Origin of the sequence: Streptomyces sp. NEAU-W12, from assembly GCF_026242095.1 — a bacterium.
GTDB lineage: Bacteria > Actinomycetota > Actinomycetes > Streptomycetales > Streptomycetaceae > Streptomyces.
The window spans coordinates 115,343-173,013 of sequence record NZ_JAPJDM010000001.1 but is presented as its reverse complement, the minus strand read 5'-3'; the positions used below and the strand labels follow the sequence as shown (position 1 = coordinate 173,013).

The window sequence follows — 57,671 nt, the reverse complement described above, 5'->3', positions numbered from 1 at the left end:
CCCGCTTCCCCGAGCTCAACTCCTCCGTGGACATGCCGGCCAGGGAGGCCGTCCAGCACGGGGCCGTGCATCTCGGCTTCGCCGCGCAGACCGAGCGCGGGCTCGTCGTCCCCGTCGTCCGGGACGCGCACACGCGCAACGCGGAGTCGCTGACGGCGGAGTTCGCCCGGCTGACCGAGGCGGCCCGTACGGGAACCCTGACGCCGGCGGAACTCACCGGCGGCACGTTCACGTTGAACAACTACGGTGTCTTCGGCGTCGACGGCTCCACTCCGATCATCAACCACCCCGAGGCCGCCATGCTCGGCGTCGGCCGCATCGTCCCCAAGCCGTGGGTGCACGAGGGCGAGTTGGCGGTGCGGCAGGTCGTGCAGCTCTCGCTCACCTTCGACCACCGGGTCTGTGACGGTGGCACGGCAGGCGGCTTCCTGCGGTACGTGGCGGACTGCGTGGAGCAGCCGGCGGTGCTGCTGCGCACGCTGTGACGGCTGTTCCTGCCGAGCGCGTTGTCCGTCCCCCCGCGTTCTCCGTGATCGCGGGGGCACGCATACTCGGGGGGTGACCGAGTACGAGCTCCTGGGTGCTTCCGGAGCCGCTGGCGACCGCACCCGTGATCGCGCCCCCGCGCCGGGCCGGGCGGCCTCTGCCGCGTACGACGAATCCGCCGCACCCTCCCCGCCCTCCACGCGGCCCTCCCCGTCCCCCCCGTCCTCCGTGCGCCCCGGGTCCGCCGCGCCCCTCGTCCACGACGCCCTCGTGCTGGCCGGTGGCGGTGCCCGGCGGCTCGGCGGCGCGGACAAGCCCGGGGTGAGGGTGGGCGGCCGGGCGCTGCTCGACCGGGTGCTCGCCGCCTGCTCCGGCGCTCGCACCACCGTGGTCGTGGCCGACCCCCGGCCCACCTCCCGGTCCGTGTCCTGGGCCCGTGAGGAGCCGCCGGGCGGCGGACCGCTCGCCGCGCTCGACGCGGGGCTCCGGCTGAGCACCGCGGAGTACGCCGTACTGCTCTCCGCCGACCTGCCGTTCCTCGACGCGGCCACGGTCGACGAGCTGCTGACCACCCTGCGCACGAGCACGGCCGACGGGGTTCTGCTGACCGACGCCGACGGCCGGGACCAGCCGCTCGTAGCCGCGTACCGGACGGCGGCCCTGCGCCGCGAACTGGCCGCGCTCACCGAGCGGCACGGCGCGTTGGCCGGGCTGCCTCTGCGCCGGCTGACCGGCTCGCTCGGCCTCATCCGCATCCACGGCCCGGAGGCGTCGTTCGACTGCGACACCTGGGACGACATCGCCACCGCCAGAGCACGCATCAGGGAGCATGGACACGTGTTGGACGAATGGATTTCCGCAGTCAAGGACGAGCTGGGCATCGAGCTGGACGTCGACACCGACGTCCTCCTCGACCTCGCCCGTGACGCCGCCCACGGTGTGGCCAGGCCGGCGGCTCCGCTGACCACCTTCCTCGTCGGCTACGCGGCCGCCCGTGCGGGCGGTGACCGGGAGGCCGTCGCCGAGGCCGCGCGCAAGGCCGCCGTCCTCGCCGTCCGCTGGGCCGACGAGGACACCACCGACGCCGCGTCCGCTCAGCCCGCAGACAAGCAGTCCGCAGACAAGCAGTCCGCAGACAAGCAGCCCGACGCCTCCGCCGCCGACTCAGCCCCCGGTGCGCGCCCGGCCGCCGAATGAACGCGCCCGATGCCCGAGCCGACAAGGACACCGGGAGCACCGACGAGGCCGAGGATCCCGACGACCTCGACATCGAGGAAGCTCTCGCCCTCGTGAACGACGCCTCCGGCCGTATCTCCGGCGACCCCGCGCACGCCCGTTCCCCCCGCAGGGGCGGGCCCCGGCCCGTCGCGGACGGCCCGGGTCCCGCCACCCGCCACCACCCCCGCCACGCCCTCCCCTGGACCGAGGCGCGTGCCGTCGCCGAGCGTGCGGCACTCCGGGGCACCGGCGGCCGGCCCGCCCACCGCGCCCCGGCCCCCGTGCCGCTCGACGCCGCACTCGGCCTCACCCTCGCCGTCCCTCTCACGGCCCTCACCGACCTGCCGTCCTTCGACACCTCGGCCATGGACGGCTGGGCGGTCTCCGGACCCGGGCCCTGGACCGTACGGGAGGAAGGCGTCCTCGCCGGGCACGCCGAGCACCCGCCGCTCACCGACGGCGAAGCCGTCCGTATCGCCACCGGGGCCCGTGTTCCCTCGGACACCACCGGCGTCCTGCGCAGCGAACACGGCCGTACGGACGACAACGGCCGGCTGCACGCCACCCCGCCCCGAAGAACCGCCCCGCCCGGAGCCGCCACCGCACCCCGGTCAGGGGGCGCACCCCACGCCGGATCCGCCTCCGCGGTCGCGCACGGACAGGACATCCGCCCCCGTGGACAGGAGTGCCGCAGCGGTGACCGACTGCTGTCCGCCGGCACCCTGGTGACCCCGGCCGTGCTGGGCCTCGCCGCGGCCGCCGGATACGACATGCTCAGTACCGTCCCCCGCCCCCGCGTCGAGGTCCTCGTCCTCGGCGACGAACTGCTCACCGGAGGCCTCCCGCACGACGGGTTGATCCGGGACGCACTCGGCCCGATGCTGCCGCCCTGGCTGCGCGCGCTCGGCGCCGAGGTCACCGCCGTCCGCCGGGTCCGCGACGACGCGCGGACGCTGCACAAGGCGATCACGAAGTCCGACGCCGACGTCGTCGTCACCACCGGAGGCACCGCCGCGGGCCCGGTCGACCACGTGCACCCGACGCTGCGCCGCATCGGCGCCGAACTCCTCGTGGACGGAGTCGAGGTGCGCCCCGGCCACCCCATGCTCCTGGCCCGCACCAAGGAGAACCAGTACCTCGTCGGTCTGCCGGGCAACCCCCTCGCCGCGGTTTCCGGGCTGCTCACGCTCGCCGAGCCCCTGCTGCGGACCCTCGCGGCCCGCCCGGCACCCGAGCCGTACGTGATGCCGCTGCGGGACACCGTCCACGGGCATCCGCGCGACACCCGGCTCGTCCCGGTCGTCCTGCGCGGTGACGTGGCCCTGCCGCTGCACTACAACGGGCCGGCCATGCTGCGCGGCATCGCGGCGGCCGACGCCCTCGCCGTCGTCCCCCCGGGTGGTACGCGGCCCGGCCAGGAGGCGGAACTACTGGACCTGCCCTGGACGACCGGGGGAATCGGGGTGTGTTTCACGTGAAACTTCCAGGCCAGGACGCCATTGCCCGCCAGGCGGACGAGCACTTGGTGACCCATCGGGTGAAGCTGCCGAGGAAGGTGGTCGAACACCCGGTCCGCCAGGTCACCAAGCGGCTGTCCATGGCGTTGCTCGTCCTCGTGGTGACGGCGTTGATCGTGTACATCGACCGCGACGGCTATGTCGACAACACCGACGGCACCCTCGACCTCCTCGACACCTTCTACTACGCGACCGTCACCCTCTCCACCACGGGGTACGGCGACATCATCCCGGTCAGTGACGCCGCCCGGCTGACCAACATCTTCGTCATCACGCCGTTGCGTGTGATGTTCCTGATCATTCTGGTCGGCACCACCCTCGAAGCCCTCACCGAGCGCACGCGGGAGGAGTGGCGACTGAACCGCTGGAGGTCCACGTTGCGTGATCACACCGTCGTCGTCGGATTCGGCACGAAGGGCAGGTCCGCGATCAAGACCGTCTGCGCGACGGGGCTCCGCAAGGAGCAGGTCGTGGTGGTCGACCCCAGCAGTAAGGCGATCGAGGCCGCGGCGGCCGACGGGTACGCGGGTGTCATAGGGGACGCGACGCGCAGCGAGGTGCTGAAGCGGGCCGAGGCCTACCGGGCGAAGCAGATCATCATCGCCACGCAGCGCGACGACACGGCCGTGCTGGTGACGCTGACGGCCCGCCAGCTCAACCGCGGCGCGAAGATCGTGGTCGCGGTGCGCGAGGAGGAGAACGCTCCGCTGCTGAAGCAGTCGGGTGCCGACGCGGTCATCACCAGTGCCAGCGCGGCCGGCCGGTTGCTCGGTCTGTCCGTGCTCAGCCCCGCGGCCGGCATGGTGATGGAGGACCTCATCCAGCAGGGCACCGGTCTCGACATGATAGAACGGCCGGTCATAAAGGCCGAGGTGGGCAAGTCGCCGCGGGAGATCGACGATCTGGTGGTGAGCGTTCTACGAGGGCACCGGGTGCTCGGCTACGACGACGAGCACGTCGGGACGCTCGAGCTCACGGACCGGCTGATCACCATCGTGCGGGTGACGCCGGGCACCCCGGTCACCCCCGACATCCGCCCGCTCCACGACTGACACCGTCGGGACGCCACGGGAAACCGGGGCGCCCCGGGAACACGAGAGGCGACGGGGCACGAGAGGCGACGGGAACACGAAAGGCGATGGGGAGTCCCCGGGGCACCTGCCCCGGGGACTCCCCGTTCCCGCCGGCCTCGTCGGCCCGTGTCACTTGCGGTTGTAGAGCCGCATCGTGACCGGTCCGAAGACCAGGACGAACAGGGCGGACCAGCCCAGCGACCAGGCGACCTCGTCGGCCGGCCAGTCCCCCGCCATCAGTCCGCGCACCGCGGACGCGAGGTGTGTGACGGGACTGTTGTTGACGAAGGCCTGGAGCCAGCCCGGCATGGTGCCCGGGTCGACGAAGACGTTGGACAGGAAGGTGAGCGGGAAGATCACCATCATGCTGACGCCCATCACCGACTTCTCGGTCCGCAGCATCAGCCCGAACATCGTCCAGATCCACGAGAACGCGAACGCGAAGACCACCAGCAGCACGATTCCGGCCAGCACGCCGGTGACCCCGCCGTCCGGCCGGTAGCCGAGGATCATGCCCACGGTGAGCATCACGGCGGACGCGATGGTGTAGCGCAGGGCGTCGCCCAGCAGATAGCCGACCATCGTCGAGGGCCGCCAGACCGGCAGGGTGCGGAACCGGTCGAAGACGCCCTTCTCGATGTCCGTGTTGACCGAGACACCGGTGTACATCGTGATCATCACGACCGACATCACCAGGATGCCCGGCAGCAGGAACTGGATGTACTCCGTCGGCGAACCGGCCAGCGCCCCGCCGAAGAGGTACGTGTACATCAGCACCATCATGATCGGGAACGCGGTGACGTCGAAGAGCTGCTCCGGCACATGCTTGATCTTGAGGATCGCGCGCCAGCCGAAGGTCAGGCAGGCCGACCACGCGCTGGGACGCGGCGGACGCTCCTTGGCGACCAGCAGCTCGGCGAGGGAGTCGGTGCGCACCGGGGCGAGTTCCGCGCTCTCGGTTGTCGTCGTCACGGTACTCATGCCGCCACCTCGTCCTTCGGGGCGTGGGAGTTGTCGGAGTCGTCGGAGCCGGTCTGGGTGTCGTGGCCGGTGAGGGCGAGGAACACCTCGTCCAGGCTCGGCTGGCCGAGCGAGAAGTTGTCGACGGTGACGCCGGCCGCGGCCAGTTCGCTCAGGGCGCGGGCGGCCTGCTCGGCGGCGGTGTCCTGGCTCGCGGCCGTGCCCAGGCGGGCGGTGAGCGTCACCGGGTCGGGGTCGGGCTGCACCGTCGCGTCGAGCAGGCTGCGCAGCAGATCCGCGGCGAGCGGCCGTTGATCCGGATCGCGCAGCCGCAGGTGGACGGTGCCGGCACCGACGGAGGCCTTCAGCTCGCCCTTCGTGCCCTCGGCGATCACCTTCCCGCGGTCGATGACGGCGATCCGGGACGCCAACTGGTCGGCCTCGTCCAGGTACTGCGTGGTCAGCAGTACGGTCGTGCCCTGGGCGACCACCGCGCGCACGATGTCCCACACCTGGTTGCGGCTGCGCGGGTCCAGGCCGGTCGTCGGCTCGTCGAGGAACAGCAGGTCGGGGGTGTTGAGGATGGACGCGGCGATGTCGATACGGCGCCGCATGCCGCCCGAGTAGTGCTTGACCTGCTTCGCCGCCGCGTCCGTCAGGCCGAACGCCTCCAGGAGCTGGGCGGCACGGGTGCGGGCGGCCGGTTTGCGGTGGCCGAGCAGCCGGGCCAGCAGGATCAGGTTCTCGGCGCCGGTGAGGTCCTCGTCCACGGACGCGTACTGCCCGGTGAGGCTCACCAGGCCGCGCACCGTGTCGGCCTCGCGCACGACGTCATGGCCGAAGACACGGGCGTCGCCGCCGTCCGGCCTCAGCAGGGTGGCGAGCATCTTCACGGTGGTGGTCTTGCCGGCGCCGTTCGGTCCGAGGACGCCGTACACCGTGCCGGCCGGGACGGCGAGGTCGACCCCGTCGACGGCCCGGGTCTCACCGAAGATCTTGACCAGGCCGGCGGTTTCGATCGCCAGGCCGGACGTCTGCGTGCTCATGCTTCGGGTCCTTCCACGTGCTTCCGGGTGCTGGGGCTACGCAGGGAGAGACCTTCACCGTCGCGCAAATTCATCGCTCCCGCACATGGGTTTCCCACGAACCGACCCAACGACGGACCCTGCCTCCGCCCATGGACCCAGGCCGGACCCTGCCTCCGCCCATGGACCCAGGCCGGACCCCGCCTCCGCCCATGGACCCAGGCCGGTCCTCGGACCGGTCCTCGTACCTGAGCCGTCCACGGCCCGGCCAGAGGTAGCGTCGTCCTCATGTATGCGATCACGATTCCCGAACCCGGCGGGCCCGAGGCGCTGGTGTGGGAGAAGGTCCCCGACCCCGTTCCCGGCGAGGGCGAGGTGCTGGTCGAGGTGGTGGCCGGCGCCGTCAACCGTGCCGACATCATGCAGCGGCAGGGCTTCTACGACCCCCCGCCCGGTGCCTCCCCCTACCCCGGCCTGGAATGCTCCGGCCGGATCACCGCACTCGGTCCCGGGGTGACCGGGTGGGCGGTCGGTGACGAGGTCTGCGCGCTGCTCGCGGGCGGCGGCTACGCGGAGCGGGTCGCCGTCCCGGCCGGCCAGCTGCTTCCCGTCCCCAAGGGGCTCGACCTCAGGCAGGCGGCGGCACTCCCTGAGGTCGTCTGCACGGTCTGGTCGAACGTCTTCATGGTGGCCCACCTCCGCCCCGGCGAGACACTGCTCGTGCACGGCGGCTCCAGCGGCATCGGCACCATGGCGATCCAGCTCGCCAAGGCCGTCGGCGCCAAGGTCGCCGTCACGGCCGGTACGAAGGAGAAGCTGGAGCGCTGCGCCGAGCTGGGCGCCGACATCCTGATCAACTACCGCGAGCAGGACTTCGTGGCCGAGGTGCAGCAGGCCACCGACGGCGCCGGCGCGGACGTCATCCTCGACAACATGGGCGCCAAGTACCTGGACCGCAACGTCAAGGCCCTCGCCGTCAACGGCCGACTCGCGATCATCGGCCTGCAGGGCGGTGCCAAGGGCGAGCTGAACATCGGCGCCCTCCTGAGCAAGCGCGCCGCCGTCAGCGCGACCTCGCTGCGCGCCCGACCGCCGGAGGAGAAGACGGCGATCGTCGCGGCCGTACGGGAACACGTCTGGCCACTGGTCGACGGCGGCCATGTCCGTCCCGTCATCGACCGTGAGATCCCGATGCCGGAAGCGGCCGACGCCCACCGGGTCGTGGAGGCCAGCAGCCACATCGGCAAGGTGCTGCTGATCGCGCCGTAGGACTTGCTGATGCCGGATGCCGGATGCCGGATGCCGGATGCCGGATGCCGGAGACCGGAGACCGGAGACCGGAGACCGGATGTCCGTGGGCCTCGGGCTTCAGCTCCGCCGCAGCCTGAGGCCCACGAACGCCAGCCCCAGCCCGAGCCCCATCAGGACCAGCCCGCTGCCCAGCGGCAGGATGCGCAGCATGGGCTCGGCGGAGCGCCCGGTGCCGGTGGCGGCGTTCGCCGCGGGCTGCCGCGACATCTCGGAGGGCACCGGGACGGCGGTCTCCCGGGACTGGGCCGCGTCCGGGGCGGGCCCGGTGTCCGCCGCGCCGACCTGGGCCCTGCCCGGCTTCTCGGGGGCGCCGCTCACGCCGTCGCCCGGTCCGTCGTCCCGTCCACCCCACGGGTCCGCCTCCCCGGCCCCTCGGGGGCCCTCGGGCCTCTCGCCCGGCTCCTCCGGCGCGGGTACCTCCCGCCCCGGCCGCTTCCTTCCCTCCCCGGGCCGGCTGCCGGCCCGGGAGGGCTCGGCGGAGGGGGAGAGGGACGGTTTCGCGGCCGGGGCGGAAGCCGGGCGGAAGGAGGGGGAAGCGGAAGAGGGGGCGAAGGAGGCGGAGGAAGACCGCGTGGTCGCGCGGGAGGGCGCGTCGGGCGGCCCGCCCAGCGCCTCCCGGTGCCCGCCCACCACCCCGTCGGCGCCGTACGCCACCGACGTACCGAAGGGCGCCGCGACAGGTCCGTACGGCAGCATCGCCCCCACTCCCGCTCCCGCTCCGGTCACCGCCCCTGTCATCACCCCGAGCACGACACCCGCTCGCAGGGCGAGCCCCGCCCTCGTCGCCCCCGTTGCACGTAGCCATGAAGTCACGACGGTGACCTCCCGCGCCGGCCGGTGCCCGTTCGCACCGTCGGCAAGATGGGCCTGATGGACCCCCACAGGCTCGCATTCCCGTGTGCACCCGGCATTCCGGATTCCCCCACTCGTGGGGCGTCAAGGAATGACCGGGGGAGGGCCGGGACAGTCAGGGGGCCTCGAAGGTGTACGGCGGGCGTGCGAGAGAATGGCCGTATGGAGATGCCGAGGAATGAACGGTCGCCGGACAATCCGCAGGTTCTGGTCGTCGGCCAGGACGGCATGGCGCTCGGCGGGGGCACCGGGGACGAGGACTCCCGCGAGGTCCCGGTGACGGACCAGGTGGAGCAGCCCGCGAAGGTCATGCGGATCGGCAGCATGATCAAGCAGCTGCTGGAGGAGGTGCGCGCGGCTCCTCTGGACGAGGCCAGCCGGGTCCGGCTCAAGGAGATCCACGCCAGCTCGGTGAAGGAGCTGGAGGACGGACTCGCGCCCCAGTTGGTCGAGGAGCTGGAGCGGCTCTCGCTGCCCTTCACGGACGAGGCGACTCCGAGCGACTCCGAACTGAGGATCGCGCAGGCCCAGTTGGTGGGCTGGCTGGAGGGCCTCTTCCACGGTATCCAGACCACGCTCTTCGCCCAGCAGATGGCCGCGCGCGCCCAGTTGGAGCAGATGCGCCGGGCCCTTCCGCCGGGCGTCGGCGACGGCGGCCACGAGGAGCCCCCGATGGGCGGCCGCGTGGGCGGCCCCTACCTGTAGCCGGCCGCTCGTCCCCGCCCCGCTGCGACAGGAACGGAACAGCCGGACAGGGGCAGACCGGACAGGAGCAACCGAAAGGGGCCCGGCATCGAAGCCGGGCCCCTTTCGTGCGTCCTCGTGGACTTGTCCCTGTGGGCTCAGGCGCTCGGCGGGTTGCCCGTGGAGACGTCGAGCTGGATCTTGGGCATGTCCTCGGGGTCGACGTCCGTACCGGCGGCGGGGAACTGGTTCATGACCGAGCCTTCGCCGTACGTGTTCTCGTCGACGGTGCGCACCTCCAGGTCCCACCCGGCGGCCTGGAAGCACTCCTTGACCGACTTGATGTACTTGAACTTCAGCTTCGGGAGCTGGATCTTGTCCTCGTCGTTGTAGGACTCCCGGGGGTCCGTGCACTCCTCCGGGTCGATCGTCTTGCTCGTGTCGGGTCCGCGGTGGCCGGACACCTGGGAGGCCGCCGCCGACGCCGACACCGACGCGCTGACGCCCGGGTCGCCGCCCTCGTTGTTCTCGTCACCGCCGCCGTTGGCCAGCAGGGCCGCGAGCAGCCCGCCGACGGCGAGGACGGACACGGCGATCGAGCCGATGATCACCGGCTTGTTGTTCCTGCCGCCGCCCGGTCCGCCCGAACCCGAAGCCTGGGGCGTCAGGTTGTACGGCGGCGGCGTCGACGGACCCCCCTGCTGCGCGCCGTACGGGGAATGAGGTGTCGGGTAGCCGCCCTGCGGGGCGCCCTGCTGCGGATAGCCGTACGCCGACGGGGCCGGGGCGCCGTACGGGTTCGCGGTGTGCTGCTGGGGCGGGACCGGCGTGTACGGGGTCTGGACGCTGCCCTGGGCCGCCGGCGCCGACTGGTCGACGGGCGGGAACACCGCGGAGCCGACGCCCGCGCCGCTCTGCCCGTGCGTGCCGGGGACGATGCTCGGCGGGGCGGCCTGGAAGGACTGGCTCACCCGCAGGCACTCGCCGCGCATGGCCTCGGCGCTGGGGAAGCGCTCGTTCGGGTTCTTCTTCAGCGCGCGGGTGATCAGCGCGTCCACGGCCAGGGGCAGCGCGCGGTTGACCGAGGAGGCGAGCGGAGGCTCCTCCTGTACGTGCGCGTACGCGATGGCCAGCGGCGAGTCGGCGTCGAACGGAAGCCGTCCGGTGACCAGTTGGAAGAGCATGATGCCGACCGAGTACAGGTCGGAGCGGGCGTCGACGCCCCGTCCGAGCGCCTGCTCGGGCGAGAGGTACTGCGGGGTGCCGACGACCATGCCGGTCTGTGTCATCGACGTCACACCGGACTGCATGGCGCGGGCGATGCCGAAGTCCATCACCTTGACCACGCCGCGCTTGGTCGTCATCACGTTGCCCGGCTTGATGTCCCGGTGGACCAGGCCCATCTCGTGGCTGATCTCCAGGGCGGCCAGCACGTCCGCGGTGATCTTCAGCGCCTTGTCGGCGGGCATCGCGCCCTGCTGCCGCACGTCCTCGTCGAGCACGGAGCCGAGCGGGCGGCCCTCGACGTACTCCATGACGATGTACGGCGTCAGCATGCCGTCCACGTCGTCCTCGCCGGTGTCGAAGACCGAGACGATGTTGGTGTGCGTGAGCTTCGCCACGGACTGGGCCTCGCGGCGGAAGCGTTCGCGGAAGGCCTGCTCCCTGCCGAGTTCCGTGTGCAAGGTCTTGATCGCGACCTGACGGTCGAGCACGCTGTCGTACGCGAGGTGGACCGAGGCCATGCCGCCCTGGCCGAGCAGGTCCCGCAGTTGGTAGCGGCCGCCTGCGAGCGCCCGACCCGCGTTGTGGCCCTGTGCGCCGTCCTGGCTCATGTTCCGCGTCCCCCGTAGCCTCTCCGGCGCTGCCGTCGACGACCGTTTCCTCGTAGCTCCCGTGCGCTATTCCCGGCCAAGTCTGCCCGAGGCCACGGACACGTCAAGCGTGGGGCCCGTTCCGTGACCGTACGGGACAGAAGAGTCGCGGAAGCGTTACAGGGAGGGGTGGGGCCCGGTCCGCCACCTGGCGGACAGAATTTGCATGACGATACGGACTGCGGGTTTCATGACCGGTCCGTCCCCTGCCGGTCCTGGCATCCCGTCCCGGACCGGAGGTCGGCGCGGAGGCTGTAGCGTGGCCGACGGAGACCGTGACAACACCGCGCGCACCGCGGGCAGAAACGACGGCGAGGACTGATGGCACAGCAGCAGCGCGCTCAGGGCCCGTCCGACCCCGAGGCGACTGGCGGCGGCATGTCGGACGCGCCGGACAACTGGGGTAACGGCGGACTCGTGGGCGACGGCCGTTACCGGCTGACGCACCGGCTCGGCCGGGGCGGCATGGCCGAGGTGTTCGCCGCCGAGGACGTGCGCCTCGGGCGTACGGTCGCCGTCAAACTGCTGCGCGCCGATCTCGCCGAGGACCCGATCTCCAAGGCGCGGTTCACGCGCGAGGCGCAGTCGGTGGCCGGTCTCAACCACCACGCGATCGTCGCCGTGTACGACTCCGGTGAGGACGTCGTGGGCGGCCAGTCCGTGCCGTACATCGTCATGGAGATCGTCGAGGGCCGCACGATCCGCGACCTCCTGCTCAACGCCGAGGCGCCCGGCCCCGAACAGGCGCTGATCATCGTCTCCGGTGTCCTGGAGGCGCTGGCCTACTCGCACGAGCACGGCATCGTGCACCGTGACATCAAGCCGGCCAACGTCATCATCACGCACAACGGCGCCGTGAAGGTGATGGACTTCGGCATCGCCCGCGCGCTGCACGGCGCGTCCACGACGATGACGCAGACCGGCATGGTCATGGGCACTCCGCAGTACCTCTCGCCGGAGCAGGCGCTCGGCAAGGCCGTCGACCACCGGTCCGACCTGTACGCGACCGGCTGCATGCTGTACGAACTCCTGGCCCTGCGGCCCCCGTTCACGGGCGAGACGCCGTTGTCCGTGGTCTACCAGCATGTCCAGGACATCCCCACGCCCCCGTCGGAGGCCTCGGACGGCTGCCCGCCGGAGCTCGACGGGCTTGTCATGCGCTCACTCGCCAAGGAGCCGGACGACCGGTTCCAGACGGCCGAGGAGATGCGCGGACTGGTGCAGTACGGGCTGCAGATGCTCTACGACCAGGGCGGCCACACGGGCACCTGGAACACCGGCCCGGTCGGCATGCACGACGGCCGGCACAGCCCAGCGGCGGGTTTCGCGGGCACGGCGGTGATGCCGCACCCGGACGCGTCCGGCACCGCGGCCATCCCGAAGCCGATCCTGCCCCACCAGTACGGCGCCGGGGACGACGGAGGCTTCGAGGGCGGCGACAACCAGGGCGACGGCCGCGGCAGGCTGTGGATCCTCGCGGCGCTCGCGGTGATCGCCGTCGTCGCGGGTGTCGCGCTGGCGCTGAACGGCGGCGGCGACGGCGAGGGCGACAAGATCCCGACCAGGTCGCCGTCCTCCTCGCAGACCGCCGAGGAGAAGGAGCCCAGCAAGTCGCCGGAGGAGAACGACGAGACCGAGGAGCCGGAGGCGCCGAACACGGACACCGGCACCGGCAGTGGCAGCGGTTCCGGTGGCGGTGGCTACGTTCCGTCGTACGACCCGGTCCCGTCGCCGCCGCAGAGTCAGCCGGAGCCGGAGGAGCCGACGGACGAACCGACGGACGTCCCGTCGACGCCGGCCGACACCGAGACCGAGGAGCCGCCGGTGACGGGCGGCGGCGAGGGCGGCAGCGAGGGCGGCACGGCCGACGGCGGTACCGAGGGCGGGACGGCCGACGGCGGTACCGAGGGCGGCGCGGTCGACGGCGGGATCACCGGCGGCTGACCACGGGTCACGGACCACGGGCGGGCCCTGCACCCGCCGTCCCACCCCGCGCGGAGCACATCCGCGCGGGGTGGCGTCGTGAACGGGCCGCCGGGCGTCCGCCTCACCCGGTGAACGCCGCGCGCACCGCCTCGTACTCCCGGGTCCACCACACCACCAGCGCGGCCGTGGCCGGGAACTGGGGGTCCGCGCGGGTGTCGCCGCGCTCGTAGTGCCAGCGGAGCATCCAGAAGTCGTTGAGGCGCTCCCACCACACCCGGTGCACCGCCGCGGCGAGCTGGGCGGGCGTGGCCCCCGCCCCGCGCCGGTACGCGCGGGCGTAGGACCGTACGCGGGGCAGGTCGAGGGTGCCCGAGGGCCGGACGAAGAAGATCGCCGCGGCGCGTACGGCCTCCTCCGCGCGGGGCCGCACACCGAGCCGGTCCCAGTCGACGATCGCCGCCGGCGCGTCCCCCCGGTACAGCACGTTGAACGGGTGGAAGTCGCCGTGCACCCACCCCACCGCGCCCCCGCGCGGAGGACGCCGGTCGGCGTGCCGCTCCAGGAGGGCCCGCCGTTCCAGGAGACGGCGGCGGGCGAGGGCATCGAAGGAGTCGGCGGGGCGGTGCCGGCGGACGCGGCCGAGCAGGTCGTCGACGAGGGTGAGGGTGTCGGCCGGGTCGGCGCTCTCCGCCGGAGCGCCGTGGGTCCGCGCGGGGGCCGGCATCACACGTTCCAGACCCGCGTGCACCGCCCCGAGCAGTGCCCCGAGCCGCGCGCACTGCCCCGGTGTGAGCTGTCCGCCGTGCCGGTGCCGTCCGTCGATCCAGGGGTGCAGGGCGTACGCGTGGCCGCCCACCACGGCGACCGTGCGCCCGTCCCGGGCGGGCAGTGGCGGGGCCACCGGCACGCCCAGATCGGCCAGGCGCCGGGTGGCCCGGTGCTGGCGGACGATCGCGGCCGGATCGGCGGTCTCGGGGTCGAAGTGGTGCTTGAGGAAGTAGCGGCCGCGGGTCGTCCGCAGGCGGTAGCCGCGGTTGAGCAGACCCTCGTCGACGGGCTCGCAGGTCACCGCGGAACCGGCGGAGTACCGGCGTAGCAGGGCGCCCAAAGGGGGTGCGCAAGGAACAGGGGGTGGTACACGTAGGCGCGACACGCGCCAGATGCTAGGGCACCGCGCGAGGCCGTGAGCTGGGCGTTGTCACAGGCAGTCATTTACGGTCGCACTATGTGCCCGATCTGCCGTCGGGCGGGAACCGGTCCGGGGGCCGGGCGGCAGCCGGCCGGGAGGGCCGGGTGGGTGGTCGGGTGCGGGACACGACCCTTCCCGTGTCCGGGGTCTCCGGGATAACGTGCCGTTGCTCCGGCCTCCTGCAAGGCTGTGACCAGCGCGCCTTTCCCGCCTTTCCGATTTACTTGGAAATCCAAGCAAAATCCCAGGTCAGGAAGGGTTTCACAGAAATGTGGCGCACTGGGTAACGTGCTATGTGCAGGTCGCTCGCCGGGGCACCTGTCACACCTGTTCCCGGCCGGGCGGCACCCACCCCGTGCCCGTGGTCGAGAAGAGGTGAGCCTCCCCCAGGCTTCGACGAGCTGGAGGAGGACCCCAGACCTACCGGCAACCCCGGGGGTCGGACCGACGGAGGAGCACACGTGACCGTGGAGAGCACTGCCGCGCGCACACCGCGACGCAGCGCCGGAAGTGATGCCGGCACCAAGCGCACTACCAGCACCACCGGCACCACCGCCAAGAAGGCGGCCCCGGCCAAGAGGGCGACCCCGGCGAAGAAGGCGACCCCCGCCAAGAAGGCGACCGAGGCGAAGAAGGCCGCCGTCGCCAAGAAGGCCCCGGCGGCCGGGAGGACCGCCGGCGCGAAGCCGCAGAGTGCCGCCGAGCCCGGCCTCGTCCAGTTGCTGACGCCCGAGGGCGAGCGGGTCGAGAACGCCGAGTTCGACCAGTACGTCTCCGGCGTCACCCCGGAGGATCTCCGCGGCCTGTACCGCGACATGGTGCTCACCCGCCGCTTCGACGCCGAGGCCACCGCGCTCCAGCGCCAGGGCGAGCTGGGCCTGTGGGCCTCGCTGCTGGGCCAGGAGGCGGCGCAGATCGGCTCCGGGCGCGCGCTGCGCGACGACGACTACGTCTTCCCGACCTACCGCGAGCACGGCGTCGCCTGGTGCCGCGGGGTGGACCCGACCAACCTGCTCGGCATGTTCCGCGGCGTCAACAACGGCGGCTGGGACCCGAACAGCAACAACTTCCACCTGTACACGATCGTCATCGGCTCCCAGGCGCTGCACGCCACGGGGTACGCGATGGGTGTCGCCAAGGACGGCGTGGACAGCGCGGTGATCGCCTACTTCGGCGACGGCGCCTCCAGCCAGGGCGACGTGGCCGAGGCCTTCACCTTCTCCGCGGTCTACAACGCCCCGGTGGTGTTCTTCTGCCAGAACAACCAGTGGGCGATCTCCGAGCCGACCGAGAAGCAGTCCCGCGTCCCGCTGTACCAGCGTGCGCAGGGCTTCGGCTTCCCGGGCGTCCGGGTGGACGGCAACGACGTGCTGGCGAACCTCGCCGTGACCCGGTGGGCGCTGGAGCGGGCCCGCGCCGGTGAGGGACCGACGCTGATCGAGGCGTTCACCTACCGCATGGGTGCCCACACCACCTCCGACGACCCCACCCGCTACCGCCACGACGAGGAGCGGGTTTCCTGGGAGGCCAAGGACCCGCTCCTGCGCCTTCGCCGCTACCTGGAGTCCGCGCACCACGCGGACGAGGGTTTTTTTGCGGAACTGGACACCGAGAGCGAGACGTTGGGCAAGCGGGTGCGCGAAGCGGTCCGTGCCATGAAGGATCCCGACCACTTCGCCGTCTTCGAGAACGTGTACGCGGACGGCCACGCCCTCGTCGACGAGGAGCGGGCCGCGTTCGCCGCGTACCAGGCGTCGTTCGCGGACGCAGACGGGGGCAAGTGACATGGCGGAGAAGATGGCTCTGGCCAAGGCGATCAACGAGTCGCTGCGCCGCGCCCTGGAGGAGGACCCCAAGGTCCTCGTCATGGGTGAGGACGTCGGCAAGCTCGGCGGCGTGTTCCGGGTGACGGACGGGCTGCAGAAGGACTTCGGCGAGAGCCGCGTCATCGACACCCCGCTCGCCGAGTCGGGCATCGTCGGCACCGCGATCGGCCTCGCCCTGCGCGGCTACCGCCCGGTGGTCGAGATCCAGTTCGACGGTTTCGTGTTCCCGGCGTACGACCAGATCGTCACGCAGCTCGCGAAGATGCACGCGCGGTCGCTGGGCAAGGTGAAGCTCCCGGTCGTCGTGCGCATTCCCTACGGCGGCGGCATCGGCGCGGTGGAGCACCACTCCGAGTCCCCGGAGTCGCTGTTCGCGCATGTGGCGGGCCTGAAGGTGGTCTCGCCGTCGAACGCGTCGGACGCGTACTGGATGATGCAGCAGGCCGTCCGGAGCGACGACCCGGTGATCTTCTTCGAGCCCAAGCGGCGCTACTGGGACAAGGCCGAGGTCACGCTCTCCGACAGCGGCTTCGCCGCGGGCGAGGCGATCGCGGGTCCGCTGCACACCGCGCGCGTGGTCCGCGAGGGCACCGACCTGACGCTGGTGGCGTACGGCCCGATGGTGAAGCTCTGCCAGGAGGTCGCGGACGCGGCCGCCGAGGAGGGCCGCTCCCTGGAGGTGCTGGACCTGCGCTCGGTCTCCCCGCTCGACTTCGACTCGATCCAGGCGTCGGTGGAGAAGACCCGTCGTCTGGTCGTCGTCCACGAGGCACCGGTGTTCTTCGGTTCGGGCGCGGAGATCGCCGCGCGGATCACGGAGCGCTGCTTCTACCACCTGGAGGCCCCGGTCCTGCGGGTGGGCGGATACCACGCCCCGTACCCGCCGGCCCGCCTGGAGGAGTCCTACCTCCCGGACCTGGACCGGGTGCTGGACGCCGTCGACCGCTCGCTGGCGTACTGAGGAGGGGGAGGGAGACATGACGACGACACAGACGCCCGTGCGTGAGTTCAGGATGCCCGACGTGGGCGAGGGACTGACCGAGGCCGAGATCCTCAAGTGGTACGTCCAGCCCGGTGACACGGTCACCGACGGACAGGTGGTGTGCGAGGTCGAGACGGCGAAGGCGGCCGTGGAGCTTCCCATCCCCTACGACGGGGTGGTCCGCGCGCTGCACTTCCCCGAGGGCACCACGGTGGACGTGGGCACGTCCATCATCGCGGTGGACGTCTCGGGGGGCGCCGCCCCGGAGGCCCCCGCCGAGCCGGCCGCCGAAGCCCCGGCCGCCGAAGCCCCGGTCGCCGCTCCCGCCGGGCAGCCGGCGGAAGCCGAGCCGGCCACGCCGGCGGGCTCGGGCCGTCAGCCCGTACTGGTCGGCTACGGCGTGGCGACGTCCTCCACGCGCCGCCGCCCCCGCAAGGCCGCCCCGGACCTCCCCGCCCAGCAGGCGGCAGCCACCGCCGTGCAGGCGGAACTGAACGGCCACGCGGTGGCACCACCCGCACCAGCACCTGAGCCCGTTCCCGCTCCCGCGGCCGCGTCCGCGCCGGTCGCCGGAGGGCAGCGCCCGCTGGCGAAGCCGCCGGTGCGCAAGCTGGCGAAGGACCTCGGCGTCGACCTGGCGTCGGTCACCCCGACCGGCCCGGACGGCGTCATCACCCGCGAGGACGTCCACGCGGCGGTGGCCGCCCCCGAGGCCGGACCCACGGCACCGGAGCCCGGGGCGCCCGCCCCGGCGGCCCCCGCCGCCGCTCCCGCCTCCGTGCCGGCTCCGGCCCCGGTGTCGTACGACACGGCGCGCGAGACCCGTGTCCCGGTCAAGGGCGTGCGCAGGGCGACGGCGGCGGCGATGGTCGGCTCGGCGTTCACGGCGCCGCACGTCACGGAGTTCGTGACGGTGGACGTGACGCGGACGATGAAGCTGGTCGAGGAGCTGAAGCAGGACAAGGAGTTCGCGGGTCTGCGGGTGAACCCGCTCCTGCTGATCGCCAAGGCCCTGCTGGTCGCGATCAGGCGCAACCCGGACGTCAACGCCTCCTGGGACGAGGCGGCCCAGGAGATCGTGGTCAAGCACTACGTCAACCTGGGCATCGCGGCGGCCACCCCGCGCGGCCTGATCGTCCCGAACATCAAGGACGCGCACACCAAGACGCTGCCCCAGCTCGCCGAGTCCCTGGGCGAGCTGGTGTCCACGGCCAGGGAGGGCAGGACGTCCCCGGCCGCGATGCAGTCGGGCACCGTGACGATCACCAACGTCGGCGTCTTCGGCGTCGACACGGGCACACCGATCCTCAACCCCGGTGAGTCCGCGATCCTCGCCGTCGGCACGATCAAGCTCCAGCCGTGGGTCCACAAGGGCAAGGTGAAGCCCCGTCAGGTCACGACCCTGGCCCTCAGCTTCGACCACCGCCTGGTCGACGGCGAACTGGGCTCCAAGGTCCTGGCCGACGTGGCGGCCGTCCTCCACCCCCCCACCCGCCGGACCCCGGGGGGGGCCCCCGCCCCCCCCGGCGCCCCCCCCCCCGGGGGGGGGGCCCGCCGGTGCGTACGGGTCGCAGGACGGTACTGCCCACCACGGGGAACTTGACGGCCACGGTGTCGCCGTCCCGCGCGCAGTCGCTCGAGCCCTTCGAAGGCCGTCCGTTCCCGGACGATCGTGTGGCTCACGGGGCTTCCGCTCCCCTGACGAGGGCCGTGGTCCCGGCCCGGGTGATCGTGTGACCGTCCATGACGCGGGTGTGCGGGGGACACGGCCGTGTCGGCGAGCTCGAGCGGTCCTGGAGCAGCCGAAGCGGTCGATGTCCTGGGCGTGAGGGCCAGGAACCGAGTAGGTTCGTCACAGGAGGGGCGCCGCAAGTTGGAGTTGCGGCGCCCCTCCTGCTGCGCCCGGGCTCAGACCTGATGGAGCACGTACACCGGAGCGCCGTTCCCGGACCCGCCCCGCGGGCGAATGCAGGCGTGCTCGCGCAGCAGCCGGAGGCATTCGTTGACACGGCGCACGGAAATCCCCGTACGGGCGGCGATCGACTCCGGGGGCTCGCGCAGCTCCCCCTTCTCGACGAGCACCGGGGCGATCACCACGGCCACCGCCCACACGTCCTCGGTCACGGACAGCCGCTGCCGCCAGTCGGCCAGCACCGACTCGGTGGTGGGCAGCGCGGTGAGGTGGCCCTGGGGTGTCCGACGTTCGAGGACGAGGGTGTCGAACCGGTCCGCGATACGTTCCATCGCCCGGACCATGGCCTGCTGCACGTCGAGGGCGGCCTGTTGCGTGGCCAGCATCTCCCTGTGCAACGCGATCGATTCGCGCTGCCCGCCGACCAGCTCCTCATCCAGCTGGAGGTTGTGCGCTTCCAGCCGGACGATGGCCTCGGCGACCTGTTCCCGCATGGCGTAGGCGACGGGGGCACCCGGTTCGGCAGGCTGCACCTCGGCCTCCGCCAAGGTGTAGTGACCTTTCCGCTGCACGGTCTCGATCACCTCGGCCACCCACTGCTTGAAGGGTGCGCAGGCCGGTTTGGTGCAGGCGTTGACGAGGAGGATGAGACCTCTCAGAGAGAGGACGTTCAGGTCTCGACGCCACTGCCTACCTGCGGGAATGCTGAGACCGTAAGCTCCGGCTACGGTCTCGGGAATCTCTCGGTGCTCGTCGGGGACGTGATCGGCGAGCGCCTGCCGGGAGTTGGTGTGTCCCAGTTCCTTGCAGACATCCACCGCCGGAAACCAGTGCGTCCCGTCCGGCACGGTCAGCCTCCGTACCCGGGCGCCGGTAGCCGCGTGCACAAAGTCGCTGACGTCGATCGCCTCGTACTGCCCGGCAGAGTTCTGCCGTTTGCTCGGTTCGTTCACGTGAACCACCTCCGTCGCGGAACGTAGAGCGGGGCGGAGGGCATATGCCAGCTGGTTCGAGGATGTTCACGACTGCGAGCAAAGATGATCGAAACCGCTGTACCGGCCGGCGGGAGTGTGTGGGACGGACGGCGGCGTGCGGCAGGGAAAAGGGGCCCACCGGGATCGGTGAGCCCCGTGACGGCCCGCGTACCGCCGAGGGGATCAGATCCTGCCGAAGCCGTAGTTCATGATCTTCTTGGCGTCCGTTTCGCGCTGCGTGGACCCCGTCGAGGCCAGGACCGTGCCGATGACGGTCCTGCCGTTGCGCGTCGCGGCGAAGACCAGGCAGTACTTGGCCTCCGGGCCCGAGCCGGTCTTCACGCCGGTCGTGCCGCTGTAACCGCTGAGCAGCCCGTTGGTGTTGGTCCACGGCGCCATCGTGCGGGTGCTGCCCGTCTTCGTGACGGTCTTCGCCGTGTACTTCTTCGTCTTGACGATCGCGCGGAACGTGGAGCTCTTCATCGCGCTGCTCGCGATCTTCGTCAGATCGCGCGGCGTGGAGTAGTTCTTGCCCTTGCCGATGCCGTCGAACGAGTCGAAGTTGGTGTTCTTCAGGCCCAGTTTCTTCGCGTCGGCGTTCATCTTGCCGATGAAGGACTTCACGCGCGCGGCCCGCGTCGAGCCGGTGCCGAACTTGTCGGCCAGCGCGTACGCCGCGTCGCAGCCGGACGGCAGCATCAGGCCGTACAGCAGCTGGCGCACGGTGACCTTGTCGCCGACGATCAGCCGTGCGGACGACGCGTTGTTCGCCACGATGTAGTCGCTGTAGGCCATCTGGATCGTGACCTTGGAGTTCAGGTTCAGGTTCTTCTGCGCGAGCACGACCTTCGCGGTCATGATCTTCGTCGTGGAACCGGTCGAACGCCGGGTGTCCGCGGCCTTGGTGTAGAGGGACTTGCCGTTCGCGTGGTTCATCACGAAGCCGCCCTTGGCGGCGATCGTGGGCGCGGCGGCGGCCTGCGCGGGCGCCGCGTGGAGGGCGCCGGAGGCCAGCACGACGCCGGTGGTCACGGCGGCGCCGACGGCTCTGCGGACCCGGATGCCTTGAATGTCGATGTTCAAGTGAGATACCCCGATTGTATTGAATGTCCCATTGCTGTGGCCGACTTGAGGCGCGACCGGGAGGGGCCGCACGAGTCTGACACGTAGGCGGGGCGGATGGTTGTACGGGAAGGCCGGGGCCGCTTCCGGGGTCCGCATCGTGGACGGAGGCATTCTTGGGTACGTGTTGTATCTATCCTGTCGGCATGAGTCCGGTCCCCGTGAAGCAACCCCCTGCCGCCGATCGCGTCTACGCCCACGTCAAGCGGGGTGTCCTGGAGCGTCGCTACGAGGGCGGCGCGCTGTTGACCGAGGGGGAGCTGGCCGAGGCCGTCGGGGTCTCGCGCACGCCGGTGCGCGAGGCGCTGCTGCGGCTGGAGGTCGAGGGACTGATCCGTCTCTACCCGAAGAAGGGCGCCCTCGTCCTGCCCGTCTCGGCGCAGGAGATCACCGACGTCGTCGAGACCCGGCTGCTCGTCGAGGAGCACGCGGTACGCAAGGCCGTCCCCGCGCCGCCGGGGCTCATCGAGCGGCTGGAGGCCCTGCTCGCCCGGCAGAAGGAGCAGGCCGCCGCCGGTGACTTCGCCGCCGCGTCCGTCACCGACCGCTGTTTCCACGCCGAGATCGTCCGCAGCGGCGGCAACGAGATCCTCTCCCGTCTCTACGACCAGCTCCGCGACCGTCAGCTGCGCATGGGGGTCGCCGTCATGCACTCGCACCCCGACCGCATCGCCAAGACCCTCTCCGAGCACCAGGAGATCCTCGAGGCGCTGCGCGCGGGGGACCCGGACGCGGCCGCCGCGGTCGTGGGCCGGCACGTCGGCTGGTTCTCCCACCTGGCCCGGGGAGAAGTGCGATGAGCGGTACAGGAGGTACGGGTGCGCTGCCCGGGGACCCTCCGGGCGGGCGGCGCGCCCTGGTGATGTGGGGGATCGGCGTCTCGGTCTACTTCGTCGCCGTCACCTTCCGTACGTCCCTGGGCGTGGCCGGCCTCGACGCGGCCGACCGCTTCGGCGTCAACGCCTCCGCCCTGTCCACCTTCTCCATCCTCCAGCTGCTGGTCTACGCGGGCATGCAGATACCCGTCGGACTGCTCGTCGACCGGCTCGGCACCAGGAGGGTGCTGGGCATCGGCGTCGTGCTGTTCACCGTCGGGCAGCTCGGCTTCGCCCTCTCCCCGTCGTACGGCATGGCGCTCGCCTCCCGGGCCCTGCTCGGCTGCGGGGACGCCATGACGTTCATCAGCGTGCTGCGGCTGGGCGGCCGGTGGTTCCCGGCCCGGCGCGGGCCGCTGATCGGGCAGTTCGCCGGACTGGCCGGCATGGCGGGCAACCTCGTCTCCACCCTGGTCCTGGCCCGGCTGCTGCACGGCATCGGCTGGACGGCCGCCTTCGGGGGCAGCGCGCTCGCCGGTGTCGCGGTGTTCGTCCTGCTCGTCCTGTTCCTGAAGGACCACCCCGAGGGCCACGGGCCCGGCCCCGTCCCGCACCGGGGCGCGGCCTACGTACGCCGGCAGATCGCCGCCTCCTGGCGCGAACCGGGGACCCGGCTCGGGATGTGGGTGCACTTCACCACGCAGTTCCCGGCGATGGTGTTCCTGCTGCTGTGGGGCATGCCGTACCTCGTCGAGGCGCAGGGGCTGTCCCGGGCCACCGCCGGTGAGCTGCTCACCCTCGTGGTGCTGTCCAACATGGTCTTCGGGCTGGTCTACGGTCAGGTCATCGGCCGTCACCACGGTGCGCGGCTGCCCCTGGCCCTCGGGACGGTGGGGGCGACGGCCCTGCTGTGGGCCCTCACGCTGGCCTACCCGGCCGAGACGGCGCCGATGTGGCTGCTCGTGGTGCTGTGCACGGTGCTGGGCGCCTGCGGGCCGGCCTCGATGATCGGCTTCGACTTCTCCCGCCCGGTGAACCCGCCGGAGCGGCAGGGCACGGCGTCCGGCATCACCAACATGGGCGGTTTCGTCGCCTCCATGACCACCCTGTTCGCCGTCGGTGCCCTGCTGGACGCCACCGGCGGGGACTACGGCGTCGCCTTCACCGCCGTCTTCGTCCTCCAGGCCCTCGGGCTCACCCAGATCCTGCGGCTGCGCGGGCAGGCGGCGCGCAGGGAGCGGGAACGGCTGGTCGCCAGCAGGGTGGAGAGCGTGCACGTGCCGGTGTAGGGACGCGGGAGCGCCCGGTGGTGGGAACGCCCGGTGGGGCAGCGCCGGGCGCCGGCCATGGGCCCCGCGCCTCCACCGCCCCTGGCCGGCGGACCCGGCGCCTGTCGCGGAAGTGGCGCGTGCCGTGCGACGCCCGGCACGCACTCCCGGCGTCCCGGCACGCACACTCCCGGCGCACCGTCCGAAAGCCCGGGTGCGCCCGCCCGGTACGAGGGCTTCCGGGCGGCACGCCCCGAGCACGCTCCCCCGAGCTCTCGGCTTCGCTCGAGCAGGCGGCCCCATGACGTCGCACGGCCGCCCTCCGGGCGACGACGCCCCTTTCGCGAAAGGCCTCAGGGCGTCACCGCGAAGTGGCGCAGGATCGCCGCCGCCAGCTCCGGGTCGCCCTCCGTCTTCACCCGGTCCGACACCGCGTCCGGCGTCACCCGGCCGCAGGCGAGGCGGACGTACGTCTCCCAGTCGAGGACGAGGGTGACGGCCGGGCCGAGGGCCGGGGCGGTCTCCAGCGTGCCGCGGCCCTGGATGTCGACGCGGACGGTGCGCAGGAACTCCACGGGGCCGTGGACGTCGATGACCACGGCCGAGCTGCGCGGTGCCTGGGCCTTCTCGGCGACCACCCGCGGCAGCTCGGCGAGCAGCACGTCGCGGGCGATGTGCGCGCCGGGGGAGTCGAGGTTGCCGGGGCGGCCGAGGGCCGTCCGCAGGTCCTGCTCGTGCACCCACACGTCGAACGCGTGCCGGCGCATGGACTCCTCCAGTGTGAGCTCCGAGCCGAGCGGGCCGCGCACCGTTCTGCCCGGCTCACGCGACTCGTTCCGCAGCTGGCGGCTGCGGCGGATGACGACGTACTCCAGCTCGGAGGTCATCTCCGGCGCCGTGTGGTGGCGGCGTACGTCGACCTGGATCTCCGTGTAGCGCTGCCGGTCGTTGGTGACGTGGAACAGGTCGCGCGGCAGGGTGTGGATGGGGCGGGGGTCGCCCAGCATCTCGGTGTCCAGTCCGATGACGTGGGAGACCACATCGCGGACCGACCACCCCGGGCACGGTGTCCGCCGGTTCCAGTCGGCCTCCACGAGCGGCTGCACCAGCTCGGATATCGCCTCGACGGAGTGGTTCCAGGCGTCGGCGTAGGGCTGGAGGGTGGGATGCAGACTCACGGAACGGGACCCCTCGGCGGTCGGTACACGGGCGGTTGCGGCGGCGGTGCCAGTGGGCGGTGGCTGCACTCGGCGGGCGTCTCGGGACTCCCCCGGTTCTCGGCTACGCTCGAACCGGGAGGGCCCCCAAGTTACGCTGCGGTGAGGCACCCCGGCAGTGCTTTCGTGTGACGATCGTAGGCCGTGCCGACGAGTCGAATGCCAGGACGGTGGTATTGTGCGCGCTTCGTTGCTCCAAGTCGCCGTGAACGAGGGCGAATCGGTCGAATCCCGTCGGCGCAGGGTCGCCGCTCTGGTACGGGAGCAGGCCGGAGCCGACCTCGTCGTCCTGCCGGAACTGTGGACGACCGGCGCGTTCGCCTACGAGGACTTCGCGCGCGAGGCGGAGACCCTCGGCGGGCCGACCCGCGAGGCGATGGCCGCGGCCGCGCGCGACGCGGGCGTGTGGCTGCACGCGGGATCCGTCCCGGAGCGGGGCGCCGCCGACGGCGGTTCCCCGGCGGGTGACGGGCCGCTCCACAACACCTCGCTCGTCTTCTCCCCCGCCGGCGACCTGGCCGCCGTCTACCGCAAGATCCACCGCTTCGGCTTCGACCAGGGCGAGGCCGTGCTGATGAGCGCGGGCGACGCGCTGGTGACGGTGGAGCTGCCGCACACCACGCTCGGTGTGGCGACCTGCTACGACCTCCGCTTCCCCGAACTCTTCCGCGGCCTGGTCGACGCCGGTGCCGAGACGCTCGTCGTCCCGGCCGGCTGGCCGGACCGCCGCCGGTCCCACTGGACGCTGCTGGCGCGGGCACGCGCCGTGGAGAACCAGGCGTTCGTCCTCGCGTGCGGAACGGCCGGGGCCCACGCCGGGGTCCCGCAGGCGGGTCACTCGATCGTGGTCGACCCGTGGGGAGAGGTCCTGGCCGAGGCGGGCCCCGGCGAGCAGGTCCTCACGGTCGACTTCGACCCGGCAGAGGTCGCGAAGACCCGCGACCGGTTCCCGGCCCTCAAGGACCGCGTCCTCGGCCTGGACCGCCCGCACCCCTGACTCCCCGGCCGGAGCGGGCGGGCGACCCCCAGGGGTCTGGGCGGGGGCGGAGGGCGGCCGCCCGGCGCCCCGTGCGTGCTCCCGGTGTGCCTCCCGGGGCCCACGTGCCCAACGTGCTCGGGCTGTCGGGCGGTGTGCGGCGGGGTGGCGTGCCCGGGTGCCGCTCCGGCGGCAGGCCCTAGTCCTCCCGCTCCTTCTCCGCCAGGTGGATCACGCAGACCGCCACCGAGATCAGCAGCGCCGGGTCCGCGTCGTCCCGCACGACGTCGACGCCGTACGTCTCCCGGATGTGCCGCCAGCGCCGTGAGATCACGGCGAGCAGCTCACCGTCGTACTCCACGGCGAACTCACGGTCGAGGATCTTGCCGCTGACGTCCAGCTCGGTGCCGTCCCTCAGGGCGACCCGGTAGTGGTTGCGCAGCAGGGACAGCCGCTTGCGCCGGATCGTCGCCAGGTCCTCGCCGTCCCGCTCGATCACCATGGTGTCGCGCAGGGCGAGCATCTTCTTGCGGATGTCGATGAGGACGCGGCCCTGGACGTCCTTCAGTTCGAACGTGTCCCGCAGCCGCATCGCCTTGCCGTCGACGAGGAAGACCTTGTTGCCCCGGTCGTCCTCGATCCAGTAGTCGTCACCGATCCCGAGGATCCGGTCGCGTACGAGGAATCTCATGACACCAGGCGTGCCCTCTCTCCGGTGTGCCGATGCAGCCGCTGGGCCGATTGACGGAGCCCGGACCCGGGCAGGACCCGGGCCGGGCTCGACGTCCCGTCAGACCCCGTACCCGTCGCTGTAGCCGTCACGGGTGTGCGGGCGGGTGTCCTCGACGACCGGCGTGGCGGGCGGTACGACGACGCGCCTGCGCCGCGCGATGCTGCTGAAGGTCGCCACACCGATCAGGCCGACGACCATCAGGATGACGCCGACCAGGTCCAGGTTGACCCCCTGCATGTCCCAGTCGGTCGCGAAGGTGAGGATCGCTCCCGTGGCGATCAGGATGATGCACCCTCCGAGTCCCATGAGTGCCGCCTTCCCGGCCGGTGCCTCCGGCTCTTCCCCGGTCCTTCCGGTTGCCTCCGGGTACCCGGACCGTCATCACTCATGCGTCGGAAGCGAGTTGGCCTCCTGCCCGAGGACGCGGCTCTCGGGCAGGAGGCCGACCCGCCCTACCCGTCCAGGAACGCGGTCAGCGCGTTCGCCAACAGGAACGGGTCCCTCGCACCGCACAGTTCGCGCGCGCTGTGCATCGACAGGATGGCCACACCGATGTCGACGGTCCTGATGCCGTGCCGGGCCGCGGTGATCGGACCGATGGTGGTGCCGCACGGCATGGAGTTGTTGGAGACGAACGACTGGAAGGGCACCCCCGCCCTCTCGCAGGCCGCCGCGAACACGGACCGGCCCGAACCGTCCGTGGCATAGCGGTTGTTGACGTTGACCTTGAGGATCGGGCCGCCGTCGACGCGCGGGTGGTGCGTGGGGTCGTGCCGCTCCGCGTAGTTGGGGTGGACGGCGTGTCCGGTGTCCGAGGAGAGGCAGACGGTTCCGGCGAAGGCGCGTGCCCGGTCCTCGTACGAGCCGCCGCGGGCGAACACCGAGCGCTCCAGCACGCCGCCGAGCAGCGGCCCGTCCGCACCGGTGTCGGACTGGGAACCGTTCTCCTCGTGGTCGAAGGCGGCGAGGACGGGGATGTGGGACAGGCCCGTCCCGGCCGCGGCCGCCGCCGTCAGCGCGGCCGTGCCGGCGTGCACGGACAGCAGGTTGTCCATGCGCGGGCCGGCCAGCAGCTCCTTGTCGCGGCCCAGGTACGCCGGCGGCTCCACGGAGTGCACCATCAGGTCCCAGCCGGTGACCTCGCCGGACGGGACCCCGGCGGTCTCCTCCAGGAAGGCGATCAGGTCGCCGTCGCGCACGTCCTCGCCCAGGCCCCAGACCGGCTGCATGTGGCGCTGCTTGTCGAGCTTGAGGCCGTCGGCGTTGACCGAGCGGTCCAGGTGGATGGCGAGCTGCGGGACACGCAGCAGCGGACGGTCGACGTTCACCAGCCGGGTCGAACCGTCCCGCAGGGACAGCCGGCCGGCCAGGCCCAGGTCGCGGTCGAGCCAGGAGTTGAGCAGCGGTCCGCCGTAGATCTCCACGGCCACCTGGCGCCAGCCCTGCGTCCCGCTGTCGGGCCGCGGCTTCACCCGCAGGTTGGGGGAGTCGGTGTGGGCGCCGACGATCCGGAACGGCGTGTGGGGGGCCGCGCCCTCGGGCACGTACCAGGCGATGATCGCGCCGCCGCGCAGTACGTACCTGCCGCCGGCCGTCCCGTCCCAGGCGTCCGTCTCCACGACCTGCCGGAAGCCCGCCTTCTCCAGCCGCTCGGCGGCGTTCGCCACCGCGTGGTACGGCGTGGGTGAGGCGGCGAGGAAGGCCACGAGGTCGTCGGTGTGGCCGCGGTCGAAGGCGAGAGGGGCGCGCGCAGCGCTCCGTGGAGCGGCGGCGGGAGACGGGCGGGCGGGTTCGCTCATGGGTTCACCTTAACGAGGGCGCGGGCCCGCCCCACGAGGGCGAGGGCCCGCTTCCCCGTGCGGAAGCGGGCCCTCGTACCGGCTCGGGCGGTTCTCGGACGGTCCCGGAGAGGACCGCCCGGGCCCGGAGAGGACCGGGCGGACCCCCTCCGGTCTGTGCCGGGAGGTCCGAAGGCGTCCTAGAAGGCCGCCTCGTCCAGCTCCATCAGGTCCAGCTCGACGCCTTCGGCGATCCTGCGGGCCAGGGTGACGCCGGGGAGTACGTTGGCCGCGAAGAACTTCGCCGCGGCGATCTTGCCGGTGTAGAAGGGGACGTCCTTGCCGGAGGCCGTCTGGAGCTTCTCGGCGGCGACCGCGGCACCCCGCAGGAGCAGGTAGCCGACGATGACGTCGCCGGAGGCCATCAGCAGGCGGGTGGTGTTCAGACCCACCTTGTAGATGTTCTTGACGTCCTGCTCGGTGGCCGCGAGGTCGGTGAGCATCAGGCCGACGAGGGCCTCCAGCTCGACGGTGGCCTTGGACAGGTGCTCGCGGGCGCCCGCCAGTTCCTCACCGCCGGTGCCGAGGGCGAGGAACTGCTTGATGTCCTCGGCGACCGAGTTCAGGGCCGCGCCCTGGTTGCGGACGATCTTCCGGAAGAAGTAGTCCTGGCCCTGGATCGCGGTGGTGCCCTCGTACAGGGTGTCGATCTTGGAGTCGCGGATGTACTGCTCGATCGGGTACTCCTGCAGGAAGCCGGACCCGCCGAAGGTCTGCAGCGACTGGGCGAGCTGCTCGTAGCCCTTCTCGGAGCCGTAGCCCTTGACGATCGGCAGGAGCAGGTCGTTGAGCGCGTGCTCGGCCGAGGTGTCCTCGCCGGCCGCCGCCTTGACCGCGATCGTGTCCTGCACCGAGGCGGTGTGCAGGACGAGCGCGCGCATGCCCTCCGCGTACGCCTTCTGCGTCATCAGCGAGCGGCGCACGTCGGGGTGGTGGGTGATGGTGACCTTGGGCGCGGACTTGTCCATGAAGTTCGCGAGGTCCGGGCCCTGGACGCGCTCCCTGGCGTACTCCAGCGCGTTGAGGTAACCGGTGGAGAGGGTGGAGATCGCCTTCGTGCCGACCATCATGCGGGCGAACTCGATGATGCGGAACATCTGGCGGATGCCGTCGTGCTTGTCGCCGATCAGCCAGCCCTTGGCGGGGTGCCGGTCGCCGAAGGTCATCTCGCAGGTGTTGGACGCCTTCAGGCCCATCTTGTGCTCGACGTTCGTGGCGTAGACGCCGTTGCGCTCGCCGGGCTCGCCGCTCTCGGCGTCGAAGAGGTACTTCGGGACGAGGAAGAGGGACAGGCCCTTGGTGCCGGGTCCGGCGCCCTCGGGACGCGCGAGCACGTAGTGGAGGATGTTCTCCGACATGTCGTGCTCACCCGAGGTGATGAACCGCTTCACGCCCTCGATGTGCCAGGAGCCGTCCTCCTGCTCCACGGCCCTGGTGCGGCCGGCGCCCACGTCCGAGCCGGCGTCCGGCTCGGTGAGGACCATGGTGGAGCCCCACTGCCGCTCGACGGCGATCTGCGCGATCTTCTTCTGCGCGTCGTTGCCCTCGTCGTACAGGACCCCGGCGAAGGCGGGGCCGGAGGAGTACATCCACACGGCCGGGTTGGCGCCCAGGACCAGCTCGGCGTACGCCCAGATCAGCGAGGGGGGAGTCGTCGTGCCGCCGATGGCCTCGGGCAGGCCCAGACGCCAGTACTCGGAGTCCATGAAGGCCTGGTAGCTCTTCTTGAAGGACGCGGGAACCGGCGCGGTGCCGGTCTCCGGGTCGAAGACCGGCGGGTTGCGGTCGGCGTCGGCGAAGGACTCGGCCAGCTCGTTCTCCGAGAGGCGGGTCAGCTCCTCGAGGACGCTCTTCGCGGTGTCGACATCCATCTCTTCGAACGGTCCGGTGCCGTACAGCTTGTCGCGCCCGAGTACCTCGAACAGGTTGAACTCGATGTCGCGGAGATTGGACTTGTAGTGCCCCATGGTGACGGCTCCCGGTCCGTAGAGAGAACGGCGAGGCACTGGGTTCCTCGCACAGGTTTGCATACCAACAAGTAGCTACGATGATGCTACCCGCCAGTAATAAGAAGCAAGCCCGATCCGGCCATGTGTGACGAGAACCGCGGTTCCGCCTCTGCTCCCCCCTGTCCGTCCCTACCCGCCCGTACCCCGCCCGGCCCCGCGGTGCTCTCGGTACGCTTGCGCGCATGTACGGCTACGACCAGAACGTAGGGGCACAGCAGGGGTATGCCCCGCCGCAGCAGCAGATGCAGGGCGGCTATGGGCAGCAGCAGCAGCCGCCGTTGTACCCGGAGCCGTCCGCACCGTCGCTCGCGGACGCGGTGCGCGCCTTCACCACGGGCCAGGTGACCGCCGAGGACTTCCAGCAGGTCTTCGCGACGTCCAAGGTGTACTGCCCGCGCGGCGACAACCCGGGCTTCCTCGCCCTGCACAACACCCAGCAGCCGGTGATCCCGATGTTCACCTCGCTGAAGGAGCTGCGGCGGTACGCGGGCAAGGAGTCCAAGTACTTCGTGATCACCGGCGCCGAGGTGATCGACCTGCTGCCGACCGGCTACGGCTTCGTGCTCGACATGGAGGGCGAGCACCGGATGGTGTTCGACGCGAAGGCCGTGGAGCAGATGGTCGAGTTCGCGATGCGGCGCATGTACGGCTAGGCGGTTCCGGCTGGACCCGTCGGTCGTTGGCCCGGGCGTGCCGTTGGCTGGCGCGCGGTGGGCGCGGATCGAGCCCTTGCTCCCGGACCGCACGCCGAAGCGGCGGGGGCGAGCCCGGTCCCGGCGCAGCCCTCACTCCTGGGCGGCGTCGTCCCCGCCCTCGGCGGCGTCGTCCTCGAAGAGGATCGCGTGGACGCGTTGCAGCACGTCGAGGTGGGCGCGGTTGTAGAACTCGACCAGCGCGTGCACGACGACCGACCGCGCGACCGCCGTATCCCGGTGCGAGGAGAACTCCAGGTCGGCCAGACCTGGGTGGTCCCTGTGCTGTTGGCGGACATCGGGCGCCATCCGCTCCGCCAGCCGCTGCCGCACTTCGTCGGGAGCGTCCTCGTCGAGCGCCGCGAATTCCGCGTCGAGGTCACCGCGAGGCCTCGAGAGCTGCTCCCGGAGGGCGGCCATCGCCTCGGGGGTGAGGATGCTGGAGTAGGCCAGCAGCAGGGACCGCTGGGTATCGGGCAGGTCGTCGGCGAGTGTCCTGAAGTCCGGGGACATGTCGAGCGCGGCCCGGTTCTCCATGACGGCCGCCAGTTCCCGCCGCATCCGCTGTCGGCGTTCGATGTCCGCCGCGAGTTCGGCGTCCAGGTCCCGGAGGATCTGCCGCGCCTTCTCGTCGCCGCTCTCGACCGAGGGGACGTCCGCGAGGGCCACGCCGAGGTCGGTCAGTCTGCGGATGCGCAGCAGGCGGACCAGATGGTTGACGCCGTACCGTTTGTAGCCGTTGGACGCCCGTTCCGGCTCGTCCAGCAGGCCGATCTCGTGGTAGTGCCGGACGGTCTTGGTCGTCGTACCCGCGAGTTCCGCCAGCTGACGCGTACTCCACGCCACCAGGAGCCCTTTCTCCAGCCTCGTTCCCGGAGCCCATTCAAAACCGTGCCCCCGGGGCACGGTCAACCACTGGCCGGTTCCGCGCCGGCCGTTGTTGACCGTGCCCCAGGGGCACGGAGTGGGATGGCCGCGACCACGACCACGAACCGGTATGCGGAGACTGGACATGAAACGACAACTCAGTGTCGGCCAGAGCCTGGCCCTCCTGGTGGTCCTCGGCCTGGGCGGCTCGCTGGCCCCGGTGCCCGCCGCCGCCGAGGAGCCGAAGACGCCGCAGACGGAGTGGGGCCGGTGCCCCGACGACGTCGTGGCCGAAGCCGCTCCGACCGAGCTGCGGTGCGCCACCGTGCCCGTGCCGCTGGACTACGCCGACCCGAAGGGCGAGCAGATCGACCTCACCGTCTCCCGGCTGGCCGCCGCCGACCCGGACGAGCGGCGCGGCGTCCTCATGCTCAACCCGGGCGGCCCCGGCGGGTCCGGGCTGGCGCTGTCCGCGCTGCTGGTGGCCCGGGGCCTGCCCAGCAGCGTCACCGACCGCTACGACCTGATCGGCATGGACACCCGGGGGATCGGTCATTCCGCACCGGTCAGCTGCGGCTTCACGCAGGACGGCCCCTACAACGCCAACATCCCGCCCTACGCGGTCGACGACGCCGCGGTCACCGCGCAGGCGAAGATCGCCGAGCAGGCGGCCGAGCAGTGCGCGGACAACGACCGCGACGGCCGGCTGCGCCACCTCACCACCGCGAACACCGCCCGCGACCTGGACCGGATCCGGGCCGCGCTCGGCGAGGAGAAGACCAGCTACCTGGGCTACTCCTACGGCACGGCACTCGGCGCCGCCTACGCGTCGATGTTCCCCGAGCGCACCGACCGCGTCGTGCTCGACAGCAACATCGGAGACACCCACCTCGACCGCGACGGCATGCGCCGCTTCGCGCTCGGCATGGAGCAGACCCTGCCGGACTTCGCGCAGTGGGCCGCCCGCCGGCACGACAGCTACGGCCTGGGCCACACGCCCGAACAGGTCCGGGCGTCCTACCTCACCATCGCCGGCAGACTCGACAGGGCTCCGGTCGCGGGGATCGACGGCAACCTCTTCCGGCTCCTGACCTTCGGCCACCTGTACAAGCAGTCGCAGTACCCCACGCTGGCACAGGCCTGGCAGGCGGTGCGCGAAGGCGACGAGGCGGCGGCCCGCGCCCTGGCGACCGCCCGGGAGGAAACGGCGGACGGGACGTTGTCGCCGGTCGACAACGCGCTGACCGTGTTCCTCTCCGTCACCTGCAACGACGTCGAGTGGCCCGAGGACGTCAACACCTACCGGCGGGGCGTCGCCGAGGACCGCGAGCGCTACCCGCTGTACGGCGCCGCCACCGCCAACATCACACCGTGCGCCTTCTGGCCGCACGCCCCCGCCGAACCGCCGGTGGAGATCGACGCCGAGGGCCCGCGCAACGTGCTGCTCCTGCAGAACCGGCGGGACGCGTCGACCCCGCACCGGGGCGGGAAGATGCTGCGTCAGAAGTTCGGCGACCGGGCCCGGCTGGTCAGCGTCGACGACAGCGGGCACGGCGTCTACGTCCTGGGCAACAACTCCTGCGCGTTGAACACCGCCACGCGCTACCTCGTCGAGGGCGAGATGCCCGCGAGGGACACGTTCTGCCGCGCGGACTGACCGGCGGATGCCCAGCGGTGCTCACGCCGCCCGCGGCCCGTCCGCCGGCGGCGTCCGCAGGGCGTGCCGGGTGGGCGGCCCGATCGTGAGGTACGACGTCACTACTACCACCACCACCGTCGCCACCGCCGGAAGCGGCCGGGAGGGGGCCGTCGGTCAGGGGTGACCCGTCGGCCGGGCGGGGCCCGTCGGTCAGGGGTGACCCGGGAAACACCTGGGTCACCCCTGACCGAGGAGGACCAGGCGTTCTGCCCCGGGAGGCTACGGACGGATGGTTGTCGCCCGGCGAGGAGCCTGCCGAGCCCGGAGGGAATGCCCTCCGGGCCCTCTCTGTTGGGGGTGGCAGAAAGTTCAATGCTCAACTAAAGTGGCCGTACAAGAGGAGGTACCGACATGCCTGCAGTGACCGTCGAGAACCCGCTGGCGCTCCCCCGTGTGACCGCTTCGGCCGACGCCGCGGCACGCCCCGTGCTCACCGTCACCACCGCGCCGAGCGGTTTCGAGGGCGAGGGCTTCCCGGTGCGCCGGGCGTTCGCCGGGATCAACTACCGCCATCTCGACCCGTTCATCGTCATGGACCAGATGGGTGAGGTGGACTATGCGCCGGGGGAGCCCAAGGGGACCCCCTGGCACCCGCACCGCGGCTTCGAGACCGTCACCTACATCGTCGACGGCATCTTCGACCACCAGGACAGCCAGGGCGGCGGCGGCACCATCACCAACGGCGACACGCAGTGGATGACGGCCGGCTCGGGCCTGCTGCACATCGAGGCGCCGCCGGAGCACCTGGTCGTGTCCGGCGGGCTGTTCCACGGCCTCCAGCTGTGGGTGAACCTGCCGGCCAAGGACAAGATGATGGCGCCGCGCTACCAGGACATCCGCAGCGGCAGCGTCCAGCTGCTCACCTCCCCCGACGGCGGCGCGCTGCTCCGCGTCATCGCCGGTGAGCTGGACGGCCACGAGGGCCCCGGCATCACGCACACGCCGATCACGATGGTCCACGCGACGCTGGCGCCGGGTGCGGAGATCACCCTGCCCTGGCGCGAGGACTTCAACGGACTGGCGTACGTCATGGCCGGGCGCGGGTCGGTCGGCGCCGAGCGCCGTCCGGTCCACGTGGGGCAGACGGCCGTCTTCGGCGCCGGCGGTTCGCTGACCGTCCGCGCGGACGAGAAGCAGGACTCGAACACGCCGGACCTGGACGTCGTCCTGCTCGGCGGCCGCCCGATCCGCGAGCCGATGGCCCACTACGGCCCGTTCGTGATGAACACCCGGGAGGAGCTCCAGCAGGCCTTCGACGACTTCCAGAAGGGCCGCCTGGGCACCGTCCCGGCCGTGCACGGCATGTCGGCATCGGGACCGCAGGAGTCCTGACCTGCCGAGTGCGCGGTGGCCCCGTCCGTTCCCGGGCGGGGCCACCGGTCGGTCCCGGCACTGCGCGCGGTTCCGGGCGGTGGTGGCTCCCGTACCGCTCGCCCTGCTCGGTACGGCGCTCCTGCGGCCGCCGCACCGGAGGGCGACGAGGGCCTTCACGGGGTGGCGCGGTTCTCGTGAAGCCTGCGTTCCTCGTGAAGCCTGCGTTCCTCGTGGGGAGTCGGGGCAGCGGCCCTCTCGGCCCCGCCGGTCCCGTCGGCCCCCTCCGGGGGGGAGTCCGACTCGTCCAGCTCGAACCAGATGCTCTTGCCCGTGCCGCGCGGGGTGACGCCCCAGGTGTGGGCCAGGAGTTCGATCAGGAGCAGGCCGCGGCCGGAAGAGGCCAGCTCGCCCGGCGTGCGGATGTGCGGGAGGTCGGCACCCCCGTCGGTGACCTCGATGTGTATCCGGCGGCCCTCGGGCCCGCCGAGGATCTCGGCTTCGAGGAGGGCGTCGGCGTCGGTGTGCACGAGAACGTTGGTGAGCACCTCCGACAGGAGCAGGACCGCCGAGTCGACCTGGTCCGGCGAGCACCAGTCATGCAGCATCTCGCGCAGGTGCTGCCGGGCCTCCGCGACCCGTTCCGGCTCGGACTGCTCCACCGTCAGCATGGTGCGGCGCAGCGCCTGCCGTACCGGGCCCGGACCGGTGCCGGCGCCCGCGCCGAGGTCCTCGGCCTGCCGGGTGAGCAGCAGCAGGGCGATGTCGTCCTCGCGGCGATCGGTCAGGGGGCCGGTGGTGTGGTGCGAGGAGGGGCCGTGGACCGCCTGCACCAGGGCGTCGGCCAGTTCCTCCAGGCTGCCCTGATGGCGTTCGAGGATGGTGCGCAGTCGCCGCCAGCCGGTGTCCAGGTCGTGGCCGCCGGTCTCGATCAGACCGTCCGTGCAGATCAGCATGGTCTCGCCGGGCTCCAGGACCATGCGGGTGGTGGGGTAGTCGGCGTCCGGGACGATGCCCAGGGGAACCCCGCCGGCCGTCTGCCGGGTCAGTACGGTCGCGTCGGGCATGCGGACCGCAGGGTCGTGGTGTCCGGCGCGGGCGACGTCCAGCACTCCGCCGGCCGGGTCGACCTCGACGTACAGGCACGTCGCGTAGCGCGGATCGACGGGGTCGGCCTCGTTGATCCCGTACAGGAAGCGGGAGGCGCGGGAGAGCACGGCGTCGGGCCGGTGTCCCTCGGAGGCGTACGCCCGCAGGGCTATGCGCAACTGGCCCATGAGTCCGGCGGCCCGTACGTCGTGGCCCTGCACGTCCCCGATGACCAGGGCGAACCGTTCGTTCGGCAGCGTGATCACGTCGTACCAGTCACCGCCGACCTGGAGGCCGCCACCGGTGGGGACGTACCGGGCGGCGACGCTCATCCCCGGGATGCGCTGCGGGCCGAGCCTGGGCAGCATCGAGCGCTGCAGGTCGTTGGTGAGGGCCCGCTCGCTCTCGGCGGTGCCCGCGCGGGTCAGTGCCTGGGACAGCATCCGTGCCACGGTGGTCAGCACCGACCGCTCGTCGGGGGTGAAGGTGACCGGGTGGGCGAAGACCACCATCCAGGTGCCCATCGTGCGGCCGGACGCCGTCAGCGGCAGGAAGGCCCAGGACTGGTGGCCGAAGCGTTCGGCCAGCGGCCAGGTGAGGGGATACCGGGCCCGGTACTGCTGTGGGCTGGACACGTAGATCGCGCGGCCCGTCCGTGCCACCTCGGCGGCCGGGAAGGCCGTGTCCAGGGGCATGGAGAACGGGCCTTCGGAGTCGGGCTCCTGTCCGTGGTGGCCGATGACGGTGAGCTGGTCGCCCGTCACGCCGTACACCGCGAGTCCGTCCGGTGAGAAGCCCGGCATCGAGAGGTTCGCCGCGACCCGCAGCACCTCCTGGGTCGACCGCGCCTCGGCCAGCGCCCTGCCCGCGTCCAGCAGGAACGCCTCCCGGGACCGGCGCCAGTCGCCGGTGACCGCGCTGCGGCCGGCGGGGGTGCCGGGTGCCGGATCGGTGACCTCCTGAAGGGTCCCGGTGAGCAGGTACGCCTTGCGCAGGGGGTCGAAGGTCGGCTTGGAGCGGCTGCGCACCACCCGTACGACCTGCCCCTGGTCGTCCATGATCCGGATGCGTACCTCGGCGAGGGTGCCTTCGGCGACGGCGAGCCGGACCACACCGGTGATCTCGTTCCAGTCGACCGGGTGGAGCCGTGCCCGTACCCGGGCCTCCGTGAGGGTGACCTGCTCGGCGGGCAGCCCCAGGAGCCGTGCCGAGACCTCGTCGACCGTCACCAGCCCGGCTGCTGTGTCCCAGTGCCATCTTCCGGTCTCGACGAGGGCGAGGACGTCCCTCACGGAGGGCAGGGACTCACCAGTGCGCATTGCCCCACTTTATGGAGTCTCGGGCGGAAAATGCCACCGGCGGTGTTCACGGGAGCGGCCGGTAAAGCTGGGGCAGTGATCTTGGACCGGCCGGTAGGCTTGGGGGAGTTTCACGTGAAACAACGGCCCCGACACCAAGACCCCGATCCGCGAAGGCTGGATGAACGACGATGCATCGGTACAGGTCCCACACCTGCGGCGAGCTCCGCGCCTCTGACGTCGGCACCGACGTCCGGTTGAGCGGCTGGCTGCACAATCGGCGCGACCTGGGCGGCATCCTCTTCATCGATCTGCGCGATCACTACGGCATCACGCAGCTCGTGGCCCGTCCCGGCACGCCCGCCTACGAGGCCCTGGACCGGCTCTCCAAGGAGACCGTCGTCCGGATCGACGGCAAGGTCGTCTCCCGTGGCGCGGAGAACGTCAACCCCGAGCTGCCGACCGGCGAGGTCGAGGTCGAGGTCGGCGAGGTCGAGGTGCTGGGCGCGGCGGCTCCGCTCCCCTTCACGATCAACGCCGAGGACGGGGTCAACGAGGAGCGGCGCCTGGAGTACCGCTTCCTGGACCTGCGCCGCGAGCGCATGCACCGCAACATCCTGCTGCGGACGTCGGTGATCTCGGCCATCCGCCACAAGATGACGGCGCTGGGCTTCAACGAGATGGCGACGCCCATCCTCAGTGCCACCTCCCCCGAGGGCGCCCGCGACTTCGTCGTCCCCTCGCGTCTCCACGCGGGCAGGTTCTACGCGCTGCCGCAGGCTCCGCAGCAGTTCAAGCAGTTGCTGATGGTCTCCGGCTTCGACCGCTACTTCCAGATCGCGCCCTGCTTCCGCGACGAGGACGCCCGCGCGGACCGCTCGCCGGGCGAGTTCTACCAGCTCGACGTGGAGATGAGCTTCGTCGAGCAGGAGGACGTCTTCCAGCCGATCGAGAAGCTGATGACCGAGCTGTTCGAGGAGTTCGGCAACGGCCGCCACGTGACGTCCCCGTTCCCGCGGATCCCGTTCCGCGAGGCGATGCTGAAGTACGGCTCCGACAAGCCGGACCTGCGCGCCAAGCCGGAGCTCGTCGACATCACCGACGTCTTCGAGGGCTCGGAGTTCAAGGCGTTCGCCGGCAAGCACGTGCGCGCGCTGCCGGTGCCGGACGTCTCCGGCCAGCCGCGCAAGTTCTTCGACCAGCTCGGTGACTACGCGGTCGCGCAGGGCGCGAAGGGCCTGGCGTGGGTGCGGGTGGCCGAGGACGGCTCGCTGACCGGCCCGATCGCGAAGTTCCTCACCGAGGAGAACGTCGCCGAGCTGACCAAGCGGCTCTCGCTGGCCCCCGGCCACGCGGTGTTCTTCGGCGCGGGTGAGTTCGACGAGGTCTCGAAGATCATGGGCGCGGTCCGGGTCGAGGCCGCCAAGCGGGCCGGACAGTTCGAGGAGGACGTCTTCCGCTTCTGCTGGATCGTCGACTTCCCGATGTACGAGAAGGACCCGGACACCGGCGCGATCGACTTCTCCCACAACCCCTTCTCGATGCCGCAGGGCGGCCTGGAGGCCCTGGAGACCCAGGACCCGCTGGACATCCTGGGCTGGCAGTACGACATCGTGTGCAACGGCGTCGAGCTGTCCTCGGGTGCGATCCGGAACCACGAGCCGGACGTCATGATCAAGGCCTTCGAGATCGCGGGCTACGACCGCGAGACGGTCGAGGAGAAGTTCGCCGGCATGCTGCGCGCGTTCCGCTTCGGCGCCCCGCCGCACGGCGGCATCGCGCCCGGCATCGACCGCATCGTCATGCTGCTCGCCGACGAGCCCAGCATCCGCGAGACCATCGCCTTCCCGCTCAACGGCAACGCCCAGGACCTGATGATGGGCGCCCCGACCGAGCTGGACGAGGCCCGCCTGAAGGAACTGCACCTGACGGTGCGCAAGCCGCAGGCGAAGTAGACCGGCCACACGCGAGGGGCCCGGAACCGACACCGGTGTCGGTTCCGGGCCCCTCGTCGTGTTGACGTGGGATGCGACAGGCAGGACGGCAGGCCTGCCTGTCAGGCCGGCGGGCCGCGAACTGGGTGAGGATGGCCTGGACCTCGTAGATGTCGACGTCCTTGGTGAAGGTCTTCTCGATGAGGGGCGAGGTGCCAAAGCTCCGGATCTTGAGTTCGGCGTCGAGGTCGAAGGCACCGGCCGGCCGCTGCCTCATACGGACCGAGTAACCGAACTCCTGCCAGGGCAAGCAGGAACGGCCCATCTGATACGTCGCTTCATGCGAGACGCATGGCGTTGTTCTCCGGGGCCAACAGCCAGCGGAAATGGTCGACGAGCGGTTCCACGGTGCTCGGGTCACGTATCAGCACTCCGAGCTCGATGTTGTGGGACAGAGCCCGGTCGGTGAGGTTGGCGCTGCCCAGAAAGGCTGTGTGCCGGTCGGCGGCGATCAGTTTGGCGTGCAAGACCCCCGTACTGTCCGCACGGTGCCACATGTGTACCTCGTCGGGCAGCGCCGCGAAGGCCGCCGAGGCCTGTGTGGACTCTTCGAGTAAGAGATCCACACGCACTCCCCGGTCGACGGCTCGCCGTATCTCTGTCACGACGTCACGAGCCCCGTGGGCGGCGAAGCTGGCGATCAGCAATGACGACTCCGCAGAGCGGATGACGTCCACGGCGACTCCGCTCGTCAGGCGAGCCGGGGTCGACGCACTGATCGGGCCGCTGACCACCACTTGGGTCGGCCGCGGGCGAGGGAACGAGCGGAGGGCGGCCAGCGCGAGAGCCAGCCCGGATCCGGGTACGCCGGGTGCTTCGGCGCTCCACACGCGGGTGATCTCCGTAAGTTGCCGCGCCAGACCCGCCGCGTGCTGGGCGGCTGCGAAACGGGTCAGCAGGGGGTCACCCGGGCCGGTGATCATCCCGAAGAGATGCTCCAGAGTGACGAGACGGTCTTCCGGCAGACGATCGCAGAGGGCGGCAAGAAGAACCGGGAGACGCGATGCCGAGATGCCTGTGTCCGCGGCGGGCCCGGCGGCATGGGTGGTCTCCCGATGACCATCCCCCTCACTCGGCTCGTTGTTCGCTCCCGGCTCCGTCACGGCCTGAACGCGCACTTGTCGTCCGCCAGCGTCTCCACCAGCAGGGCCCGGTCCAGATAGTGGTTGCCGCGCTCGCAGGAGGTCTCCGCGGCGAACAGGCACGCATGACATGCCGCGCCGTGCAGCCGGGCGTGTACGCGGGGATCGTGCTCGGCGCACATGGGATCGGAGCTGCACAGTCTGGCTTCCTCGAGGGCCTGGGCGATCGCCGGCCCGAGCCGGTCGCCGCGGCCGAGCGAGACGAGTCCGCCCAAGGTGCCCTCACTGTCGGGCGCGGCGGTGTAGAGCAGGATTCCGGACATGGGGTCGGGGCCGGAGCGGGCGTAGATCCGTTCCGCTATGCCCGAGGCGCCGTAACCGCACTCCAGGGCGAACTGGCGGATGAGCACGTGGGCCAGGGTGTGCAGGAGCACGTACCTGATACCGGGCCAGCGGGGTTCGACCCGGCGGGCCAGGCACCAGTCCCGGTGCGCTGTCTTCAGTACCTCCTCGCGGGCGCGTACGGCGGGCTGTCGTTCCCACTCCGCGACTCGGCGCTCCTTGAGCGCGAGGAACACGCCCTCACCGCGCAGTTCGGCGCATGGCACCCAGGTGGAGGGATTGCGGCTGAGCGGGGCCACCTGACGGGTGCGCCCGTCGTCCTCCGGCAGCCACTCGGGGGCCTCTATACGCGTGAAGCCGGTGAGGGCCGACACCTCGCGGAGCCGGTGGACCAGGACGACGCTGTCGAGCCAGTCGGACGTGCCGTCGGGCACCCGCCGCTCACGGACGGTGGTGAAGTCCGGCAGTGAGCGGTCCCGGGGATGGGTGAAAGCGCGCCATTCCGGCGTGATGAGGTCGAACTCCTCTTCCTCCTCGCCCTGGTCCTCCGCGGCCGCCCTGGCTTCCCTGGTGACCGCGGCCCAGACGGCGTCCGCTCCGTACTGTTCCAGCTCGGGCCAGCACGCCTGGGTCGGCAGCAGCATCTTCGCGGCGTCCGCGGGGACGGCGGCGAGCGGGGACAGCAGGCTCCAGTGTTCCCTGACCGCCTGGGTGAGCGGCTCCTCGGCGCGGGGAATGCTGAACACGCGCAGCTGGGAGGCGAACCAGCTGTTGGTGGCGCCCAGCACCATCGTGCGCGTCTGCTCGGGGCATCCGCCCGGGGCGAAGGTGCCGAGGTGCGGGTGGTGGCCCCGGCAGGCGGGCAGGTTCCGCTCGCCGGCCTGGCCGAGGGCGTCGGCCATGGAGCGGGGCGGCACCCCGCAGGTGCACCGTACGAAGACGTTGGCGGCTTCGCCCGTGGTGCCGGACTCGGTCAGGCTGAGGGTGTTCCCCTCGCAGTCGGACGCGCCGCGGTGGACGAAGTAGACCCAGGGGAAGTCGTCCATGTGCCCGGTCGGGCAGGCGACGAGGAAGCGGGCGGGCAGCGCGGTGGGCTGGCCCTTGCCGGCGCCGCCGCAGTTGACGTGGACGTACTTGGTCTTCTCGGGGCGGTAGGGGTTCGGCCGGAGCTGGAAGAGACCGCCCGACGCGGGGGCCAGCTGGTTGCAGCGTTCGCGCGAACAGCGCAGCCAGCGAGGGAACAGTCCGACGGGTACGCCGGTCCTGGTCCAGTCGCCGTACGGGTCCGCGGGGTTCTCCGGCAGGTGGGGCGGGGTGCGCAGGGCGGCCACCTGGCCGCCCAGCCGGCGACGGACGGCTGCCAGGAGGCGGTCCTCGGTCAGCACCGTGGCACGCACGGGATCCCAGGAGTCGAGGCCCATCACCATGGTCGACAGGTTGGGCAGGTCGGTGACGGCGCCGATGCCGTAGGTGTGCAGAAGCTGGCTCGGACGCAGCTCGCCCACCCGGAGTGCCGCGGAGGCGGGGCCGGTCATGTCGTCTCCATGGGGTCCGAGGGATCCGCGTCGGTGGCCGGGGTGCCGGCGTCGTTCTGTTGCCGGGGCACGTAGGGCGGTTCCGCCTCGGGCTCGTGGCCCGCGGGGTCGGTGAAGATCAGCCGGATGGGGGGTTCCACCTCGCGCAGCGACGTCGGGCAGGTCATGAGCCGCCAGGGGCCGCTGTCCGGTTCGAGGAGGAGGGGGGCCACGTCGCCCTGGCGGCGGGCGGCGCGGTAGCCGAGGACCGCGCCCGGTGCCTTGCGCTTCTGCTCCCAGTAGTCGAGACGCGCGTCGAGCCGGGTGCGTACGTCGTCGACGGTGTGCCGGGCGTCCGTGACGTCCTTGGCACGCAGTTCCAGGGAGCGCACGGCGTGGCTGACGACCTCGCCGCGGCGGTCGACCCACTGGGCGCCGCGGTTGGGGTTGTAGTCGGGTTTGAGGTTGCGCACCAGGGAGGCCAGGACGCCGGTGAGGCCCCGGTCGATGGCGCGGTCCGCGAACGGGGTGACGGACAGCGCCTCGACGTGCTGGTAGATGGTGGCGTGGAAGGACTCGAAGGTCTCGTAGTGGGAGAGGTCGCGCGGGCGCGCCCAGTTGAGGACGGTGAGGACGAGGCCGGGGGCCCGGCGGCCGACGCGGCTGGTGGCCTGGATGTACTCGGCGGTCGACTTGGGCTGGTTGTTGACGACCATGACGCCGAGCCGGGAGACGTCCACGCCGACGGCGATCATGTTGGTGGCGAGCAGGACGTCGATGGGCCGGGGCGACCCCTTGGGCCGGCGTCCGAAGGCGATGTCGAGCTTCTCCAGAATGTCGGGGATGGCGTCGGAGGCCATGCGGCTGGTCAGCTCGGCCGGTTCACCGATCCTCCGCGCGGCGAGCCCCCGGCGGTCGGCCCTGACGAGCCTGGCCGACACGTCGTCCTCCACGAGGCGGCGCATGCCGCCGAGGTCGCGCAGGCTGTTGAAGTAGCCGACGAGGGTCATGTACGGGTCGGTCAGCTCGCTCGCCCCGTACGTCTCGTAGAGGTGCTGGGCGGCGGCGAGCTGGGCGACGAACACCCTGATCGCCACGGACTTGGTCCGCACGCCCTGCGCGCAGATGCCCACGTAGCGGCGGCCGGGCGTGGTGGAGGTGTCCCGGCGGCGGGCGAAGAACGTGTCGTCGGCGCTGAGTCCGGACGGCGGGAAGACGGCCGTGCGGCGGGCGAACAGGTCGTGGATCTGGCGGTCGGCGCGGCGCACGGTGGCGGTCGAGGCGATGACCTTCGGGCGCACGGCACGGCCGTGTTCGGGCTCCCAGGTGGAGAGTCGGTCCACGGCGGTCTCGTACAGCCCGGTGAGGGAGCCGAGCGGGCCGGAGATGAGGTGCAGTTCGTCCTGGACGATCAGGTCCGGCGGGCGCACGCGCACGACGTCGACGGTGGAGGCGGCCTCGTGGCCGTTCGCCGCGGGGTGGCTGGAGGACTCCCACTCGGCGTCCACGGCGGACGGCGTGACGTAGCCGTGCCGGGTGCAGCGCCGGGAGACCTGACCGAACAGCGCCTGTGTCTCGCCCTTCCAGGGCAGCTGCGCGAACTTGTCGACGGTGGCGATGACGAGGCCGGGCGGGTGGCGGTAGATCTCCTCGTCCACGACGAGCACCGGAAGCCCCCGTTCGTCCGGAGGCAGTCCGAAGGCGCTCACTCCGAAGGGGCACTCGTAGACGTCGGGGCAGGTGACGAACGTCCGGCGGAGGGTGGTCTCGACGGTGATGTCGCGGCCCGCCTCCAGCTTCGTGCCGCACCAGGGGCAGCTGGTGAGCTGGTGCGGCGAGCCCAGCCGTCCGAACCCGCCGAAGCCCTTGTCCCGCTTGCGTTCCTTGACCCACTCGGCGGCCTGCTCGTTGGTGTTGGGGGTGACCCTGCCTCCCACCCACAGGCCGATGCGGAACGGGTTGCGTCCCCAGTGGCCGGGCTCCTCGCGGCGGATCACCTCGCAGGCGCAGATCAGCGCGGTGGCGCGCTGGAACTGCTGGATGGTGAGCAGCCGCAGCGTGTACCGCATGATCACGGCGACGCCGTGTTCGGCGTCGAGGCCACCGAGGTGGGGCTTGCGCCGCCGTATGGCGAGGGTGAACGCGGTCAGACCGAGGTAGGCCTCGGTCTTGCCGCCACCGGTGGGGAACCACAGGAGGTCGGCCAGCGCGCCGCTGTCGTCGGCCCGCTCGGGGTGCGCGGGGTCGGCGAGCGAGGGCAGGTTGAGCAGCAGGAAGGCCAGCTGGAAGGGGCGCCAGCTGCGGTTCTTCGGCAGGTCGACCGCACCGACCGCTTCCTCCAGCGAGGTCGACGGGGAGCGCCGCCGGTCGCCGGCGGCGATGGTGTGGATCCGCTGGTGCGCCATGGCACGGTTGGCGAACCGGAACGCGTCGAGCGCCTCGGGGTCGTCGCGCAACAGGTCGATGCCGGCCTGGATGCGGTCGGCCGCGCGCCCGGCGAGGCGCATGTTCTCCCCGGCCTCCGCACGGTAGGCGTCGAGTCCGGCGGCCGGGTCGTCCACCGACTGTTTCTGCCGGGCGATCCAGGCGCGGTAGCCGTCCACGAGAGGGAGCAGCGCGGCGCGCAGCGGGGCGGCCTCCAGCCTGCTCAGCTCCCGCATGTCCAGCACCAGGTCGCTGAGTTCGGGCAGGTCCTCGTCGCGTGCGTCTCGCTGCGGGTCGGGGACGTCGGTGTGCGGGACCTCGTACGAGGGTGTGGCCGTGGTGGAGAGCCGGACCGCACGCCGGGGGTTCGCCGGGTCTGCCTCGGCGTGCACACCGCTGCCGTGGCCCACGGCGAACTCGGGGTGGAACCGGTAGGTCATGGCGAGGGCGCGCCGCTCGTCCTGGCCGCTCCCGGGTGGCTCGGCGCTGCGGCGCGGCAGGAAGGGAGCGGCGTCCGGGGCGCCCGCCACGGTCATCGACGCCTGGAACATCCAGTGGGTCGAACCGGGCTTGTCCTCCTGCCCGTTGACCAGGAAGAGGGAGACCAGCCACGATCCCTCGTGCAGCCGGGCCCGGCCGCGCACCACGACGTTCGGAAAGTCGCGGGCGTGCACCGGCTGGGCGGCCAGCCTCCCCTCCACCAGCTTCACGGTGACCGTCCCCGAGCACGGCACCCGGTGGTAGACCCGCTTCGGGTTGCCCTCGATCTTCGAGTCCCCGCGCTCGTACCGCGCCCAGGCGCAGTCGACCGTCAGCTCCGGCACCCGGCGTTCCACGCGGAAGGTCAGCCCCAGCGTCGACGGGTGCAGACTCGGCATGGTGGGCGCGGACGGGTCGGGGTCCCCGGCTTCCGACTCCTGCTCGGGTGTCATGCCCGGCTCGTCGAGCGTCTCGGGCTCGACCACCTTGCCGACGGTCCGCAGCGGCGCGCCCTGCTCGTCCCGCGCACCGCCGGGAGCCAGCCGTCCGATGATGTAGTGGTCCAGCGGATTCCCCGCCAGTTCCTCCGGCTCGTCCCCGGTGGGTCCCAGGAGGTCGCGTACGACCAGCTCGGCGAGCCGGTCACGCAGTTGCTGCGGAGTGGGCGCGGACAGCACCGCCCCACCGGAGGCGGGATCGCGCTCGGGGTCCGGGCCGGTGAGAGGTTGCTGGGTCACGGGGCCAGATTAGGGGCGGCCACCGACAACGGGTACGGACTTCCGTACGGAACCCGATCAGCCGCTGTACCTGACGGCGGTTCCACGCCGTCCGGCGGACGGCTTTCGGCCGGATTCCGATCAATCTCTTCGGTTGAGCGTGTGACCTTCGTTACGGTGCGTGGTCCGAGGGGTACGAAACGCGTGCGAGAGGCCGCCGGGGGCGCGGAGCGGTGCGCGACGGGTGAAGGGCGAGCGGGGGCACATGACGGACGGCAGCACCGGTGGTATTCCGCACCAGCCGTCGAGCGGCCCGCCGTCCGCGCAGCCCTGGTCCGGAGGGTACGGCGTTCCGCTGACCGGTGCCGGGCACGCGCCGGAGTGGGTGGAGTGGGCTCCGGACTTCGGGGACAACCGCCACCGGGGCGCGTTCGGCGAGGAGTTCATCCGCATGCTCGCCACGGCGGCCGACCTGGACGTGACCAGCAAGCTGCGGGACCGGGTGGGCGTCGACTGGCAGCTGGGGTACAGCGGCCGGAGAGGGACGCGCCGCTATCCGGCCATCGAGGCGCAGGTCAAGTGCACGTCCTCCCCGGACGTCCGCGAGGACCACATCCGCTTTCCGCTCAAGGTCAAGAATTACAACCAACTGGCCGGCGCGGACTACGAGATGCCCCGCTTCCTCTTCCTGGTCCTGGCGCCGGCCGACCCCTTCACCTGGTCGCACGCCACCGAGGACCGCCTGCACCTGAGCCACGCCGCGTACTGGCTCTGTCTGCACGACCAGGAGCCGCTCCCCCTGGACAACCGGTCGGCGCAGGGCACGAGGACGGTCTACGTCCCGCGTGCCAACCTGCTGACCGTCGACTCCCTGCACGACCTGTTCGCCGAGGACTACCGGGACCTGGTGGCGCTATGACCGCGATCACGGATGCCGAGTTCGAGGAGGCCGCGGCGCTCGCCCCCGAGGTCGTGCGGCGCTATCTGAGCGGCAAGGGGTGGAACGCGGAACGCGACCTGTCCGGTGCCGAACTGTGGGAGTGGAGGCCGCCGCACGAGCCGGGACCACCGTACGAACTCCTGGTGCCGGTGACGCGCCGCCGTGACTACGCGGGCCGGGTGGCCGACATCCTGGAGGCTCTCGCGGTCGTCGAGGCGCGCCGTCCGGGCGACATTCTGCGGGAGATGCGGTTACCCCCGGTCGACTGGCAGTTCCTGCGGCTCGTACCGCCCGGCCCCTCCGGTACGGCTCCGCTCCTGGATCTGGTGTCGGCGCTCAGCGGCCTGAAGGACCTGCACACGGCGGCGGCGTCCTCGGCCCACCAGCCCCAGGCCGTACAGCCCGGCCAGAAACCGCAGGTGGTGAAGGACCATGTGGCGGCGGTACGGCTGGACCAGACCCGCGTCGGCAGTTACGTCATCGCCGCGCACACCCCGCTGCCGGAGGGCCCGTACGGCGGATACGACCGGACGGGGCAGAGGTCACTCTTCGACGAGGCCGCACCGGCCGGGCGCAGGCCGCTCCACCCGCAGCCGTCCGAGCCGTTCGCCCGCAGGATCTCCCGGATGCTGTACGCGGGTGTGGCCTGCGCGCACGCGGCGGCGGAGGCGACGCTGGCCGACGACTCCGTGCCCCACGCCGAGCACATGTCGGGCGCCGGCCTGTCCGCGAACCTCTGCGAGGCCCTGGTGCGGATCGCGGGTGAGGAGCGCCGTGACTTCTCCCTGTCCTTCGCCTGGTCGTCCGAGATGCCGATGGAGCAGCCCTCACCGCCGGTCGGGATCTCCCACCGGCATGTCGGCGCGCTGGACGCGGTGGCGAAGGACCTGCGGGAGCGGCTGGGCCGGGAGGAGGGGGCGGTCCTGAACGGTGTGGTGACCAAGCTGCACCGGGACGTGAATCCCCGTGAGGCGACGATCTACGGCTCCTTCCTCCACGAGGACACCCCGCGCCAGCGGAGGGTCCGGGTGGAGCTGCGGGCGGAGGACATCGACCGGGCCGCCGATGCCTGGCGGGCGGGGCTGGAGGTGGTGGTGGCCGGCGATCTGGAGCCGCGTGGAACGGGCGTCCGGATGAGGCGGGTGACGAGGTTCGTGGTGCGGCCGGATTGAGGAGCAGCGTCGCCGCGCTTCCCCGCCGGGTGGTGCGGGGAGGCGCGGCGACGGCCGTGACTACTTGTCTTCGAAGATCTCTACCGCCGTCGGGGCCGTGACGGCTCGGCGGTGCCAGTGGCGCAGGATCTCGGGGTCGCCACAGGCGGTGATGCGCTCCCGGACCGCTTCGGGGACGGCGATGCCGCGCACGTCCAGGATCTCCAGGATGTCCTCGGCGGCGCGTCGGGCCGCGCCCTCGGCTCGGCCTTCGTCGCGGATTTCCTCGGAGAGGTCCGACTTGTAAAAGGAGAGGTCCACGGCCACCAGTTTCCTCCACAGTTGTGCGGCCGGGTGCTTGCCCAGGCCTTGTGCGATGAGTTCGATGATCGGGTCGGCGAGGTTCTGCGGTGTGTCCCGCAGAACGGTCGTCATTGACTTGAGTATGGCCCCGGCGTCCGGATGTGTGGCGTGCGTGATCGCGGACAGTGTGGCGAGGGCGAGGTCCTTGCGGACTTCGGCGGGGTTGGTGATCACCGGCATGTTGTGCGGTCCCGCGACCAGTGGCCGGAGGGTCAGCACGGGCCACTGGCGCGGGCCGAAGCTGACCTCGCGCGCGGCCCATTCCGCCGTGGCGCGGTCCTGGCAGACGACCAGCAGGAGCGGCTGGAGCCGGTACTTCGTGAGCAGGTACGAGGCGTAGTAGGCCCAGCTGGCGGGCTTGTGAGGGTCCTTGGCTCCCTGGGCCTCGACCGCGAGGAGCAGCGGTTCGCCGTCCTCCGCGTCCAGCCGCAGGAGCGTGTCCACGCGGCGTTCGACGGGGCTGGTCTCGGTGAGGTCGTTGGGCAGGACCGTGACCGAGGTGGGCGGGGGGAAGTCGACGCCGAGGACCTCGGACACCCCGGAGAAGAGGCCCGGGTATTGCTGGAAGATGCGGTGCATCGCCTCGTGGGGCGAGTTGACCATGCGGGTTCCTGTGGGGGGAGAGGAGAAGGGGCATTGCCTCTGGCACATGCCTTGTGCGTTTCGCGTGGAGCGTAGGGCTGTAACCAGGTCCGACAGGCGCGCAGTTGGTGATGTTCACCTGGACGGGTGAAGGCGGCTGCGAGCCGCCTTCCGGCGGGTGGCGGGTCCTGGTCGGCGGGTCAGAGGCCCGTGGGCGCCGGTTGCCGGAGGGTGAGGCAGCCCTGGCAGTGGTGGGGGTCAGGGCCGCGGTAGGCGTGGTCGCAGGTGTCGCAGTTGCGGAGGGGGTGCCGGACGGGCGGGGGCTGTTCGGGGGCGCGGTAGGGCGGGAGGGGCGGCAGTTTGGCCGTCAGGCGGTGGGCCAGGAAGGCGGCGGGCCGGATCAGGGGCTCCATGGGCAGGTCGTCGGCCAGGGCCTTGCGTACGGCGGTGGGGGTCAGGTCGCGCTCCAGCCAGGCGACGACACCGGGCGCGAGGTGTTCGGCGTCGGTGGCGGAGAGCAGCAGCCGGGGGTCCTCGCGGCGCAGGCCGGCGAGGACGTCGGTGGCAGCCTGGAGGAGGTCGGGGGAGGTGTAGCCGGGCTTCGGTACGGCAGGGAGGGCGCGGCGGCGTGGGGGTTCCTGCTGCGGGGCGGCGGCCGCGCGGCGGGTTGGGGGACGGGCCGGAGGGCTGGGCGTCTCGCCCGGTTCGGACGGGGCGTCGCGTCGGCCGGGCTGGTTGCAGGAGACCGTGCGGGTGACGATGCGGCCGGTCGGGGTGCGTTCGCGGGTGCGGCGCAGGTAGCCGTGGGTCTCCAGCTCGCGCAGGGCGGCGGCGATCCGGGTCGGGCCCTCGGGGAAGCGGGCGGCGAGGGTCTTGATGCCGATGGGGGCGCCGGTGGGGAGGGACTGGATGTGGCAGGCCAGCCCGATCGCCAGCAGGGAGAGGTCCGGGTGCTGGGCGAGGTGGTTGCCGATCACCGTGAAGCGGGCGGTGTGGCGGATGTTGTCGTGGGTGACGCCGCCGGGGTGCCGCTTCGCGCGGGTGCGGTGGGAGGTGTGGTTTTTCCCGTCGTTACGGGACTGGGCGTGCGGGGGCACGCTAGTGTTTTGGGTGTTCATCGGGAAGGGGCTTTCTTCCTTGGTGGGCAGGCCCTCGCAACGGGACGTCACTCCCGGCGGGGGCCGTTTGCGTGTCTGGGGCTGTGTGCCGCGTTGCGCTGAGCGTAGGGCAGGCAACCTGTGGCATATCCACTCCAGTTGGTGATGTTCACTCGCGCGAGTGAGCGTGCGCCGTGGGCGGGAGGGGTGGGGCTTGGTGGGGTTTCTTTCTCTCCCGTGGTCCTTGGAAAAGATGGCCGACGGCACCGGAACACACGCGGCGGGGTTCCGGTGCCGGTGTCGTTTCCGCAGGTCAGGCTGGCGGTAGGTCGAGTTCCGCCCATACGGTCTTGCGGGGGACGGGTCCGAGGTCCATGCCCCAGCGGTCGGCGAGGGCCTCGACGAGGAGCAGGCCGCGTCCGGACTCGGTGTCGGGGGCGGGTACGCGGCGGCGCGGGAGGTCGTCACCGCGGGTGTCCGTGACCTCGATGCGGAGGGTCGCGCCGTCGGTCAGGAGGGCGAGGCGGAAGTCGCGTTCGGTGAGCCGGCCGTGGGTGGCCGCGTTGGCGGCGAGTTCGGCGACGAGGTGTTCGGCGGCCTCACTGACACGGTGGGGCAGGTCCCGGTCGCGCATCCAGTCCGCGGCGAGCAGCCGGGCGAGGCGGGCGCCGCGGGGCGTGGGTGACAGGAGCACGCTGAAGTGGCCGGCGGGTGACAGAAATTGGGTGGACTTTTCGCTGTTCACGGGACCGAGCGTGGCCGGACGTGCTTACCGTGAACAGTGACAGACCCGGTACGTAGGGTGACTGTCGATGCTTGTCGGTCGCTGTCCGGACCGTCGGAAAAACCGGCCTACGAGTAAGGGCGTTGCACAGCACGGCGGTACGACAGAGGGGTGCGGTATGTCGGTGGACGGCGAGGCGGTACGGCTCCGGACCGAGGCGGACGAACCGGGGTGGGAGGTGGACCCGGACGACGAATGGGGCGTGGCCGTTCTCACCACGGTGGGGCGTCAGTTGAGGCTGCGACGGGAGGCCGTGGGCATGCGCGTCGCCGACTTCGCGGCGGCGGTCAAGTACGGGGACGACCCTGTCTACAAGGTCGAGGGCGGCAAGCGGATTCCCCGGCAGGAGTACCTGGACAGGGCCGACGAGGTGTTGGACGCGGGCGGACTCATCGCGGCGGCCTGGGAGGACGTGAAGAAGGTCCGGTATCCGAAAACGGTTCGGGAGCTGGCCAAGCTGGAGGCCCAGGCGGTAGAGATCGGCATCTACGAGAACAACGGCATCAACGGACTTCTACAGGTACCCGACCACGCACGCGCCCTGTTCGAAGCCATGCAGCCTCCCTACTCCCCGGAGGAGGTGGAGCGGATGGTGGCCGCACGCGCGGCTCGTTCGTCGATCTACGAGCGTTCACCTGCGCCTGCGCTCAGCTTCGTCCTGGAAGAGGCGGCTCTGCGCCGCCCGATCGGGGGCACAATGGTGTTGCGCCAGCAGCTCGAACGTCTGTTGGAGGTGGGGCGGTTGCACAACGTCGTTCTTCAGGTGATGCCGCTGAACTGCGAGACGCACTCCGGCATGGACGGCAAGATCGAGCTGCTGAAGTTCGCAGACGGTTCGGCAGTGGGCCGTTCCGATGGTGCGTTCAACGGTCGGCCGACCTCGGAACCCAAACACCTGCGCATCCTTGAGTTGCGGTATGGCACCATCCGGGCTCAGGCCCTCTCGCCACGGGAGTCGCTGGCCTTCATCGAACAACTGCTGGGAGAGACATGATCCGCAAGACCACTGCCGGGGACGCCTCCGAGCTGGCGTGGTTCAAGAGCAGCTACAGCAGCGGCAACGACGGCAACTCCTGCGTCGAGCTTGCTCTCACACCTGGCACCGTGCACGTCCGCGATTCCAAGAACGTCGACGGCCCCCGGTTGGCACTCGCGCCCACCGCGTGGGCGGACTTCGTGGCGTACGCCTCGGAACGCTGACTCAGCAAGGGCATGCGCCCCGCGCCTGGTTTTCACCAGGAGCGGGGGCGTGTTGGTGTGCGGCTCAGAACAGCGCATCAGGGTTGGGAAACAGGCCGTCGTCAGTGAAGTCTTCGGTGATTTGCTGAGGGCCGCGCGCAGCGGCCCGCGCCTTCGCCTTGGCCTTACGGGCAGCGGCCCGCCGCCGCTTGGCCTCAGGAGTGTGCAATCCCTTGTCCAATTCCTCCTTGTAGCGAGCGTGATTCAACTCCAGGAGACGGTCCAAGACCTCGGCACGGACATCCGGCGCGATGGTGAAGCGGATCCCTTGCGGGGTTTCGTGGAAGTCGTGCTTCAGGTCGAGGTCGGTCCAGCCATAGGCCTCGGCTATGGCCTGGTCAACCTCGGTTTGTGACCTACGGATGGCCTCGATATCGGGTGCGATATCGGACTCGCTATGGACAAGGTTGTACAGGTCGGTCAGGCCGAGGTTCCGAGCTGCCATCGCGCTTCGCTGATGTTCTTCCAAGCTTTTCCCCGCTGTAGCAAGGCGGTTCGTGTCGATCGGGAAAGGAAAGGTTTCAAACACGTCGGTCGGCGAATAGTTGAGACGGCCCTCCAGGGTGGACGTCCATCTACGGACCCATAGTTCGTGCTGCACGGAAGACAGTGCAGCCAACTTGGAGACGGATGGATTGGTGACTACTGCGAGTCGGTGCGAGAGCACTTGGCCAGAAGACACACGAACGGGAGCCAGGTACTTGCTAACGATGACGATTACAATCACTCGGTCGAGAGAGGCCATCGACTCAACCAGCGCCGGGCGCTTGTCGGCATACTGCCACCAACGCTCGGGCAACGGCTTCCGAAGGGCATAAGATCCGTCCGCTTTCTTCCGCTGGCGAACCGGCTTGACCTCACGTTCCGTGATCGCGAAAACGTCCGCGTATTGAGAGGCTTGTTCTTCTGGCCAGTCGTGGAAATTGATCACCCATCTGCTGGCCTTGGCTCCCGGACGTTGGTTGAGGTCTTCGCCGTTGAGGTACGGGAAGAGTACGTCCGCGTTCTTGGGTTCCTTAGCGATGAGAGCCTGTGCATCCGAAGGGTCAAGGAGGAACCCTTTGCCCAACACGTAAGACCCGATGAATGACTGGGCCTCGTTGGCGGCTAGCTGGCGGGGCTTACCGGTCACTCGCGACCTCGGGTCCAGGTTCGCAGTGATGCCGCGAACCTCCCGCCCATCCAGTACAGGTGTCTCGCCCTCGCTGACACGTCCACCGAGCCACAGCAGCGAAACTTCCAACGCCGCTGTTCCCGGCCACGGCTGCGATTTGATGGCTCGGTACACTGTCCAGCCATCAGCCGTTGCCCGATCCAGCCCAACCTCCCGTGTATCTCCCTGGGCGATTGTGTTCGTGGCAATGATTCCTGTGCGCTTACCGAGCGCCAGCGACAAATTTCGTAGCAGGAAATAAGAGCATAGGTCGGCACTGCCCCGCTTCCCGCGCCCGATTCGGTTGACCAGATACTCCCGATATTCGTACCCCAGTGCGCCGGTGAGCTTCTTGCCCCCGATGAACGGCGGATTTCCCACCACCGCATCAAACCCACCAGCATTCCCCACCCCCATCACCTCAGGAAACTCCAACGGCCAATGCAACGGCCGAACAGCCTCCGCCCTCGGCCCCTTCAGCCACCCCTCTACCATCCCCCGCGCCCGAACCGCAGCCTCCTCGGCCCCCGGCCCCTCCTCCAGCGCCGTAGCCACCAGCCCCGCCACAGCCTCCAGCCGATACCGATACGCCCGTGACTTCGCGTCCTCCTTGGCGTCCCGGAACTGCGTAGCCCCCCGCTTCCCGCCCACGTTCTCCTCGCCGGAGATGTCGGACGCCTCCTCGTCGGAGATGCCCTCCGCCGCCAGCGCAGCCCCCACCACCGCGTCCGCCGCCAGCCGCAGCTTGCCGCTCAGCGCCTCCGCCTTGTCCAGCAGTTCGGCCTTGTCGCGCACCACGCGGATGTCGCTCACCGGCGTCGACTCGATCTTGCGCCGCAGCTCCGCCGCCTCCGACAGCAGCGTCTCCGTCCGGTCCAGCGCCCGTGCCACCTCCGGGCTCAACTGCCGGTCCTGCCACTCCAGGTGGAACGCCTTGACCTGTCGGACGTCGATGACCCCCACCAGCGAGTCACCGCACCGCAGCGCGTGGTCCAGGAACGAGAACGGACGCCCCTTCGCCAGCGTGACCAGCCACAGCGACAGCTTGGCCAGCTCCACCGCCATGTGGTCGCGGTCGACCCCGTACAGGCACCGGTCCGCCACCAACCGCCGTGCGATCTGGTGCAGTTGCTCGTGATCGTCACGGTCGACGTCCCGCGCGATCTCCGGCGGCAGGTCGGGCTCCCGCAGCCACGCCTCCACCACCCGGTCGGACAGGTACCGGCAGGCGGAGACCAGGAACGCGCCCGAGCCCATCGCCGGGTCGAGGATCCGCAGCTTCAGCAGCTCGTCCGCCGACTTGGCCCGCCACACCCCCGGCTCCGCACCCTCCGCCGGTCCGGGCGAGTAGCACAGCGGCGCGAGCGTGTGCTCGACGATCTCCTCCGCCAGCGCCTTCGGCGTGTAGTGCGTACCCGTGTCACGGCGGTTGCCGGAGCGGACCACGACGACCGAACCGGCCGGCCACACCTTCGGCTCGCCGCGCAGGTCGATGCCGTACAGGCCGGTGAAGGCCGCCGCCCGCTCCACCAGCGAGGCGTCGTTGCCGCAGGCCGTCTCCAGCTCGGCGGTGATCGTGCCGGACTTGGCCTGCGCCGCCGTCACCGTCGGCGGCTTCGTACCGGCCGCGGCGGCCACCTCGTCCGCGAGGGTCCCGGCCGCCGCCCACTCCTCAAGCCTGGCCAGCGGCAGTACCGCCTCGTACTTCTTGTCCCGCCCGAAGGAGACGCCCACGTAGGCCTCATGCGCCCAGTGGCAGCCGTACTCCAGCAGGCCCTCGTAGACGTGGCCGATCTGCTCGACGTCCAGGCCCTTGTAGGAGAGGCGTTCCTTGCCCTTGAAGCCCTTGCGGGAGCGCAGGGTGAGGAGGGCGTCGAGGATCTCGAACACGACCCGGTCGGTGACCCGGGCGTCCACCAGCCACGGGAAGCGGGACGGGTCGAAGAGGGAACCGCCGTAGGCGGGGATCCACAGCTGGTCGTGCGCGGAGCCGCCGTGGATCGCGGCGAACACGGCGAGCAGGCGCGGCCAGGTCGCCTCCACGCTGTCGCCGAGCTCGTCGCCGTGCAGGCTCCTCGCGGTCTCCAGCTCCTTGTGGAGCGGGCCGACCGCGTACGCCTCCTTGTACAGCGCGTCCTCGGCGGGCAGCAGTCGCTGCTCCTCCGCGTAGAGGAGGAAGACGAGCCGCATCATGACGGTGAGCGCGCCCTCGTACACGTCCTTCGCGGGAACCCCGTCGAGGATCCGGCCGCTCTCCTCGCGGTCGAGCCGGGACAGTTCCGCCACCAGCAGGGAGACCGCCTCGCGGACCTGGCGGCCGAGGGTGTCGGTGACGTCGGACTGGGCGTCGGCGGTGCGCGCGAACAGGCCCGCCGTCGAGTCGGACGGCTTGCCCTGCGCGTCCACCGGCGGGCGGGCCACGCGGCCGGCGGTGAGCAGGCTCGCGAAGGCGCGGGCGAGGATCGGTTCCTCCGGCCACAGGTCCGCGTCGAAGACGGCGACGGTCGTCGCCTCCTTCGGGCGGGCGTGGGCCAGCGCCCACTCACGGCCGTTGGAGAGGAGCGCCAGCGGTACGTTCCGCGCCCGGCACAGCTCGGCGGCGCGGTCGGCGAGGCCGGGCCGGTCACCGTGGGGGCGGGTGAGGGAGCCGCCCCAGTCGTCCGTGCGGAAGAACAGGGCGCGCGGGGCCAGGCCCGACTGACCGGGGCCGAGCAGGACCGCGTCCGGCGTGTTCGCCCCGGCGCGCAGCGACTCGGGGATCGCGGCGCCCTCGCGCAGGCCGGGGGCCCGCCAGCCGAGCAGTTCGGTCAGGACGAACCGCTCCCAGGACGACCGCAGCAGGTCCGGGTCCTCCTGGACCTCGGCCCATGCCTGCCGCAGCCGCGCCCGGGTGTCGTCGGGGACGGTGTCGAGGCCCTGCGGGAGGGCCTTGACCAGCTCCGGCAGGGAGACGAACGGGCCGTCGGGGCGCAGCAGCCGCAGCCAGTCCGCGTGCTGCTCGGCCGGGGTGGGGACAGAGCCCTTCGGCGGGAGCTTCTTCCGTGCGGCGGGGGCGGCGGTCGGCATCAGCGGTTCTCCTGGCGGGCGGTGGCGGCGTGGGGCGAGAGGGAACGGGGGACGAGGAAGGTCACGGCGACCGGGAACCAGCGGGGCGAGGGATCGGCCCAGCGGCGACGCAGGGCGGTCGTCTCCGTCTCGATGACCTCCGGCAGCCGCTTCCAGCGCTCCTCCAGCGCCTCGCGGTCAGCATGCAGCTGGCGCCGCTCGTCGTCGACCTCGAACAGCGAATCCTGCGCCCAGTACTCCTTCTCGTCCAGGCGGTCACGGATCGACTGCCGCAGGTCCTCCAGGACCGCCCGCATGCCCTCGACCTCCTCCTCGCAGCGCTTGGTGAGCAGCGTCTCCAGTGAGCGGAAGCGGCGGTTGGCCTGGGTGTTCAGGGCACGGCCGAGGCGGTCCTCCAGTTGCAGCCACAGAGAGGTCAGCTCGGCTCGCACGTCGTCCGCCGGGAGTTCCTCCGTCGCGGCCGCCAGCCAGGGCTCGACCTCGTCCTTCTTCGCCACCGCGAGCCGGCCGCCGTCGATCAGGCCGCCCGCCACGATCACCTCCTCGTGCAGGCGGGTGCCGCCGCTGCCGGTGATGACCACCCGGCCGTGCGCGACCACGGCGGGCTGCCGCAGCACGCCGTCCGGCACCACACGTGCCGTCACCCGGGACAGCTTGGCCAGCCCTCTGGTCCGCCACAGCTGGGCCCGCAACAGCCGCAGGCACATCTGCACGAGCCGGTGGCCCAGGTGCAGGTGAACCACGTCCGTACGGTCACGGGCCTCGGTCTCGTCGAAGACGACCAGGCGCTCCTTGCCGGTCAGCGGGTGGCGCAGGCCGTCGTTGCGGGCCCGTGCCCAGGCTCCGGTCAGCTCCGGGAGCCGGAAGCAGCGGGCGCCGAGCTCCGGCTGGGGGTCGGGGACCTCGGTGAGATCCCTGCCGGGGCCCAGCAGCAGTCCGGTGCGGACGACCCGCTCGACCGTCTCGGCGTTGAGGTGCAGCTCCTGGCGACTGTCGGTGAGTGCGCCCACCAGGCGTTCCAGGTCCCGTGCCAGGTCCCGTTCGACCTTCAGGACGGCCCGCCCGGACCGCTTGGTGATCTCGGCGTCGGCCGTGGTCCAGCTGGAGCGGCGGCCCAGCATCTTCTGCTCGACCTGGGCGGCGATGACCTCGCCCGCGCTGCCCAGGTCCTCGCGGATCCGCTCGGTCTTGCGGGCGGCCACGGCGAGGAAGTGCAGCTCGTCCTCCAGGGCGCCGTCCTCGAAGCCGGAGTCCGTGAGGGAGTCGTGGGTTGGGTCGAAGCCCTGCCAGCCCCGGGGCACGAAGTGGAAGACGTCTACCTGGTCGGCCTTCTGCCCGTGCCGGTCCACCCGGCCGTTGCGCTGCTCCAGGCGGTTGGGGTTCCAGGGGATCTCCCAGTGCAGCACCCGGTGGCAGTGCGCCTGAAGGTTGATGCCCTCGCTGGCCGCGTCGGTGCCGAGCAGGATACGCACGGGGGAGAGGTCAGGACTCTCCTGGAAGACCTGCTTGACGTGCTCTCGTTCGTCGCGGTCCTGGCCGCCGTGCAGCTGGGCGATGCGGTCCGCCGGGTAGCCGGCCGCCAGCAGCTGCCCGTACAGCCAGCGCTGGGTGTCGCGGTACTCGGTGAAGACGATGACCCGCTGGGGCTCCCAGTCGCCTTTGGGCCCGGCGGGGCAGACGATCTCGTCCAGCCACTTCCGGAACCGCTCGAACTTGGCGTCGGGGCGCTTGCCCGCCTCGGCCGCCCAGGTGTCCAGCTCCTTGAGCAGGGTGCGCTCGCGCTCGGTCAGGGTGCGCATCGCCTGCCGGGCCGCGGTGAGGGCGCGCTCGGCCGCCTCGGCCTGCTCCCGCTCGTCCGCTTCCTCGGCCTCCTCGACCCCGTCGATCAGCGGCCGCAGCACGCGCACGCTCGGGGCGGGCGCCTCCTCGGCGGTGTCCCGCCGGGACGTCATCGTCCTCAGGTGCGTGGCCACCGTCTCCGCGAAGGCCTTGGGCGACGAC

43 protein-coding genes and 1 pseudogene (2 of these 44 running past the window's edge) are annotated in these 57,671 nt (G+C 71.3%); 21 read left to right on the top strand and 23 right to left on the bottom strand.

Annotated elements, in window-relative coordinates; all coding sequences use genetic code 11:
* From ORI94_RS00730 to ORI94_RS00715, 4 genes are all read left to right on the top strand, one after another.
* Nucleotides 1-485, top strand: partial view of a dihydrolipoamide acetyltransferase family protein gene (locus ORI94_RS00730; RefSeq protein WP_266071714.1) — the final stretch only. The gene continues 1,270 nt to the left of window position 1, outside the view; the window shows 485 of its 1,755 coding nt (coding positions 1,271-1,755); its start codon lies off the left edge, out of view; the stop codon is at nucleotides 483-485.
* A gap of 229 nt (nucleotides 486-714) precedes the next feature.
* Nucleotides 715-1,683: an NTP transferase domain-containing protein gene (locus ORI94_RS00725; protein WP_266071958.1), complete on the top strand. Its 969-nt coding sequence runs from the start codon at nucleotides 715-717 to the stop codon at nucleotides 1,681-1,683.
* Entirely contained in the window at nucleotides 1,680-3,182 is a 1,503-nt protein-coding gene (locus tag ORI94_RS00720; RefSeq protein WP_266071713.1) for a molybdopterin molybdotransferase MoeA, read from the top strand. The genes ORI94_RS00725 and ORI94_RS00720 overlap by 4 nt, the downstream gene beginning before the upstream one ends.
* Complete coding sequence (locus tag ORI94_RS00715) at nucleotides 3,179-4,273, top strand: potassium channel family protein (protein ID WP_266071712.1); 1,095 nt, start codon at nucleotides 3,179-3,181, stop codon at nucleotides 4,271-4,273. The genes ORI94_RS00720 and ORI94_RS00715 overlap by 4 nt, the downstream gene beginning before the upstream one ends.
* 150 nt (nucleotides 4,274-4,423) lie before the next feature.
* On the opposite strand, the gene ORI94_RS00710 is transcribed toward ORI94_RS00715, so the two are convergent.
* A complete protein-coding gene (locus tag ORI94_RS00710) occupies nucleotides 4,424-5,275 on the bottom strand; it encodes an ABC transporter permease (RefSeq protein ID WP_266071711.1) in 852 nt (283 codons plus the stop codon).
* Complete coding sequence (locus ORI94_RS00705; RefSeq protein WP_266071710.1) at nucleotides 5,272-6,300, bottom strand: ATP-binding cassette domain-containing protein; 1,029 nt, start codon at nucleotides 6,298-6,300, stop codon at nucleotides 5,272-5,274. The genes ORI94_RS00710 and ORI94_RS00705 overlap by 4 nt, the downstream gene beginning before the upstream one ends.
* Before the next feature lie 267 nt (nucleotides 6,301-6,567).
* Here ORI94_RS00705 and ORI94_RS00700 point away from each other — a divergent pair, with 267 nt between their 5' ends.
* The gene (locus ORI94_RS00700) at nucleotides 6,568-7,548 is read left to right on the top strand and encodes an NAD(P)H-quinone oxidoreductase (RefSeq protein WP_266071709.1); all 981 of its coding nucleotides are present in this window, start codon (nucleotides 6,568-6,570) and stop codon (nucleotides 7,546-7,548) included.
* A gap of 99 nt (nucleotides 7,549-7,647) precedes the next feature.
* On the opposite strand, the gene ORI94_RS00695 is transcribed toward ORI94_RS00700, so the two are convergent.
* Nucleotides 7,648-8,328: a hypothetical protein gene (locus tag ORI94_RS00695; RefSeq protein WP_266071708.1), complete on the bottom strand. Its 681-nt coding sequence runs from the start codon at nucleotides 8,326-8,328 to the stop codon at nucleotides 7,648-7,650.
* 276 nt (nucleotides 8,329-8,604) lie between these two features.
* Here ORI94_RS00695 and ORI94_RS00690 point away from each other — a divergent pair, with 276 nt between their 5' ends.
* Entirely contained in the window at nucleotides 8,605-9,147 is a 543-nt protein-coding gene (locus ORI94_RS00690) for a bacterial proteasome activator family protein (RefSeq protein ID WP_266071707.1), read from the top strand.
* Between the two features lie 137 nt (nucleotides 9,148-9,284).
* Here the strand turns inward: ORI94_RS00690 and ORI94_RS00685 are convergent, their stop codons facing one another.
* A complete protein-coding gene (locus tag ORI94_RS00685) occupies nucleotides 9,285-10,961 on the bottom strand; it encodes a protein kinase domain-containing protein (protein ID WP_266071705.1) in 1,677 nt (558 codons plus the stop codon).
* A gap of 360 nt (nucleotides 10,962-11,321) precedes the next feature.
* Here ORI94_RS00685 and ORI94_RS00680 point away from each other — a divergent pair, with 360 nt between their 5' ends.
* A complete protein-coding gene (locus ORI94_RS00680; RefSeq protein ID WP_266071704.1) occupies nucleotides 11,322-12,944 on the top strand; it encodes a protein kinase domain-containing protein in 1,623 nt (540 codons plus the stop codon).
* 103 nt (nucleotides 12,945-13,047) lie between these two features.
* Here ORI94_RS00680 and ORI94_RS00675 read toward each other — a convergent pair whose 3' ends face one another.
* Nucleotides 13,048-14,079, bottom strand: a complete 1,032-nt coding sequence (locus ORI94_RS00675) for a phosphotransferase (RefSeq protein ID WP_266071702.1) — start codon at nucleotides 14,077-14,079, stop codon at nucleotides 13,048-13,050.
* Nucleotides 14,080-14,576: 497 nt separating this feature from the next.
* Between ORI94_RS00675 and pdhA the strand changes: the two genes are divergently transcribed.
* The 3 genes from pdhA to ORI94_RS00660 are packed head-to-tail and all read left to right on the top strand — an operon-like array spanning nucleotide 14,577 to nucleotide 18,526.
* Nucleotides 14,577-15,899 (top strand): pyruvate dehydrogenase (acetyl-transferring) E1 component subunit alpha, encoded by a 1,323-nt coding sequence (gene pdhA / locus ORI94_RS00670; protein WP_266071700.1) that lies wholly within the window; start codon nucleotides 14,577-14,579, stop codon nucleotides 15,897-15,899.
* Between the two features lies 1 nt (nucleotide 15,900).
* Nucleotides 15,901-16,902, top strand: a complete 1,002-nt coding sequence (locus ORI94_RS00665; RefSeq protein WP_266071698.1) for an alpha-ketoacid dehydrogenase subunit beta — start codon at nucleotides 15,901-15,903, stop codon at nucleotides 16,900-16,902.
* Between the two features lie 16 nt (nucleotides 16,903-16,918).
* Nucleotides 16,919-18,526: a dihydrolipoamide acetyltransferase family protein gene (locus ORI94_RS00660; RefSeq protein WP_266071696.1), complete on the top strand. Its 1,608-nt coding sequence runs from the start codon at nucleotides 16,919-16,921 to the stop codon at nucleotides 18,524-18,526.
* A 305-nt stretch (nucleotides 18,527-18,831) separates the two neighbouring features.
* On the opposite strand, the gene ORI94_RS00655 is transcribed toward ORI94_RS00660, so the two are convergent.
* On the bottom strand, nucleotides 18,832-19,788 hold the full coding sequence (locus ORI94_RS00655; protein WP_266071695.1) for a Bro-N domain-containing protein: 957 nt from the start codon (nucleotides 19,786-19,788) through the stop codon (nucleotides 18,832-18,834).
* 204 nt (nucleotides 19,789-19,992) lie between these two features.
* A complete protein-coding gene (locus ORI94_RS00650) occupies nucleotides 19,993-20,892 on the bottom strand; it encodes a D-alanyl-D-alanine carboxypeptidase family protein (RefSeq protein ID WP_266071687.1) in 900 nt (299 codons plus the stop codon).
* Nucleotides 20,893-21,077: 185 nt separating this feature from the next.
* Here ORI94_RS00650 and ORI94_RS00645 point away from each other — a divergent pair, with 185 nt between their 5' ends.
* Nucleotides 21,078-21,731, top strand: coding sequence for a GntR family transcriptional regulator (locus tag ORI94_RS00645; RefSeq protein WP_266071686.1), 654 nt, complete (start codon nucleotides 21,078-21,080; stop codon nucleotides 21,729-21,731).
* On the top strand, nucleotides 21,728-23,035 hold the full coding sequence (locus ORI94_RS00640) for an MFS transporter (RefSeq protein ID WP_266071685.1): 1,308 nt from the start codon (nucleotides 21,728-21,730) through the stop codon (nucleotides 23,033-23,035). The genes ORI94_RS00645 and ORI94_RS00640 overlap by 4 nt, the downstream gene beginning before the upstream one ends.
* Nucleotides 23,036-23,367: 332 nt before the next feature.
* On the opposite strand, the gene ORI94_RS00635 is transcribed toward ORI94_RS00640, so the two are convergent.
* Entirely contained in the window at nucleotides 23,368-24,192 is an 825-nt protein-coding gene (locus ORI94_RS00635) for a maleylpyruvate isomerase family mycothiol-dependent enzyme (protein WP_266071684.1), read from the bottom strand.
* A 217-nt stretch (nucleotides 24,193-24,409) separates the two neighbouring features.
* Here ORI94_RS00635 and ORI94_RS00630 point away from each other — a divergent pair, with 217 nt between their 5' ends.
* Nucleotides 24,410-25,228: a carbon-nitrogen family hydrolase gene (locus ORI94_RS00630; protein ID WP_266071683.1), complete on the top strand. Its 819-nt coding sequence runs from the start codon at nucleotides 24,410-24,412 to the stop codon at nucleotides 25,226-25,228.
* A gap of 178 nt (nucleotides 25,229-25,406) precedes the next feature.
* Here the strand turns inward: ORI94_RS00630 and ORI94_RS00625 are convergent, their stop codons facing one another.
* From ORI94_RS00625 to ORI94_RS00610, 4 genes are all read right to left on the bottom strand, one after another.
* Entirely contained in the window at nucleotides 25,407-25,898 is a 492-nt protein-coding gene (locus tag ORI94_RS00625; RefSeq protein WP_266071682.1) for an LURP-one-related/scramblase family protein, read from the bottom strand.
* A gap of 99 nt (nucleotides 25,899-25,997) precedes the next feature.
* Nucleotides 25,998-26,246, bottom strand: coding sequence for a DUF6458 family protein (locus ORI94_RS00620; RefSeq protein ID WP_042163067.1), 249 nt, complete (start codon nucleotides 26,244-26,246; stop codon nucleotides 25,998-26,000).
* 146 nt (nucleotides 26,247-26,392) lie between these two features.
* Nucleotides 26,393-27,739: a M18 family aminopeptidase gene (locus ORI94_RS00615; protein ID WP_266071681.1), complete on the bottom strand. Its 1,347-nt coding sequence runs from the start codon at nucleotides 27,737-27,739 to the stop codon at nucleotides 26,393-26,395.
* Nucleotides 27,740-27,918: 179 nt separating this feature from the next.
* Entirely contained in the window at nucleotides 27,919-29,745 is a 1,827-nt protein-coding gene (locus tag ORI94_RS00610; RefSeq protein ID WP_266071680.1) for an acyl-CoA dehydrogenase, read from the bottom strand.
* Between the two features lie 224 nt (nucleotides 29,746-29,969).
* On the opposite strand from ORI94_RS00610, the gene ORI94_RS00605 reads away from it, so the two are divergent.
* Complete coding sequence (locus ORI94_RS00605) at nucleotides 29,970-30,440, top strand: SseB family protein (protein WP_266071679.1); 471 nt, start codon at nucleotides 29,970-29,972, stop codon at nucleotides 30,438-30,440.
* A 132-nt stretch (nucleotides 30,441-30,572) separates the two neighbouring features.
* On the opposite strand, the gene ORI94_RS00600 is transcribed toward ORI94_RS00605, so the two are convergent.
* Entirely contained in the window at nucleotides 30,573-31,325 is a 753-nt protein-coding gene (locus ORI94_RS00600) for a MerR family transcriptional regulator (protein ID WP_266071678.1), read from the bottom strand.
* Between the two features lie 166 nt (nucleotides 31,326-31,491).
* Between ORI94_RS00600 and ORI94_RS00595 the strand changes: the two genes are divergently transcribed.
* Together ORI94_RS00595 and ORI94_RS00590 are read left to right on the top strand one after the other, a co-directional pair.
* Entirely contained in the window at nucleotides 31,492-33,003 is a 1,512-nt protein-coding gene (locus ORI94_RS00595) for an alpha/beta hydrolase (protein ID WP_266071677.1), read from the top strand.
* 393 nt (nucleotides 33,004-33,396) lie between these two features.
* Entirely contained in the window at nucleotides 33,397-34,377 is a 981-nt protein-coding gene (locus ORI94_RS00590) for a pirin family protein (RefSeq protein WP_266071676.1), read from the top strand.
* Nucleotides 34,378-34,532: 155 nt separating this feature from the next.
* Here the strand turns inward: ORI94_RS00590 and ORI94_RS00585 are convergent, their stop codons facing one another.
* Nucleotides 34,533-36,764 carry a SpoIIE family protein phosphatase gene (locus tag ORI94_RS00585; RefSeq protein ID WP_266071675.1) on the bottom strand — a complete coding sequence of 744 codons (2,232 nt, stop codon included), beginning with the start codon at nucleotides 36,762-36,764 and terminating at the stop codon, nucleotides 34,533-34,535.
* A 170-nt stretch (nucleotides 36,765-36,934) separates the two neighbouring features.
* Here ORI94_RS00585 and aspS point away from each other — a divergent pair, with 170 nt between their 5' ends.
* Complete coding sequence (aspS, locus tag ORI94_RS00580; RefSeq protein ID WP_266071674.1) at nucleotides 36,935-38,698, top strand: aspartate--tRNA ligase; 1,764 nt, start codon at nucleotides 36,935-36,937, stop codon at nucleotides 38,696-38,698.
* 109 nt (nucleotides 38,699-38,807) lie between these two features.
* Here aspS and ORI94_RS00575 read toward each other — a convergent pair.
* The 4 genes and pseudogenes from ORI94_RS00575 to drmA form a co-directional block, all read right to left on the bottom strand.
* A pseudogene (locus tag ORI94_RS00575) lies at nucleotides 38,808-38,939 on the bottom strand (PH domain-containing protein); the annotation flags it as partial.
* A gap of 76 nt (nucleotides 38,940-39,015) precedes the next feature.
* Nucleotides 39,016-39,855 carry a DISARM system phospholipase D-like protein DrmC gene (drmC, locus tag ORI94_RS00570; protein WP_266071673.1) on the bottom strand — a complete coding sequence of 280 codons (840 nt, stop codon included), beginning with the start codon at nucleotides 39,853-39,855 and terminating at the stop codon, nucleotides 39,016-39,018.
* On the bottom strand, nucleotides 39,837-41,696 hold the full coding sequence (gene drmB / locus ORI94_RS00565; RefSeq protein ID WP_266071672.1) for a DUF1998 domain-containing protein: 1,860 nt from the start codon (nucleotides 41,694-41,696) through the stop codon (nucleotides 39,837-39,839). Before drmB ends, drmC begins: the two co-directional genes overlap by 19 nt.
* The gene (drmA, locus tag ORI94_RS00560) at nucleotides 41,693-45,316 is read right to left on the bottom strand and encodes a DISARM system helicase DrmA (protein ID WP_266071671.1); all 3,624 of its coding nucleotides are present in this window, start codon (nucleotides 45,314-45,316) and stop codon (nucleotides 41,693-41,695) included. The genes drmB and drmA overlap by 4 nt, the downstream gene beginning before the upstream one ends.
* A 244-nt stretch (nucleotides 45,317-45,560) precedes the next feature.
* Here drmA and ORI94_RS00555 point away from each other — a divergent pair, with 244 nt between their 5' ends.
* Both ORI94_RS00555 and ORI94_RS00550 read left to right on the top strand, forming a co-directional pair.
* Nucleotides 45,561-46,214 (top strand): DUF4365 domain-containing protein, encoded by a 654-nt coding sequence (locus ORI94_RS00555; RefSeq protein ID WP_266071670.1) that lies wholly within the window; start codon nucleotides 45,561-45,563, stop codon nucleotides 46,212-46,214.
* On the top strand, nucleotides 46,211-47,407 hold the full coding sequence (locus ORI94_RS00550; RefSeq protein ID WP_266071669.1) for a hypothetical protein: 1,197 nt from the start codon (nucleotides 46,211-46,213) through the stop codon (nucleotides 47,405-47,407). The genes ORI94_RS00555 and ORI94_RS00550 overlap by 4 nt, the downstream gene beginning before the upstream one ends.
* Before the next feature lie 60 nt (nucleotides 47,408-47,467).
* On the opposite strand, the gene ORI94_RS00545 is transcribed toward ORI94_RS00550, so the two are convergent.
* The 3 genes from ORI94_RS00545 to ORI94_RS00535 all read right to left on the bottom strand — a co-directional run bounded on the left by ORI94_RS00545 (nucleotide 47,468) and on the right by ORI94_RS00535 (nucleotide 50,173).
* Nucleotides 47,468-48,352: a hypothetical protein gene (locus ORI94_RS00545; RefSeq protein WP_266071668.1), complete on the bottom strand. Its 885-nt coding sequence runs from the start codon at nucleotides 48,350-48,352 to the stop codon at nucleotides 47,468-47,470.
* Between the two features lie 179 nt (nucleotides 48,353-48,531).
* Entirely contained in the window at nucleotides 48,532-49,449 is a 918-nt protein-coding gene (locus ORI94_RS00540; RefSeq protein WP_266071666.1) for a helix-turn-helix domain-containing protein, read from the bottom strand.
* A gap of 292 nt (nucleotides 49,450-49,741) precedes the next feature.
* Complete coding sequence (locus tag ORI94_RS00535) at nucleotides 49,742-50,173, bottom strand: ATP-binding protein (RefSeq protein ID WP_266071665.1); 432 nt, start codon at nucleotides 50,171-50,173, stop codon at nucleotides 49,742-49,744.
* A gap of 157 nt (nucleotides 50,174-50,330) precedes the next feature.
* On the opposite strand from ORI94_RS00535, the gene ORI94_RS00530 reads away from it, so the two are divergent.
* Together ORI94_RS00530 and ORI94_RS00525 are read left to right on the top strand one after the other, a co-directional pair.
* Complete coding sequence (locus ORI94_RS00530; protein WP_266071664.1) at nucleotides 50,331-51,206, top strand: helix-turn-helix domain-containing protein; 876 nt, start codon at nucleotides 50,331-50,333, stop codon at nucleotides 51,204-51,206.
* Entirely contained in the window at nucleotides 51,203-51,412 is a 210-nt protein-coding gene (locus tag ORI94_RS00525; RefSeq protein ID WP_266071663.1) for a DUF397 domain-containing protein, read from the top strand. Before ORI94_RS00530 ends, ORI94_RS00525 begins: the two co-directional genes overlap by 4 nt.
* Before the next feature lie 64 nt (nucleotides 51,413-51,476).
* Here ORI94_RS00525 and ORI94_RS00520 read toward each other — a convergent pair whose 3' ends face one another.
* Nucleotides 51,477-55,670, bottom strand: coding sequence for an Eco57I restriction-modification methylase domain-containing protein (locus tag ORI94_RS00520; RefSeq protein ID WP_266071662.1), 4,194 nt, complete (start codon nucleotides 55,668-55,670; stop codon nucleotides 51,477-51,479).
* Nucleotides 55,670-57,671, bottom strand: the 3' portion of a protein-coding gene (gene drmD / locus ORI94_RS00515; RefSeq protein ID WP_266071661.1) for a DISARM system SNF2-like helicase DrmD. The gene runs 1,256 nt beyond the window's last position; 2,002 of the gene's 3,258 nt are visible here — the last part of the coding sequence; its start codon lies off the right edge, out of view; it ends in the stop codon at nucleotides 55,670-55,672. Before drmD ends, ORI94_RS00520 begins: the two co-directional genes overlap by 1 nt.

Bases quoted from the DNA above. Each gene is read 5' to 3' on its own strand.
- ORI94_RS00700 (WP_266071709.1), top strand. From the start codon at position 6,568: ATGTATGCGATCACGATTCCCGAACCCGGCGGGCCCGAGGCGCTGGTG.
- ORI94_RS00685 (WP_266071705.1), bottom strand. From the start codon at position 10,961: ATGAGCCAGGACGGCGCACAGGGCCACAACGCGGGTCGGGCGCTCGCA.
- ORI94_RS00540 (WP_266071666.1), bottom strand. From the start codon at position 49,449: ATGAACACCCAAAACACTAGCGTGCCCCCGCACGCCCAGTCCCGTAAC.
- ORI94_RS00545 (WP_266071668.1), bottom strand. From the start codon at position 48,352: ATGGTCAACTCGCCCCACGAGGCGATGCACCGCATCTTCCAGCAATAC.
- ORI94_RS00645 (WP_266071686.1), top strand. From the start codon at position 21,078: ATGAGTCCGGTCCCCGTGAAGCAACCCCCTGCCGCCGATCGCGTCTAC.
- ORI94_RS00605 (WP_266071679.1), top strand. From the start codon at position 29,970: ATGTACGGCTACGACCAGAACGTAGGGGCACAGCAGGGGTATGCCCCG.
- ORI94_RS00585 (WP_266071675.1), bottom strand. From the start codon at position 36,764: ATGCGCACTGGTGAGTCCCTGCCCTCCGTGAGGGACGTCCTCGCCCTC.
- ORI94_RS00530 (WP_266071664.1), top strand. From the start codon at position 50,331: ATGTCGGTGGACGGCGAGGCGGTACGGCTCCGGACCGAGGCGGACGAA.
- drmB (WP_266071672.1), bottom strand. From the start codon at position 41,696: ATGACCGGCCCCGCCTCCGCGGCACTCCGGGTGGGCGAGCTGCGTCCG.
- ORI94_RS00555 (WP_266071670.1), top strand. From the start codon at position 45,561: ATGACGGACGGCAGCACCGGTGGTATTCCGCACCAGCCGTCGAGCGGC.
- ORI94_RS00720 (WP_266071713.1), top strand. From the start codon at position 1,680: ATGAACGCGCCCGATGCCCGAGCCGACAAGGACACCGGGAGCACCGAC.
- ORI94_RS00590 (WP_266071676.1), top strand. From the start codon at position 33,397: ATGCCTGCAGTGACCGTCGAGAACCCGCTGGCGCTCCCCCGTGTGACC.
- ORI94_RS00695 (WP_266071708.1), bottom strand. From the start codon at position 8,328: ATGACAGGGGCGGTGACCGGAGCGGGAGCGGGAGTGGGGGCGATGCTG.
- ORI94_RS00615 (WP_266071681.1), bottom strand. From the start codon at position 27,739: ATGAGCGAACCCGCCCGCCCGTCTCCCGCCGCCGCTCCACGGAGCGCT.
- ORI94_RS00550 (WP_266071669.1), top strand. From the start codon at position 46,211: ATGACCGCGATCACGGATGCCGAGTTCGAGGAGGCCGCGGCGCTCGCC.
- ORI94_RS00625 (WP_266071682.1), bottom strand. From the start codon at position 25,898: ATGAGATTCCTCGTACGCGACCGGATCCTCGGGATCGGTGACGACTAC.
- ORI94_RS00610 (WP_266071680.1), bottom strand. From the start codon at position 29,745: ATGGGGCACTACAAGTCCAATCTCCGCGACATCGAGTTCAACCTGTTC.
- ORI94_RS00690 (WP_266071707.1), top strand. From the start codon at position 8,605: ATGGAGATGCCGAGGAATGAACGGTCGCCGGACAATCCGCAGGTTCTG.
- ORI94_RS00525 (WP_266071663.1), top strand. From the start codon at position 51,203: ATGATCCGCAAGACCACTGCCGGGGACGCCTCCGAGCTGGCGTGGTTC.
- ORI94_RS00660 (WP_266071696.1), top strand. From the start codon at position 16,919: ATGACGACGACACAGACGCCCGTGCGTGAGTTCAGGATGCCCGACGTG.
- ORI94_RS00640 (WP_266071685.1), top strand. From the start codon at position 21,728: ATGAGCGGTACAGGAGGTACGGGTGCGCTGCCCGGGGACCCTCCGGGC.
- ORI94_RS00595 (WP_266071677.1), top strand. From the start codon at position 31,492: ATGAAACGACAACTCAGTGTCGGCCAGAGCCTGGCCCTCCTGGTGGTC.
- ORI94_RS00520 (WP_266071662.1), bottom strand. From the start codon at position 55,670: ATGCCGACCGCCGCCCCCGCCGCACGGAAGAAGCTCCCGCCGAAGGGC.
- ORI94_RS00710 (WP_266071711.1), bottom strand. From the start codon at position 5,275: ATGAGTACCGTGACGACGACAACCGAGAGCGCGGAACTCGCCCCGGTG.
- ORI94_RS00680 (WP_266071704.1), top strand. From the start codon at position 11,322: ATGGCACAGCAGCAGCGCGCTCAGGGCCCGTCCGACCCCGAGGCGACT.
- ORI94_RS00705 (WP_266071710.1), bottom strand. From the start codon at position 6,300: ATGAGCACGCAGACGTCCGGCCTGGCGATCGAAACCGCCGGCCTGGTC.
- aspS (WP_266071674.1), top strand. From the start codon at position 36,935: ATGCATCGGTACAGGTCCCACACCTGCGGCGAGCTCCGCGCCTCTGAC.
- ORI94_RS00665 (WP_266071698.1), top strand. From the start codon at position 15,901: ATGGCGGAGAAGATGGCTCTGGCCAAGGCGATCAACGAGTCGCTGCGC.
- ORI94_RS00620 (WP_042163067.1), bottom strand. From the start codon at position 26,246: ATGGGACTCGGAGGGTGCATCATCCTGATCGCCACGGGAGCGATCCTC.